Source organism: Campylobacter sp. CFSAN122748, from assembly GCF_045277125.1.
In the GTDB taxonomy this organism is placed as follows: Bacteria; Campylobacterota; Campylobacteria; order Campylobacterales; family Campylobacteraceae; genus Campylobacter_D; species Campylobacter_D jejuni.
The window spans coordinates 1,498,693-1,556,363 of record NZ_CP116953.1; the positions used below are offsets into that span (position 1 = coordinate 1,498,693).

Here is a 57,671-nt window from a genome sequence, read left to right on the forward strand (position 1 = left end):
TTTGCGATTACTTCTTTTTCATTTGCATTTTTAAACAATATTTTTTGATTTTTGCTTAGCGTTTCAAATTTATTATCGTGTTTTGAAACAATCAAACTAACAGTAGAGCTTGTAAAAGCATTATAATAAACAAATTCTGGCTCTTGCATATCTTTAGTTTGAATTAAAATCAAACTATCTTTGTATAAAGAAAAACAAAACTCATAATTTTCATCCATTAAAATCCAGTCTTTTATCTCACCTTTTTTACTTCGTGCTACAGCTTTATTTGGTAATACTTTTAAAGCAAAATCCATAGTATAAATTGGCACAGCATAAAATTTATTTGTCTTTTTGTGTTTAAAAATATCCACTCTAAACATATCGCCATTTTTAACTATTTTACCATTTACTTTGCGGATTTTACCAAGCTCTAGGGCTTTTAAAACTCCTTCTTTTCCGCCGTATGATTGATAGAATTCTTCTTCTTTTCTAAATGTTTCTTCATGTAAAGCTCCACTTGGCTTTTTTCTCTCAGGTTTTGAGACAAAAATTTCATCAATTTTATCTAAAACCTTTTGCCTAAAACCACTAAAAGGCTCAAAAAACTTCCTTTTGTTTTTATAATCTAATTCACTAATTTTTTTTGCATAAAGTTCTGCACTGTTGCTTTCTTGCTCTTTTTTAAAATCTGAAAAAGCCTTTACGATAGAGTTGTTTGCATAAGCAATAATTACTGCATCGATGGCGTGATGAAGATGGTTATTTCTATCCTTAGCGCTAAAGCCCCAAGTGTGTCTTAAAGCCGATGTAAGCATACCGCTTTTTGCTTCTACATGCACTTTTGAGCCTTTTTGTGTGTCGTTTAACTTTGTATTTTCATCATCGCTTAAAGGTAAAAAATCTAAATAATCTTTAGTGTAGTTTAAAACAAGCCTTGCGATGTAGCGAGTATCGTTTAGATTTCTATCTTTAAAGTCTTTTTGCTCTTTGTCTTTGTAATTTTTATCTAAAATTCTTTTTTGCTTTTTAGTAGGTAAATTTTTTGCTAAAACTTCAATTTTCTGCCATTTTGCACTATCATTGCCAAAGGCTTCAAAGGGGGTTTGATTAAGTTTTTCTTGATTTTGCTTGGTAAAAACTAAAACTTTATTCATATAAGAATCATCAAAACTTCTAGAATAAGGGTAAATGTGATCAATTTCAAGCATTTTTTCATCTTGCAAATCACTAATTTTAATCTTTTCTCCACTATAAGCACAAAATTCTTTTTGTTCTTTAAATAATCTTAATTTTAAAATATTTTTGCTATTTATTTTTAAGCCTAGTTTTTCACATTCAAGTTCGGCGTCTTTTTTGGCCTTGTAGTTTTCATTTTGCTCTTTTTCTATTTTAGCTCTTTGGCTGTAATTTTTACCTACTTCTCTTGCTAATTCAATGTTTATTTTATGCACTTTGCCGTATTTTTTAAGTAAAGCATTTAAGACCTTTCTGTATTCTTTAATCGCTCTTAAAACCACAGGATTAGTTACCTCATCTTTATAATAAGTTTCATTAAATGCGGGTAAAAAATCTTTTTTATCTTCATTGATTGCTACTTTTAAATTAAGCTCATTACAAGCTTCATCGTATTTTTTACCTTCAAGCATTAAAGGAGTGATAAGTTTTAAGGCTTTAAAACTTATATTTAAATGGTCTTTAAATTCCAATTTGCTTAAACTATCAATTTGATTTTGATTTAAATCATATTTTGCTAAAGCCTTTTTAAGCTTAATCTCATCTTTTATAAGGGTAATATCTTTTGCTATTTCATTTAAATCATCTTGGCTTAAACTATGATCACCTAGGGCTTTTATAAATTCTTTATATTTTTTAAACTCAATAAAATAAGTTCCTTTTTCCCCTTTAAATTCATAATCATCGCTTAAGCCCAAAAGCTTTTTTGTTTGTTTATAAGTTAGAGTGCCGTTTTTTAAAACTTCATTCAAAAGCGTGTTTAAATCATCTTTTGTATATAAAATTCCTTCAGTATTTTTAAGATTGTTTAAAAGATTGATAATTCTTGTAAGTGCTACAAACATAAAAGCTAAGGGAGAATTTTTTGGCGCTCTTTTTTCATCGGTAAAAAAACTACAATTTCCCACCAAATGAGAAAAATCTTTTAAAGCCCTTTTATAAAATGCTACACTAAGCACCTCTTCTTCAAATTTTTTTGAAAAAGAAAAGCCAAATTCTCTTTGTTTTTTAAAAATAAGCTTTAATTCATCTTTTAAAAAACTTTGCGCTATGCAGCGTTCATAACTTTCTTTTTTATTTCTAACATTTGTAAATTCTTTGGAATTTTCTTTGAATTTTTGAAAATACTCTTTATAAAGATACTCGCCCACACTTTGATAATTTGCTAGTTTTTCTTCATTTTGCTTGATAGCTTTTAAAATCGCACCTTTTTCTTTATCATCACTATTTTTAATATCATCATAGCCACGCCTTTTTGCAATATGTAAAATCACTCTTGCAAAATCTTGCTTACTTAAAAGCTCGTTTAAAGCTCTAAATCTTAACTCATAAGGGCTAATTAAAGATCCTTTATAAGCCTTGGCTAAACTTTCATCAAAGCTTTGATAATCTTCGTAATTTAACTTAAATTCATTTGCGATTAAATGTTTTAAGTGATTTAGCCTTGCTTTGCGTCTAGCAAGGCGTTTTCTAGCACTTCTTGCAAGGCGTCTTGGCAAGGCTAAGGATTCTCCTGTTTTGGGATTTTCAGCCTTTGTAAAAATCCTAACTCCACAATCTTTTAACTCATCATTTTCACTAAATGCCCAGCCAATAGAGCTTATTCCTATATCAAATGCCAAAATTCTTGCCACACTAGATCCTTTTTAATATTTATGATTTGTGTATAATTATAATACAAAAATCATTTTTTTAAACAAACATAAACTTTTCAGTAACCAAACTATATATGTTAATTTTATAATACAAAAAACAAGTAATTTTTAAATAAAAAATATTTTTTATTTAAAAATTTAGATAAAATCCAATTTATTGTAAATTCAAGAGACCCTATGCTAATTTTTATGATATACTCAAAAAATACAATCCCATTTTTGTATTTTTTCTTTCAGGTATTATCTTGCTTATTTTTGCTTTTTATATCACAGGAACACCTATACCAAAAGCTCCAAGTAGAGAACATACAAGCTTTTAAATGTTTTACTTGATAGTTATCTTTTATCACAGCAACTTTTAAAAGTCAGCTTTCTGGAGCAGGGCTTATTATCATGAGTGTGGCAGGCTTTACTGCTTACATGAAACATATCAATGCTTCGGCAAAACTTGCTTTTTTAGCAAATAAACCCTCAGGAAAAATCAAAAAAAATACTTAATTTTAAGTGGAACTTTTGTTGTTGGAATGGCTTTAAAAATCGTCATTTCTAGCTATGCTGAATTGCTTTTGCTTTTGTTAGCATGTATTTATCCTGTTTTAATCTCACTTAAAATCCGTCCTATTACAACTGTATATGCGCTTTCTTTAATTGCACTTGATTATGATCCAAAAGATGGAAATTCAATCAATATGGCAGATATGGTAGGACAAAGTGATAATGTCGTAGGGCTTTTTTTAAATTACCAAATTTATAGTGTGATTACCTATGTTGTAATTATTGCTATCTTGATTCCTTTTTATTTTGCTTGGATTGATAAAAGAGATAAAGAAAAAGGTATTTTAAATGATGAAGTTGAAATTCCGCAAATCATTGATCCTAAATACCCTACTTTTTACATACTCTTTCCTTGGTTACCTGTTATATTTTTATTTATAGCGTATTTTTTTACTATCAAGCTCGATGTTGTGATAGCAAATTTTGTAAGAATTTCTTTAGTTTTTCTTGTTGAATTTGCAAGACACAGAAATGCTAGAAAATTAGGCGAAGATATGATGGTGATTTTAAAAGGCTATGGCTGAAATTTTTATCTCAGTCGTAAGCATAATCATCGCCGCTGGAGTATTTGCTGAAGGCATTAAAGCACTTGGTGGAGTTAATATCCTTGCTAACGCGGTTTCAAATCTTGGAACAGGAAATTTTGCATGGTTTGGAATTCTTTTGAGTATAGCTATTTTAAGCTTTTTAGTTTATTTTGCCAATGCTATATTGAATAGGATTTGCATCAAAATTTAAAAGTATAAATATTGAAGAAAGTTTTTTGCAAGTTCTATCCAAATCTTTTGTGAAAAAATCAAACCCTCTATATTTACTATTAATTTGAAAAAGTATTAATATTTATAATTTTTTCATATTTAATATCAATTTAACTAAAAATTCATCACTTAATTTTGTATCACGAGGCAAAAAGTCTTTAATTTAAGTAAAATCAATCTATTTAAATTTCTTATCAAAATATTTAGTATCAACTGCTCTAACTAACTTTAAAGCAATTTCACTCATATGTTTTCTAGCTCTAAAAAATGAAAAAAGAGATGATCAAATTTTTAGAAGTTAAACTATAAAATGTGGATAAACTATATATTTTTTAATTTTTAAATATTATAATTACTTAACACCCCATAAAGAGCTTTAAGACATACGAATATATCCTAATAAACATCTACGTAAAATAGTATTTTTTCATCATTCTAACATATTTTTACATTTTTTTGTCCTTTAAGCATAAGCCAAACAATTAAAAATGAAACGAAATAAACAACTTGAAAAAGTAATTTATAATTATCTATGAGCATCTTTATAGGACTTTTTGTAAATATATAATAGTTATCAACCATCATAAAAATAAAGAAAATTAATATTATCAAAATTTCTATGCAAACATAAAATGCAAAAATAAGATAAAAAAGTTTTTCCTTTGTAATTTGAATCAAAATTTTAAAAAATAAAAAAGCAAAAATAATATAGCATAGACTTAATATTATGTTTAAACTTCCATATACAATTTGTTGATCTACCATAAAATCAGGAATAAAAAGAAGATGACTACCAAAAACACTTAAACCTTGCCATATGAAAAAATAAATAAAAAGTTTGTAATTTTTTATCTTTTTACAAAACAAAAACACACTAAGCAAAGCTAGGATTATGGCTGTGTAAAATAAAGTTTTTTTGTGTAGTAAAACCTAAAATCTTCAAAGCTAATAACTTCTAATATAAACGAAAATGTTAAAACGAGCAAGTTTAAAATTATAAATGAAGCGATTGTGATTTTAATCCATTTTAAATCAAAATCAAAAACCTTTTTTTGTGCTTTTGCCAATCTTTCTTCTAAATTTGAAAGTTCTTGCTCATCAAATTCTTTAAATTTGACCCACGCTAAAATCCAAAAAACCAAACTTGCTAGCAAAAACACCAAGCCTATGCCGATAATCAAAGTAAGAAGCCCTAAATAAAAGGTATTAAAAGCATAAGTGAAATACTTTTGCTTTGTTGTTCTAGCAATTTCATAGTAAAAAGCTTTCAAAAAAGGAAAAATTAAAGCCAAAATAGCAAAATGTAATACTAAAAATATAGCAATAGCCATAAAAATATTATCTTGATTAAAATAAAGCCCACCAAAAATGCCAGTTCTAGGCTTTAGCATTGCAAATAAAATACTTGTATTAACAAGAATACCAAAAAATCCAATCCCTATACTAATAAGGAAATTCTTAAACAAATTTTTAGCACCACCATAGATTTTTAAATCATAAAGCACAATAAAAAATAAAATCCAACTCGCAAGAACAAATAAAACTCCAAGATAAGGAATGATACCTAAAAACCCACAAATAATACTCGCTATTGCTTTTAAGCGAATTTCTTTTATCTTTTTTTGAAACAAAGCTTCATTTAAATTGTGCATTTTACCCTTTATTTAATACATTCGAACAAAAATATTTCGTTTTATCATCTTTGGCAATTTTTATCAAAACCGCCCACTTCCACACATTAACTCTAAAAATTTTATCTTTCTTATTTAAATAAGAAAGATAAAATTTTAGTTTGTCTTTATGGGCTTTTATGGGCAAAATTACATACATTTTAGCACATAAATAATCATAATAATTTGTTTTCACTCTAAAACAATACCTTCATTAATGCAAATTTCGCCGATAATAAAGGCATCTGAATTTTCTAAAACCTTACTTACATTAGAAGGATCTACAACCATTACTAAACCCACTCCCATGTTAAAGCTTCTATACATTTCGCTTTCTTCTACAGCCTGTCCTATAGTATAAAAAATTTCAGGAGTTTTAAGATGATGTTTGCGTATAGTTGCACCCATACCACGAGGCAAAACGCGTGGTAAATTTTCTACTAAACCACCCCCTGTAATATGAGCTAGAGCACTAATATAAGGCTTTAATGTAAGAAAATCACGCACATAAATCCTTGTAGGCTCTAATAAAATATCAATTAAATTTTTATCCCCTATCTTGTCATCAAATTTTAATTTTAAACTTTCAAAAAGTACTTTTCTAGCTAAAGAATAACCATTTGAATGAAGTCCTGAACTAGGAAGTGCCAATAAAATATCACCATTTTTAACAAATTTACTTCTATCGATCTCATCTTCTTCAGCCATACCCACTGCAAAACCCGCAAGATCAAAATCATCTTTTGCATACATTCCAGGCATTTCAGCAGTTTCTCCGCCGATTAATGCACAATTTGCCATCTTACATCCCTTGGCAATGCCTGATACAACAGCCTTTGCTACTTCTACTTCGAGCTTCGCTGTAGCATAATAATCTAGGAAAAACAAAGGCGTAGCAAAATTACAAATCAAATCATTCACACACATTGCTACTAAATCTTGCCCTATAGTATCATATTTTTTAGCATCAATTGCCAAGCGAAGCTTGGTACCAACACCATCTGTTGCACCTAAAATCACAGGCTTTTTAAAACCACTTGGCATTCTAAAAGCACCAGCAAAAGAACCAATTCCGCCTACAACATTATCATTAAAAGTTTCTTTAACCAAAGGTTTTATAGCCTCTACAAAGGCATTTCCATTATCTATACTTACGCCTGCATCTTCATATGAAATTTTCATTTATTTTCCTTTAAGAACTAAAAAGGTATTTTAACGAAAAAAGTTTTAATAAGGCATAAGATGAAAAATGCTTTTTTTGTAACCGCTTCAATTGCTTGTGGTAAAAGCACTTTTATAGAAATAGCGAATTCTTTAGGCTTTAAAAGCATTAGTGCAGATAAAATTGCTCATAAAATTTTAGATGAAAATGCTTTAGAACTTGAAAAGATTTTTTCTCCCTTTAACTTAAAAAATTTACTCACAAAAGAAAAGAAAATCGATAGAAAAATCCTTGGAGAAATTGTTTTTAACAACAAAGAAGCTAAAAAAACCTTAGAAAATTTCACTCATCCTAAAATTCGAGCTAAAATTTTAGAACAAATGCAAATTCTAGATAAAGAAAATAAAGCTTTTTTTGTAGAAATTCCTCTTTTTTTTGAAAGCGGTGCTTATGAAAATTTAGGCAAAGTCATTGTAATTTACACACCTAAAGAATTAAGCCTTAAAAGAATCATGCAAAGAGATAAGCTCAGCTTAGAAGCTGCAAAAGTGAGACTTGATTCTCAAATAGATATTGAAGAAAAACTTAAAAAAGCAGATTTTATCATTAAAAATACTAATTCTTATGTCGATTTTAGGCAAGAATGTGTTAAAGTAATACAAGAAATTTCTAAAGGAAAAATGTGAAATTTTATAAATATTGTGCAAGTGGGAATGATTTTGTCATAACAAATGCTGATAGAAAAGAAGATAGAAGTGCTTTAGCTAAAGAACTTTGCAATCGTTATGAGGGCATAGGTGGGGATGGCTTTATCGTGATATTGCCTCATGAAAAATACGACTTTGAATGGGAATTTTATAATAACGATGGCTCAAGGGCTGCTATGTGTGGCAATGGCTCAAGGGCTGCGGCACATTTTGCACATCATATTAACAAAATAAATCCTAACATGAGTTTTTTAACCGGTGCAGGAATAATAAAAGCAAAGGTAAATCAAGATAAAGTTGAAGTATCTTTAGGCAAAATAAAAAGCGTGCAAAATACTTTTGAAGAATTAGGAAAAACTTGGCAACTTTGCGACACTGGAGTTCCACATCTAGTGCATTTTTGTCAAAATTTAGATGAATTTGATACAATACTTTGTCAAAAAATGAGACAAAAATATAATGCCAATGTTAATTTTGTAAAAATTTTAGATGAAAATCATTTAAAAGTTCGTACCTATGAACGCGGAGTTGAAGATGAAACCTTAGCTTGTGGCACAGGAATGGGGGCTTGTTTTTATCTGGCATTTTTAAATAAAAAAGTACAAAATAAAGTTAAAATAACTCCTAAAAGTGGTGAAGAGGTTGGGTTTACATATAAAAATGAAGAATTGTTTTTTGAAGGAAAGGTAAAGTATTGTTTTGAAGCCAATTATAATTTTTCTTAGTCTTTTTCTAATCCCACTTTTTGCTGATGATCTAAAAAATGGCTTTGGAGAGGAATATTACAAACTTGATATAGATCAAAAAAGACAAATTTTTTTTATAAAAATGAATGAAATGTTTGATCAAAGCTTTAAAAAAATTGAACAAGAAAGAGCTTTTATCGAAGCCTTTTTTAAAGATGCTTACAAAACAGGCTTTAGGACTTCAAATCAAACAAATCTTGAAAAACTTATCACGATAAAAAACAAATATCGCATTGAAAATCTTTATGATTTTGCAGAATATAAAAAACGTATTCAAAAAATTCCAAAATCCATGGGTATAGCCCAAGCTTTAGTTGAAAGTGCTACAGGTACAAGTCGCTTCGCAAGAGAAGCAAATAATCTTTTTGGAGAATGGACTTGGGGTGAGAAAGGTTTAATTCCTGATTTAAGACATCCAGATAAAAAACATAAAATTAAGATTTTTGATAGTCTGCAAGATAGTGTTTACTCTTATGTTTTAAATTTAAATCGTCATTTTGCTTATGAAAAGTTTCGCGATGCAAGAGCTAAATTTGCAAGCGAAGGCAAAGAGATAACAGGACTAGAGGCTATTAAAACTTTAGATTCTTATTCTGAACGCAAGGGATATTATATCAATCTTATTACAAAAATCATCAAACGATACAACCTTGAAAAATACGATACAAACTCAAACAACACCTAAAATCCAAGTGAAAATTTATCAAAAGATATGACTTCAAATTTAACCCCTTGCTCAAAAAAACTATCCTCGCTTGAAAGAGTGATAAAAATCACATGAAAAATTCCAAGTTCTAAAGCCTTTGGTAAAATTTTCTTAGCACGTAATTTAATCAAATCAATATCTAAAGTTGGACTTGAAATATAAGCAATTTTAGATATTTGGCTATAAAAGTTAAAGTATTTGTTATAAAAAAAATCTTCTTTAAATTTAAACAACTCGCTTAAAACTAAATTTTCAAATAAATGCGAAAAATCCTTTGAAATACAAAGATTATTTCTTAGGCCAAAATCTTTAAAATAAATCTTTTGAAGTTTTTTTTCATCATGTTTTAAAGTATAGATCACATAAGTATTTTCTAATTTTTTTATAGCTTGATAAACACTATCTTTTGAAGTTTTTAATCTTTTTTTAAGTTCTATAAATATCTTAGAAATACTGATTTGCTGACCCAAATTTAAAGCTAAATACTTTAAAATTTCTAATTCTAAAAGAGTAAAGCTTTGTCTTAGAAGTATGTTTTTTTCTCCAAATTTACTGCGTCCACTTTGTAAAAAAAGACCTACTAAATTATTTATAGGTAAATTTTTCTTACTTACACTAATAAATTCTTCAAAATCAAAATAATCAAGTTCAAGCTCTTCAAACCCATTTATATTTAAATCTTTTATATTTGTACTTAAGATGATGGGAATTTTAATTTTTTCTAAATTAGGGATAAAATCCAAATTATAAAGGCAAAGAATTTTAATTTGTAAATTTTCATTCAGAAAATCAGCAAGTCTTTCTAAACTTTGTTTTTCAAAGCGTGTATCATATAAATCTAAAAACAAAATTTCACTTGCTTTAAATTGAGATAAAAAATTAAAAATAAGTGTTTTTTTACCACAAAATCGTGGGCCTTTTATGATAATATTTAGTTTTGAAATTTGATTTTTTCTTTCATAACTTACTTCAAATTTAGGGTGATTTTCATAAAAAAAATTAAGTACTTTCAATTTTATCCTTTAAAAAAGGATATTATAACCTAGTTTGTATAATTGGGGCATAAAGCCCCTTAAATTACATTTTGCAAGCACCCTGTAAAGTAGCACCTATCATCCAAAGACTTTTTTCATATTTTGCAATATTTTCTTGCGCAAAAGCAGCTGTTGTGGTATCACTTTCTTTTTCTGCTGCTTCATTGAGTTTTTTAAATTCTGCTAAAAGATATTCATAATCTTGTTTGATCAGTTCTATGACTTCAAGCGGAGTAAAGCAATCTTTTGCAACTTTTGGACTTTTTGCATTTTCCATTAAAACTTTTTGGCAAGTGATAGCTTTTTCGCCAAGTTGTAAAACTCTTTCAGCACAACTATCAAAAAGTTCTGCCATTTCTTCATAAGCTTTTTCTGTGTACTCGTGTATAGAAAAAAATTGCAAACCTTTTACATTCCAGTGATAATTATGAAATTTAACCCATAGATGATGAGCATCTGCTTGCATTTGTAATAATTGTTTTGTAACTGACATGATTGACTCCTTTTTTTAATTTTTAAAATTATAACATAAAATTCTTAAATAATAATTATTATTAATTAAAAATTTTTATTATAATTTTAACTTAAAATTATTATACTCTTTTTTAATGAATTTTGATTAAGAATTTAATATATTTTTTAAGATCAACTTTCCAACTTCCACACCAGGTTGATCATAGGTGTTAATCCCTAGCATAACACCGCAAGTTGAAGTAAAAAGTTCATAATAATACATCAAATATCCCGCATGCCAAGCATCAAGTTTTTCAAGTTCTATCACATCAACACTCAAATTTTCAGCGATTAAAGCGTGCATAGTTGCATTACATTGAGCGTTTAAAAGTTCGTGAAGATTGACTTTATTACTTAAAGAATCTAAAAATTTAAAATGAATATCAGGGATAATAGGTGCTTTTTGAGCGTCTTTGATTTTTAAAAAAGTTACAGTTTTATTTTTAGGTCCATCCATAATGAGTTGTAAAAAACTATGCTGATCTCTTGCTCCAATGAGTGCAATAGGAGTTAAACCTATACGTTTATAGCCTTGCTTTTTACCTAAACTTTCAGCAATAAGCTGGATATACCATTCATTAAAGCCTTTAAAAGCATCACTATATGAAAAAAGTACATTGATATTGGCATTTTTGTGTGTGCAATAATGATAGGCTTTTTGTAAAATTTCATCTTTTTTATGAGTAAAAAAATCTTCAAAACAAGCTTTAGCTCCTTCTAAAAGAGCTTTGGCATTATAGCCACAAAAACAAAGCGGAACTATACCTACGGCTGAAAGTATGCTAAAACGACCTCCTACATTTGCAGGGATAAAAAAGCATTTAATACCTAAATTTTCACCTTCTTGATGAAGTTTTGAATCCTTATCGGTAATAAAAACAAAGTATTTTTTTAATTCTTGCATATCAAGTTTAAAATGTTCAATAAGAAGTTTAAAAAGCGATACAACTTCTATAGTACTACCTGTTTTGCTGATGATTAAAAACAAACTTTCCTCAAGCTTGATTTTTTCTAAAGTCTTATTAAAAGAATGTGAACTTGTGTTATCGAGTATAAAAAGTTCTCTTTGGTTGCTTTTTTCATTAAAAAGCATATCACGCAAGGCTTTTACACCACAACTTGAACCACCCATTCCCACTAAAACGATATTTTTTATGTGTTCTTTGTCTTTGATAAAAGCCAAACTCTCATCGATTAAATTCAAACTTGTATCAATAAGATGATAATACCCTATATCTCCACTTTTTACCTCATCATTAATACGATTTGCATAAGAACTTATAGTGTGAATTTCACTTTGCTTAAAAAAAAGTGTATTGTTTAACATTTACTTTTCTCGTAAAAATAATTTGTCGCTTCTACAAAGCCTTCTACACTTCCACAATCAAAGCGTTTTCCTTGAAATTTATAAGCTAAAACCATACCATTGGTTGCTTGAGTTAAAAGCGCGTCGGTAAGTTGGACTTCACCATTTTTTCCCGCTTTAGTATTTTCTAAAATTCCAAAAATATCAGGAGTTAAAATATATCTTCCTATGATAGCAAGATTACTTGGAGCTTCATCAGGACTTGGTTTTTCTATCATAGAATTAACCATGATAAGATTTTCTTCTACAAAATTTCCAGAAATTACTCCATAGTTTGAAACTTGCTCTTTTGGTACTTCCATCACAGCTATGATGGTGCAGCGATATTTTTCATAAATTTTTACCATTTGAGCCATAACATTTAAGCCTTCTTCATTAACACACAAATCATCAGCCAAAATTATGCCAAAAGCTTCATCGCCAACCAAAGGTCTACCTTTTAAAACCGCATCACCTAAGCCTTTCATTTGATTTTGTCTTGTAAAAGTAAAGGTACAACGATTGATCAAAGAGCGAATTTCATCAAGTAAGTATTCTTTTTTTGTACCTGAAATTTGATGTTCAAGTTCATAAGAAATATCAAAATAATCCTCCAAAGCTCTTTTTCCACGCCCTGTGACAAATCCCATATTTTCCATTCCTGCTTCTAAAGCTTCATCAACTCCATAATGGATCAAAGGCTTGGTTAAGATAGGTAACATCTCTTTAGGTAAAGTTTTTGTTGCAGGTAAAAATCTCGTCCCATAACCTGCCGCAGGGAAAATACAAGTTTGAAGCATAAAAATTTCCTTTTATTTTTTTATCATTATAGCTTATTTTTATGAATTTTCATGCAACAAGGCAAAGTTCTTTTTGCCTTGTTATTCAAACTCTGCCTTAGCTAATTTAACAATGGTTTCTACTACTTTAGAATCTTCAAGTGTTGAAATATCCTGTTTGATTTCTTCACCTCTTGCTATAGTTCTTAAAATTCTTCTCATTATTTTACCACTTCTAGTTTTTGGCAAACCTGGAGTATAAAGAATTTTTTCTATTTTAGCTATAGGTCCTATTTCTACTCTTAAAATGTCATTAAGTTCTTTTAAAGTTTCTATAGCTCCGCCAAGATCACAACTGGATGCAGGACTTAAAACCACAAAAGCAAACAATGACTCACCCTTAATCACATCCAAAATACTCACTACAGCTGATTCTGCTACACTTGGATGTTTAGCAATAGCGCTTTCAATTTCAGCCGTTCCTATACGATGTCCTGCAACATTAACCACATCATCTGTTCTTCCTGTGATGGTAATATAACCATTTTTATCATAAAAAGCACCATCGCCACTAAAATATACAGCTTTTCCATCTTTTCTAGCTTGAGAAAAATAACTTTCTATATAGCGTTCATCATTACCCCAAATTCCACGAATCATCGAAGGCCAAGGTTTGGTTATACAAAGCAATCCATCTTCACCTTCATCTTTTTTATTGCCTTCTTCATCAATAACTTCTGCAAAAATTCCTGGCAAAGGCAAGGTAGCACAACCTGGTTTTAAAGGAGTAGCGCCTGGTAAAGGCGTGATCATATGCCCACCTGTTTCTGTTTGCCACCAAGTATCGACTATAGGACTTTTAGTTCCCCCTATTTCATCATAAAACCACTTCCAAGCACTAGGATTGATAGGCTCTCCAACCGTTCCAAGCACTTCAAGCGTACTTAAATCATATTTTCTTGGCTCATCAGGTGCATCAGCATGAAGCATTCTTATAGCAGTTGGCGAAGTGTAGAATTTGCTTATTTGATACTCTTCTATCATTCTCCACCAACGCCCAGAATTTGGATAAGTAGGAGTTCCTTCATGCATTATAGTCGTTGCTCCACATGCTAAAGGCCCATAAACTACATAAGTATGTCCTGTAATCCAACCCACATCAGCACTACACCAATAATTATCATAATCTTTAATATCAAAAACCCATTCCATAGTCATTTGTGCCCAAAGTATATATCCTGCACTTGCATGCATAACTCCTTTTGGCTTGCCCGTTGATCCTGAAGTGTAAAGCAAAAACAACAAATCCTCACTATCCATAATTTCGGGTTCACACTTATAAGACTCATTTTTCACAAGTTCGTTATAAACATAGTCCCTTCCTTTAATATATTCTATAGGTTCATTATTGCGTATAACTATAAGTACTTTTTCTACACTTTCACACCCTTCACTTAAAGCCTTATCTACTGCAGGTTTTAACATATAAGGTTTGCCACGACGAAAAGCACCATCAGCCGTTACTACAAGTTTAGCTCCTGCATCTATAATTCTATCTCTTAAGGCTTCAGGAGAAAACCCTCCAAATACTACACTATGAATAGCCCCAATCCTTGCACAAGCTAACATTACTATAGCTGTTTCTGGAATCATAGGCATATAAATTACAACCCTATCGCCTTTTTTTACTCCGAATTTTTTAAGCAAATTGGCCGCCTTGCAAGTTTCATGCAATAATCTTCTATAAGTATAAACTTCATAATCCCCCATTTCACCTTCAAAAATCAAAGCAGCTTTATTGCGTCTTGTTTTCATATGACGATCAAGACATTGATAACTTACATTTAAAGTTCCACCTTCAAACCATTTATAAAATGGAGCTTTATCCTCATTTAGCACTCTTGAAAAAGGCGAAAACCACTCAATCTTCTCAAATGCTTGTCTTTTCCAAAAACCTTCAAAATCTTCCTTGGCTTCATCGCATAAATCATAGTATTCACATAAATTTTTTATACGAGCATTACGAGAAAATTCTTTACTTGGCTTAAAAAGCTCTTGATTATTTTGATTAAGCATAAAAACTCCTTATATAGTTATTTTTAAACATTATATAAGAGTTTATTTGTATTAAATACAAATTTAAAAAATAATTAAGATAAATTTTATAAAAAATGGGAATATTTGTAATATTTTATTTAAATTTTATAATGTATGTTAATTTAAGAAACATATTGCATCTTCATAAAAATAAAGACTGAGTTCTTCGTATAATTTTAAATCGAATCTTAAAAATTCTTGTTTTTCCAAGGCAAATTCTAAAATTTTATCCATACAACTTACCCTTATAAAAACATCACTTTTCCTACTTCTAAGTGCTATAATATAACATTTTTCTAAAATAAAATCATAATTATTTTTTGGAATATTTTTAGAATTAAAAAAAGAAATTTTATAAGGATCAATAGCAATTTTACTTGGAGGTTTTTTAAAATCTTTATATTTTTTACAATTACTAAAATCTATAAAATTACAAAATTTCACACCTTGATTTTCTAGTTCAAAAACATTAGTATTTTCAAATTCTAAAATTTCTCCACTGTGCAAATAAAGTTTTTTTTGCGCCAAAGAATCTAAAAAATGTTTATCATGACTTGCGATTAAAAAACCTGTATTGAAATTTTCATGCATTTTAAGAATAGCTTTTTTAAATAAAAGTGTAGTATTTTTATCCAAAAAAGCACTTGGTTCATCAAGTAAATAATACTTCGCTCTTACGCTTAAAGCTATAGCAAAAGCTATTTTTTGACTTTGTCCTGATGAAAGTTCATTAGGATGTTTACTTAAAAGACTTTCATCTAAATTTAAAAACATCAAACTTTCTTTTATGCGTTCTTCAATATCTTCTTTAATCCCATAAGTTTTTAAGGTAAATAAAAAATTTGCCCTTACACTACGATTTAACAAAATAGGCTCTGGAAAAAGCAAATAAATTTCACGCTTTTGTTTATTATTAAGTTTAAAATTTCCAAAATAAGAAATATTTTTTGAAAAATCTCCTTCTAAAAATTTTAATATTCTTAAAAATGTAGATTTTCCACTTCCATTCGCTCCCATTAAGATGCTAATTTTACTCGTATCAAGTTTTAAATTTTTGATTTTTAAAACTTCTTTGTTTTGATAGTTGAAAAAAAGATTAGAAATTTCTATCATTTTATGTTCTTTTGAGTTTGTGTGTGATGAAATTTAAACAAAAGGCAATGAGAATTAAAACCAAAGCCAAAGCTATACCGCTAGCAAATTCGCCTTTGTTAGTTTCAAGTGAAATAGCTGTGGTTATGGTTCTAGTGTCGTATTTGATATTTCCACCTACTATCATCGCTACCCCTACTTCTGCTACAATGCGTCCATAAGCTAGTGCAACGACGCTAATCAAAGCAAAGCGTAATTCATAAATCATCGTTAAAACAAGTTTTAAAGGACTTAGGTGAAAAGATTTTATAAGTAAAAAATGTTTTTTATTCATATTTTCTATCAAATTTGAAAAAAGTGCGATCACTATAGGAAGTGCTAAGATAAACTGCCCTAAAATTAAAGCCTTTATAGTAAAAAGTAGTCCAAATTCTCCCAAAGGTCCTCGACTTGAAATCAGTGCATAAAGTATAAGTCCTACTGCAACTGTTGGAAAAGAAAGGCTAGTATCTATGATAAGTTTTATAAAGCATTTGAATTTAAAATCAAAAAAACCTAAGATAAATCCCAAAGGAAAACCTATAAGCAAAGCTAAAACTATAGAAATACTTGAGCTTAAAAGTGTAGTTTTTATAGCTGAAATTACGCTTTCATCAGCATTGAAAAGTAAAAATAAAGCCTGTTTAAAACCATCAAAAATATAATCCAAAAATATCCTTTTTAAAATAAGTAATTTTAGCATAATTATGCTAAAATATTTTTTATGTAAATTTATAAGGAAAAAAAATGAAAAAAATCATTTCTTTAGCCCTTGCTTTAGCTTTAAGTGCAAGTGCAGCAGAACTTAAAATGGCAACTACAACAAGCACTGACAATACAGGACTTTTAGATGCTCTAAAACCTCTTTATGAAAAAGAAAGTGGCAATACCTTAAAATGGGTTGCCGTAGGAACAGGTGCGGCTTTAAAAATGGGTGAAGATTGCAATGCTGATGTGCTTTTTGTGCATTCTCCAAAGGCTGAAAAAGAATTTATGAAAAAAGGCTTTGGTGTAGATAGAACTCCTGTGATGTATAATGATTTTATCATCATCGCAGATAAATCTTTAGCTTCTAAATTTAAAGGTAAAAATTTAAAAGAAAGCTTAGAACTTATCAAAAATGAAAAGCTTACTTTCATCTCAAGAGGCGATAAATCAGGCACTGACAATAAAGAAAAAAGCCTTTGGAAAAATCTTGGCGGTGTTCCTGAAAAGCAAAGCTGGTATCAACAAAGCGGACAAGGTATGTTAGCAAGCATTAAAATTGCTGAAGAAAAAAAAGGTGTGATTTTAACCGATCGTGGTACTTATATCAAATATGAAGCCAATGAAAAAGGCAAACCAAACTTAGTCATTGTAAATGAAGGCGATGATAGTCTTAAAAATTTTTATTCTGTTATAGCGACAAATCCTAAGCATTGTAAAAATGTAAATTATACAGAAGCTAGTAAATTTATCAAATGGGTAACAAGTGATAAGACTTTAAATTTCATTGCTGATTTTAAACTTCTTAATAAACCTTTATTTGTAATTGATGCAAAAACAAGAAAAGACTAAAAATTAAGCAGGTTTTAACCTGCTTAAAATATCATTTTTTACTTATTGTAACTTTTTTATTTATTTTTCAAAACTTTTAGCTTATTTAAAATTCTTCTTTAGATATAATAAAATCAATAATTAAATATACAAGGTCAAATAATGTTCAAAGTGGATTTAAATAGTGATTTAGGGGAAAGTTTTGGCGCCTATAAAATGGGAATGGATGAAGAAATTTTAAAATTTGTAAGTTCAGTAAATGTCGCTTGTGGCTTTCATGCGGGTGATCCTTGTGTGATGGATGAAACCTTAAATTTAGCCAAGCAAAATGGTGTTTGCATAGGAGCACATCCATCTTATCCTGATCTTTTGGGTTTTGGAAGACGCAATATGCAAATAAGCTTTGAAGAGGCTAAAAACTATGCCTTGTATCAACTAGGAGCTTTATTTGGCTTTGCTAAGGCAAAAGGTATGAAAATACAGCATTTTAAAGCCCATGGGGCGCTTTATAATATGGCAGCTATTGATGAAAATTTAGCCTTAGCACTTTGTGAGGCAGTGGCGAGTTTTGATGAAAATATTATTTTTCTAGGGCTTAGTAATTCTGCTATGAATGAAGCAGCTAAGAAAAAGGGTTTAAGATATGCTAATGAAGTTTTTGCAGATCGTGCCTATAATGATGATGGCACTTTAGTTTCAAGAAAATTAGAAGGGGCGTTAATACACGATGAAAATTTAGCTATCAAACGCGTGATAAAAATGATAAAAGAAAGCAAAGTTACAAGCATAAATGGCAAAGAAATTGATTTAAAAGCCGATAGTATTTGTGTTCATGGGGATAATGCAAAAGCTTTAGAATTTGTTAAAAAAATCAAAGAAAATTTAAAAAAAGAGCAAATTCAAATTTGTGCTTTGGAAAATTTTATATAAGTTTTAGCAATGTTTAGTGTGCATTTTAGTGGAAGTAAAGCTTTGCTTTTGCGTTTTGAGCAAGAAATTTCACCTCAAATCAATGCCTATGTTTTAAGCACAGAACAAAGGATACAAAAAGCCCTAAAAAAAGGTGAAATTTATGGTATTGATGAGTTGGTAAGTACTTATGCAAGTTTGTTGATATACTTTAATCCTTGCGTGCTTTCTTTAAATTCTTTGCTTGATTTTTTGGAAAAAATTAAAAAGGATATCAAACTTACGGAGCAAAACTCAAGTCTTTGTATAGAAGTTCCACTTTGTTATGATGAAGAATTTGGGCTGGATTTAGAATTTGTGTGCAAACACAATCAAATTTCAAAAGAAGAGCTTATATCTCTTCACACTAAACCTTATTATCTTGTTTTTATGCTAGGTTTTATGGCAGGTTTTCCTTATCTTGGAGGTTTAGATGAAAGACTTTTTACCCCACGCCTTTCAAGCCCTAGAGCAAAAATAGAAGCTGGAAGTGTAGGTATAGCCGATAAACAAACAGGAGTTTATCCCATATCAAGTCCAGGGGGTTGGCAAATCATTGCTAGAACACCTTTGGAATTTTTTGATAAAGAAGATGAAAAAAATCCCACTCTTTTAAAAGCGGGTATGTTTTTAAAATTTAAAGCCATTTCAAAAGATGAATTTTTCGATATCCAAGAGCAAGTTGCTAAAAAAGTCTATCAAAAGGAAATTTATGAGTATAAAAATCATTGAAGCATCTATAAATTCAAGTTTGCAAGACTTTGGTAGAAAAAAATTTGCTAAATTTGGCATAGCAAGAAGTGGAGCTATGGATGAAGATGCTTTAAGAATGGCAAATATCTTGCTTGGAAACAAACAAGATGAAGCAGGAATTGAGCTTTGTTTAAAGGGTGGAAAATACGAATTTTTAGATGAGAATTATTTTGTTTTAAGTGGAGCTGAATTTGAGGCAAAGCTTGATAATCAAAAAATCAAAACTTGCAAAGTATATCAAGCAAATAAAGGCGATATTTTAGAACTTGATTTAGCAAAAATAGGTTTTCGTGGGTATTTATGCGTAGCGGGTGGCTTTGAAGTAAAAAGTTTTTTAAACTCTAAATCCAGTGATGCTAAAATGGGAGCTGGAGTTTTTGAAGGAAGAGCTTTGCAAAAAGATGATATTTTAAATACTCATAATACTTTTATACCTTTTAATTTAGAAGCTAGAGAATGTGAAAATCCTCTTTTTAAAAGCCCTAAAGAGCCTATTATACGCGTTATTTTAGGAACAAATGAAGATGCTTTTACCCAAAAAGGTATAGAAACCTTTTTAAATACTACTTATAAAGTAGGTTTAAAAAGCGATAGAATGGCAATTTATGCAGAATCTAGTGAAAGTATAGAGCATAAAAACTCAGCAGATATCATCTCAGATCCTGCGGTTTTTGGAAGTATACAAGTGCCAAAAAGTGGTATTCCTATCATTTTAATGGCAGGAAGACAAAGCACAGGAGGCTATACAAAAATAGCCACGGTTATAGAAAATGATCTAAGCTTACTCGCACAAGCTAAGTTAGGTTCTAGCTTTAAATTTCAAAGCATTAGCATGCAAGAAGCCTTAGAACTTTATAAACAAAGAGAAATGAAATTTAAAGCTATGGATCAAAAAATCAATCTTGATTTTGAAAATTTAATCTAAGCTTTTTTACCATAAATATTGATAAAATATATAGCACCTATAGCCAAGGCACAACCTAACAAGGTAAGTGCATTTGGCACCTCGTCTAGTATAAAATAACTGCAAATTAAAGCACTAGCAGGAGTGATTAAAACAAAAGAATTTGCCTTAACGCTTCCTAAAATGTGAATCCCGTAATAATAAATACTAGTTCCTATAATAGTTGATAAAAAAGCCACGACAAACATACTGATCCAAAATTTAAATTCAAAATGAAAAATTTCATAACTTTTTACATCAAACAATACCCAAGAAAACATTAAAACAGAAATGAGATTAATATAAAAGTTAATCGCCAAAGGGTGAGCTCCTTTGGCTTTATGATTAAACACTGCCATCAAAGCCCAAATAAAAGAACAAGTTAAAAATAAAATATTAAATTTACCAAATAAATCTTCTAAACTCCCTAAATTTAGCAAACAAAATCCAGATAATAAACCTAAAAATAAGCCTAGAATTTCACTCTTTGTGATCTTGTGAGTTGATTTTTTGTTTTTTTGAAAAAATATCGCTATCATAAATATCAAATAAGAAAAAATAGGAATCATAGTGGTTACTAAAACTCCTCCTTTGCCTGCCAAGCCGTGCTTTATAGCGATAAAAAATACAAAGGCATAAAGCCCATTTAAAACTCCTGCTATCAATACCCATTTTAAGGCAGTTTTTTCGATTTTAAGAGGAATTTTTAAGAAGTTTAAAACAAAAAATGAACCCAATACAACAAAGAAAAAACGCCAAAAAGTAATCACAGAAGTATCAGCATAAGCTGATAAAATCTTAGAAGTAGGCCAAGATGAGCCCCATAAAAACATAGCTAAAACAAGCAAGATATACAAATACTTTGTTCGAGTCAATGTTACACCTTGAAATTTTTAAGTCAAATTTTTTAAAAAATTTTTTTCAAGTGTAGTTCATACTCGTTTAGATATTTTTCCACTTGAGGATTTTTTACCACATCATTACACATAAAAGTTGGTAAAGCTTTCATACCTATAAATTCATGAGCCTTATGCAAATGCCAATACACCATATCTACACCCTTTCCTTCAAAAAATTCATTTTTATCATTAAAGGCTTCAAGAGGTGCATTCCAAGTGAGAGAAAACATGTATTTTTTACCATGATCTAAACCACCTTTTCCGTAGTTTTTACTAGGATTTTCATGAGTTCTTCCATCATTTTTAAAAAGCACTCCAGCACCCAAACCAAACACTTCATCGATATATTTTTTAACTATCCAAGGCTCGCCCATCCACCAAGCTGGCATTTGATAGATCACAGCATCAGCTTTTATAAATTTTTGTATCTCTTCTTTAGGATCATATCCTTGATCTATGTGAGTTTGATCTACTTCGTATCCTAATATTTTTAAAATTTCTAAAGCATGATTATGCAATGTTAAATTAAGCTGTCCTTTTGAATTTCCAAATTCTTTAGCGCCATTAAGCAAGAGTATATTTTTCATTTTTATCCTTTTTTAAATTTTATGATACAATTATAACTTAGCATAATATCATTTTCAATACAGAAAATAAAGTAAGATACTATACTAAAGGAATGTTAAATGACTAAAGAGAATTCTCAGTGCAATTTCGAAGAATGTGGATTTAACTATACTCTAGCATTAATTAATGGAAAATATAAAATGAGTATTTTATACTGCTTATTTCGCTATGAAATCGTGCGTTATAATGAACTCAAACGCTTTTTAAGCTCCATATCTTTTAAAACTTTAACCAATACCTTAAGAGAACTAGAAAATGATGGTTTAATTATCAGAAAAGAATACGCTCAAATTCCGCCCAAGGTAGAATATAGCTTATCCAAACGCGGACAAAGTTTAATTCCCATTTTACAAGCTATGTGCAAATGGGGCGAGAAAGACAAAAAGGAAAAAAATGCTTGAATTAATTGGCGAACTTTCTTTACAAAATTATATGGGAGAATGGCTTGAAATGGCTAGAAAACCAGCCTTTTTTCAAAAATCTTGCCTAAATTCAAAGGCAAAATACGAGCTTAAATATAAAAATGGCGTTCCTTATGTAGAAATTGAGAATTTTTGCAGTAAAGAAAATGAAATTTCAAGTATAAAAGGTAAGGCAAAAATCGTTTCAAATAGGCAATTAGCAGTGAGATTTAACATCTTTATGAACCTTTTTAATAGAGTAAATTATGAAATCATTTTTGTTGATAGCGAGTATAAAGTTGCCATTGTGGGTAGTCCTGATAAAAAATACCTTTGGATTTTAGCAAGAAATATAATAGACGAAAAAAGTATAAAAGAGCTTTTAAACATCGCTAAGCAAAGGGGATTTAGCGTTAGCGATGTAGTTTTTGATAAGTATTAAATTATTCTTTTGTCATATCAATAACATAGCGAAATTTAGCCTTACCTGAGGTTAGATTTTCATAAGCTTTATCGATTTCTTGTGGTGTGATAAGCTCGGTTTCTGGATAAATTTCGTGTTTTAAAGAAAAATCAAGCATTTCTTGAGTTTCAGCAATACCGCCAATTAGCGAGCCATAAACCTTTTTACCTGCCTTATGTACAAGCTCGTTTATGCCTATATTTACCTTATCTTCCACAGGTGGTAAGCCAACTATAGCCATTTCGCCACCAAATTTAAGTAAATCCAAATAAATTGCAGGATTATAAGGCGTTGGAATGGTTGAGATGATTAAATCAAAGCGTTCTTTTACGGCGTTTTTATCAGTGCTTGTGTAAAATGAGCTTACACCCATAGCCAAAGCATCGGCTTTTTTGTTTTCATTTCTAGCAAAAACGCTAACCTTTGCACCCATTTTAACAGCGTATTTTACAGCCATCATACCAAGTCCGCCAAATCCTGCTATAGCAATGCTTGAACCTTCTTTTATCTTAGAAAATTTTAAAGGCGAGTAAGTGGTAATGCCCGCACAAAGCAAAGGCGCAACCTTATGCATTGGTGCATTTTTTGGCACACAAATGGCAAATTTTTCACTTACAACTATGTTGTTTGAGTAGCCCCCATAAGTGTTTTCATTGCCGTGAAATACATCGCAACTATTGTAAGTAAAGATGGTTTTGCCATTTTCGCAAAACTGCTCTTGTGAGCGTTTGCAAGCATCGCACTCACCGCATGAATTTACCATACAACCAACCCCTGCGTAATCTCCTACTTTAAATTTACTTACATTCTTACCCACAGCAATCACTTCTCCTGCTATCTCATGCCCAGGCACACAAGGATAAGTAGCTTCTCCCCACTCGCTTCTTGCGGTGTGAATATCGCTATGACAAATACCTGCATATAGGATTTTAATCAAAATATCATTATCGCCAATAGCGTGGCGGCTAAATTCAAAGGCTGTGAATTTCACATCCTTGCTAAGCATTGCATAGCCTTTACTTGCGATGCGATTATTTTCTAAAATTTTGTATTGCATTTTCGCTCCTTTTTTGGTTTTTTATAATTATAAAACATTAGAGTAGCTATAAGTCAAGAGAGAAAATAATTTTTTAAAAATTAGAATAAATGCTTGATGTGTTAAAATACATGAAATAAACTAGATAATTTCTTTGCTAATATTTATTTTTATTATTTAGATAATACAATAACTTATTTGTATAAATTATGTTTTTTATTGCTTTATTTTTTATAATTTCTTGGAAATGCAACTTTACCTAACTGCCATAAATATTTATCAATTTCTTTTATATTAAAATTATTTAATTCATAATAAGCAATGAATTTATTTATAACATCACAAAATATTTCATAATTTTTCAAATTAAATTCAAAATTATAAAAATTATATTCTTTTTGAAAATGTGTCAATACTTTATCTACATAATAATCATATATAGGAAAAAATAAAGGCTGATGATGTGAGCAGTATTTGCTAGCAAAAGAATAAAAATTTTTATCTACTCCATTTATTTTAATATTTGCTATTTTGCTAACTAAGCTTAAGTCTTTATTTTTTAATTTCTCATCAATTTTTAAATTTTTTATATGTTTAGCAACTGGAAAAATTGAAAAAATATTAGTGCTATAAAAATCATTTAATGATGATGCTTTTATTAAAATATCATCTATATCATCATTTTTTGGATAGGTTTTTGTAAATAATTTTCTTAATGCACTTTCTTGTAGAGCATAATGTTCGTCTAATTTAAGATAATTTTGCACTTCTTGCAAACTTGGCTTATTTATTTTAAGCTGTGGAGTCATTTTTATCCTTTTTAGTTTGAGATATTTTAGCAAAAAATGATAAAGCGTTTACATGTTAAAAGATTTAAAATCCAAATTTGATTTGTATTAAATATTAAAATATATAAAAGCAATTCAATTAAATGAAATTTATTTTAAATATTTATATAAAATATATAATTATAAAAATATATTTTATATAATAATAATTTTTTTAAAGGATTTATATGGATATTTTAGAAGTTAGATATAATAAAGAAGGCAAAATATATTCCCATATTAGAAAAAAATACCTAGTTGCAACTCCAGAAGAAAAAGTTAGACAAGAATTTGTATGTAGATTAGTAAACGAATATGGATATAAATTAGAGCAATTAGATGAAGAGCGACAGACAAAAGAAGGTAAGGGAAGTGTAAGGGCTGATATAGTTATATGGAAAAGTATAGAAGATAAGCAAAATAACAATACCCCTCTAATTGTCGTTGAATGCAAGGCAGATTATATCCATATAAACGAAAAAGACTACGCTCAAGGCGAGAGTTATGCAAGAATATTAGATGCTAAATTTTTTATTACCCACAATAGTTATGAAACTAGATTTTGGCGAATTTTAAAAGATAAGGTGCCAGGATATAGGCAAGAAATATCAAACATACCATCAAATGGGGCTGATGAAAAAACAATAGAACAACTTTATAAGGATTTATTGGTTTTCAAAGAAGATGAATTTGCAAATATGCTCCATAAATGCCATAACATCATAAGAAACATAGAAAAGCTAGATCCAGCAGCTGCATTTGATGAAATAGCTAAGATTTTATTTATGAAAGTTTATGTTGAAAGAATGCTTTTAAAAGGACAAAATAAAAAATTTAATCAAGAATACATTCAAGAAGCTAGAAAATATAACGCAAATCCAATTGAAAGTTATTTTGATGGCGCTAAAAAAGAATTTGCAAAAGATAAAATTTTTAAAAAAGATGAAAAGATTAATTTAAAAGAACACACTATATTAAAAATCATAAAAGAGTTGGAAAGTTATAATCTATCTTTAACCTCAGCAGATGTTAAGGGTATAGCATTTGAAAGATTTTTAGGCAGAACTTTTCGTGGAGAAATAGGTCAGTTTTTTACACCTAGAAGTGTAGTTGAGTTTATGGTGGATATGATAGACCCTAAAGAAGGCGAAATTTCTTGCGACCCTGCTAGTGGTAGCGGCGGGTTTTTAATTAGAATATTTAGTAAGGTTAGAGAAATCATACAAAAAGATATAAAAAATCAATACGAAACTTGGAAAAAAGACAATATTAAAGACCTGGAAAACCCAACAAGTGAAGAAGCAAAGAAACTTACAGAAAAATTAGAAGAGTTACAAAGAGAATTAAGTTTAGGCAATAAAAATTCTCGCATATATGAGCTTTCAAATTTTTGTATATATGGAGTAGATGCAAATGATAGAATGGCTAGAACATCTAAAATGAACATGATAATGCACGGCGATGGTCACGGTGGTATACACCATCACAATGGACTTTTAAATGTAAATGGGGTATTTGAAAATCAATTTGACATCATCCTTACAAACCCACCTTTTGGCTCACAAGTAGAAGAAAGTGATGTAATCCAAGAAAGCGATACTTGGCTTACCAGAACAAACCAAGGAGAATTGATAGAAAAAGAAGGTTATGAAGAATACATAAAACAATACTATGATTTATATGGGGAAGAAAGATATAAAACCACCCAGCTTAAAATTATAGATAACATTGGAGAGCCGATAGCTTCATTGTTTGAACTTAAGCCAAATCTAAAAAGTGATAAGACGGAGCATTTATTTATAAATAGATGTATAGACCTACTTAAACCAAATGGAAGATTAGGGATTGTTTTACCCGAAGGGGTGTTTAATACGCCAAATGCTGAATATGTAAGAAAATTTGTAGAAAGTAGAGCTTTTTTAAGAGCTGTTATATCGCTACCCGTAGAAACTTTTTTAAGTTCTAAAGCTAGCGTTAAATGTTCAATTTTATTTATTCAAAAATTTGATGAGGCTTCGCAGCAAAAATGGAACGACTTAATTGCTAAACACACAAAAGATTTAAAAGCAAAACATAAAGCAACCATAGATAATCTTAATGAAATTATAAAATATCGCAAAAGTAAAGATGAAAAAACACCTTTATATACAAGTGATGACAAAAAACAAGCTAGAAAAGATTTAAAAGAATTAGAAATACAAATAGAAGAAGAAGCATATCAAAATACAAAAAATGATTTTGATTATCCTATCTTCATGGCAGAAGCCAAAGCGGTTGGAATTACTAGTACGGGTGAGACCGGAGAGGGTGTCAAAAATGAGCTAATGGATATTATAGAAAAAGATAAAGACACGGGAGAAGAAAAAATAATAGAAAAAGGTATAAATACATACTTTAAAGAATTTTTAAAAGAAAACAGCATAGCTTGGGGTAAAAAATGAATAAAACAAAAATTGTTAATTTTAAGGATTTGAATATTTGGAGTGTAAAAAATTTTCTAAATTCATTAAAATCTAATTTTCCATTAGTAGAGTTAAAAAACTATATTATTGAAAATAAAAATAAAATTAAACCATTTTTATATCCAAACGAAACATTTGACATTCTAGGAGTTAATAATAAAGAAGGCGTGTATTTTAACGAAACGCTATTAGGGTCTAAAATAAAACAACCTTATTATCAAGTAAATAGTGGCGATATTTTTTATAATCCATATAGAGTAAATGTTGGCTCAATAGGTATTGTGCCAAAAGAATTTGATTTAAAATATACAAGTCCAGCATATATTGTATTTAGAACTGTTGAAACAAAATTAATATCAGAATATTTAGTGTTTGTTTTAAAATCAGAATGGTTTAATAGTTATTTAAGGGCAAATACAAAAGGGTCTGTAAGACAAATTTTATCATTTAGCGAACTCAAAACGCTAACAATTCCATTACCACCATTAAAAATTCAAAAAGAAATAGTCACAAAACTTCAAACTATTAAAAGTAAAATTAAAGAATTACAACTTAAAGAAGAAAGTATCAAAAAAGATATTGAGACATATATATATACAACACTTGGACTTAAAAAACCAAAAGAAATAGCAAAGGATAAAATCTCTACCGTATCTTTTAAAAATTTAAGCAGATGGGACATCGCGCACAACCAAGGTAGTGATAAAATTGATCTAAGCAAGAGCAATTATCCGTTAGTTGAGTTAAAAAACATACTAGATTACGAACAACCTAAAAAATACATAGTATCAAACACAAATTATAGCAATAATTTTGCCACCCCTGTTCTTACAGCTGGTAAAACTTTTATATTAGGATATACGGATGAGGATTTTGGCATATTTAACAATCCACCTGTGATTATATTTGATGATTTTACAACAGCAATTCAATTTGTAGATTTTAATTTTAAAGTAAAGTCTGATGCTTTAAAAATACTAAAGATTAAAGATAATACTAAAACAAATATAAAATTTTTATATGAAGTCTTAAAAATTATCAAAATAGATTTAAGCAAAGCCCATAGACGCTATTATTTAAGCTCTTATCAATATTTAAAAATACCACTTCCACCAATTAAAATCCAAAACAAAATAGTTGAAGAATTAGAGCAAAAATATGAAAAAATAGAAGAGAATAAACAAAAAGCTAAAAAGCTTGAACAAGACTTATATCTAGAGGTAGAAAATACTATAATAAAATAAAAAGGAATTAACATGATTGAATTGTACGGGATTAGAGAAACCCTTGGAGTTTGTGAAGAAGTAACAGAAGTTCCTGAAGATTTAAAAAAATTTGCAGATAATAAAAATTTTACCCATAATAAGATAGACAAGTATAAAAAAATAAAATCTCTTGTAGCTAAAAATGGTATAGAGGTTTTTAGAGGTTTTACTGATGTAAAAACAATTGCTCAAATATCAGAGACTAATAAAGAATTTCAAAGAGATATTGATACAGATCATAAAAATAAAATTATAGATTATGTAAATCATTCTTCTAAAAGTGATATATATTTTCCTGAAGTAACTTTATTGTATTCATATGATGTAGATAAAAATTTAGATGAGCTGGAATGTTTAAAATATGCTATAGAAGATTTGAAACAAATAAATTCAATGGAAACGGCTGCAACTATGAGAACTTTTGGTTTTGCAGTTTTTAAATTTGATATCAAAAAAGATAAAAGATTATATAGATTAGATGGAAATCATAGAATAGAAGCATTGTTATCAGTAGCCGAAAACGGTGAAAATCGAATGATTTCTTTTTGTATTTTATTTGTTCCTAAAAATGAAAAATACTCTCAAGAGCATCTATATTTTTATTTATTAAACTCAAAAGCATTGCCAGTTACATCTAATAAAATTTTTGACTTAGTTACAAAAGCAGATACTGACGAATTAAAAGAATTTGTAGAATCTGATCAATTATTAAATACTTTAAAAAACACACAAGAAGCATGGAAAGATTTAAATGAAGAAGAAAAACAGGTTTTAATTTCTGTAATCAACGAGATATTAAATCAAAAATTTAATCAAAATATTGCAAAGATCATAATAGATGGAATATATGCATATAATAAACATAAACAAAAATATAATGTAAAATATGGTTTATTAGGTATTGCATGTTATCTTAAATATAAACACTATAGTTTAGAAAACTTTAATGAACAGTTTAAATTGTTCAACCAATGGATACAAAAATTTAACTACAACTTAGATAATTTTAAAAAATTTGCCGATTTATATGAAAGTTTTAACTTATATATGGCAATGTTAAAAAGAAAAAAACATATTTTTGTTGCCATGGAATACAATAAAACATATATTAAACAATATAAAGATTCTATAGAAAAATCAATTCATAGAATTCAAGGCACAAATAAACTTCATAACTTTAAGTTAATGGAGATCATGAATGAAAAACAAGATGATAATATAATAGAAAAAATATTTAAAAATATAGAGAAAGCAGATATTGTTATAGTTGATTGTAGCACTAACAATAATAATGTGTTATATGAATATGGCTTTGCAAAAGGATTAAAAAATAAGCATATCATATTGACATATAATGAAAAATGGAGACAAAAAACTATAGATGAATTAAAAAACATCGAACATAATAATGAATATATAAATAAAATAACTAATAATTTAGAGCAAGGATGTTTTGATATCAAAGTAAATAAAACAAACAAATGGGCTAATCCAACGGAGCTAGAAGATATATTAGAAGAAGAATTGAAAACATATATAAAAAACAATAACTATGATATTTTAGATGATGATTAGTACAATATAATTTTTTATATAATCACCAAATTAAATTGCCTTATTGCCAAACAAATCTAACATTTAAGGCTGGGTGATTTCTTAAATATCTTTATTCTTTTATATTACTTAAAAACTTTGTTTAAGTTTTGCTATTTTTTGTGTAGCATAAGTTTAGTATTTTTAAAAAGTTTTACTAAGTTGCTTATTAAAAAATTTATAAACTAATGTGCTTTTTTCTCAAAAGGCTTAAATAGTATTTTAAAAGCAAATGATGATAAGGTGTATTACTACGAGCTTATACCACCTTACAAGCTTACTAAAAACAAGCCTTTAGAATACGCACATTTTAAAGAATTTCTAAAATGCTACAAAGAAAGAAAAATCACTGCTAATTCTTGGCTTGTTAGCAAAAAAGAGCTTGAAGAAAGAAACTATGATCTAAGTGCTAAAAATCCAAATGTAAAAGAAGAAAAAATCCTAAGAACTAGCGAAGAGATTTTAAATTCTTTAGAAGAAAATCTAAAAACACAACAAGAATATCTAAATGAGCTTAAAAGCATACTAAAATGATTGCAAGTTTTTTGATAAAAACTAATTTACAAATAACTTCTAAGCTCAATTTACAATAAATATTTATTGCTTGCATTCTACTTTTTAATATCATCAAGCAAATTTAGGGCATTTAAAGCTTTTGGATAACCGATATATGGAATAAGAGCTGCAATGATATTTAGCAAATCTTTTCTACTTTGCCCCATGTTAAGATTGCCTTGTATGTGAGCTTTTACTTGATTGTCTAGCCCACCAAGTGAGATAAGATATACAAGGGTTAAAAGCTCTCTAGTTTTTAGATCAAGTCCCATGCGTGTATAGTAGTCTCCAAAACAATTCGCACTCAAAAAATCATTTATAAAAGCTTTATCTTCTGGTGTAGTTTCTATCATTTTAGTGATATTGGCTTCACTAAAAATAGCATTTTGTATTTCCCTGCCTTTTATTTTGCGATTTTCTTGCGTAGTAGTGCCTTGTGGAGTTAAAACTAAGGCGATATTTAGTTTTTCAAATACTTTATTACAAAGACTTAAAAAATCACATACTCTAGCAAAACCCACATAAGGCGTAGCTTGATAAATCACTTCTTTAATGACAATAGGACTTATATCGTTCTTGATTGCACCTTGAAGTAAAGCTTTAAACTCTATTTTTCCACCTACTGCTAAAGTAGAAGCAAGGGCGATTAAAAAATATTTTTGTGTATCCAAATTTGCTTTTATAAAACTCTCGCCAAAAGTAAAATTTATGTGATTGATAAAATACTCCTTATCACTTGCAAAAAGTTGATCCTTTTTTGCTCCTCCTAAGAGTTTTTCAAAAATTTCTCTTGCTTTTTGTCTTAATTGCATGGTTTTATCCTTTGTGGTTTTTAAAATTTGTGAAAAAAGAGCATTTAAAATACTCCAAAAACATAAAAGTTTTTATAAAATTTTTGTGTTTTATTTACAAATTTCTTTATCCTCTTGCTTCTTTTAAGGCATTTTCATATTCTTCATCGCTTGCAAGCTCAAGCCATTCTACATTTTTACCTTCTTTTTCGCCTGTAAGTGCTATGTGTGCTCCACTACTTGTATTAGTTGCACCATGAAAATGCTTTACTCCTATAGGACAGCTTATCACATCGCCTTTTTTAGCTATAAAAGCTTTTTGCCCTGGAACTTTTGTGATGATTTCACCCTCTGTTACGATTAAGGTTTGTCCTTGAGGATGAGTATGCCACGCACTTCTAGCACTGGCTTCAAATTCAACCAAAGCCCCGCTAAAATTTCTCCACTCATTTGATTTAAACATCATAGAAACTTTTACATTTTTGCTAAAAAATTTACTATCACCTTTAAAACTTCCATGAATTCCTGCTTTTTCTAATTCTTGTATTTTACCTCCTTTTTTAGTATTATAAAACATGAGAACTACTCTAAGTCAAGTAAAAATTTAAAATCTTAATTTCATTTTTTCTATCCTACTTCTTACAAAAATCATGATAATTCCTAAAATCAACAAAACAATAGTATTTACGATAATATAACGCGTATCACTCAAAGAAATCACAAGTCCACAAATAGCAGTTCCGGTGCTTAATCCTATATTGGCCACGCTTATAAAAAGTCCATTGCTAAAATTAGCAGCCTTTGGAAAGGGATAACTTATCATAAAATGCGTGCCGTTATTCATCACACCTGCTAAAATTCCTAATATAAAGGCAAATATTATAAGTATAATTTCACTATAAAAACTAAAAAGTAAAATATAAAATCCTATCATAATTAAAGGTGTTAAAATCAAAGTAAAATTTGCGTTTTTAACAAGGGTCTTTCCGGCTATATAATTGCCTATAATATTTGAAAAACCATAAATAGCCAATACAATACTAAATTAAAGTAAAATTCATCTTTCCTACACTATGTAAGAAATCAGAAAAATAAGAGTAAAAACCCCAAATTCCAGCGTTTATACAAATAACACAAAGTATGCTAATCCATAAAAGCGGGTATCTTAAAATAAGCAATTGTTTGCTTATTTTTACAGAATTTACTTTTTTAAAATCAGGAACAAAAAATAAAGTTGCTATAAAAGATAAGGTATTTAAAAATACAAAAAATAACATTGCCATTTTAAAACTAAAATTTCCACCAAAATAACTTAGTCATAGGTACACCTAACTGCTGCAAAAATCTTAGCTGTAGCTTTTGGAATTTCTTTCTTATCTTCGACCAAATTTGTAACCATACTTAGAGCAAGAGCTATATAAATAGGATGAAAAAAAAGCAGGAATAGCTCTTAAAATAAGCAATTGCCAAAATTCACCCACAAAAGCGGAAGTTAACGAGCTTAAGATAAACACAGCTAAACAAATAAGCATAAGTTTTTTAGGATTGAAATTTGCACAAAGTAGCGGGACAATAGGGGCGCAAAAAGTTATCACGAGTGCAAAAATACTCACACACCAACCCGCATCTGAAATACTTACACTGAAATTTTGAGAAACAATAGGAATTATACCCATCATCCCTAGTTCTGTGCTCAAAATCCCAAATACCCCTAAACAAAATACTAGAATAATTTGAGCATTTGAAGCTTTATTTAAATTTTTCATTTTATCCTTTCAATTAATATTTTTAAAAGTATAAAAGATGAGAGTAGGTCTAAGTCAATAACCTAAAATAAAAATATTTATCTATATTAAATAAAATCTTTAGAAAAATTTGAAACTTCAAAATAAGCATTTAAAAGAAATAAAAGATGCCTTAAAAGCATAAGGCATCTTTTATTTATAGGCTTATTACCCCAATGAGTGTGTTTTCATAGCAAGAATTAAGCACTATGTCTATCATAGCACTAGCATAATCACTGTAGCTGATTTTACTCAAACAAATGTTTAAAATAAAATTTTTATTTTTATTTGTTATGATTATTTTAGGCGTGGCTATATCTTTTGGAATTTTTATTAATTTAATTTAAGGAAATAAAATGCAAAAATTTTTAGCCATTATTTCAGCAATCAATGATGAAAGTAGGGTTTTGATTTTACATCATCTTTTAAGATACAAAGAACTTTGTGTTTGTGATCTACAAGAGCTCTTAAACATGGGTCAATCAAGACTTTCAAGACATTTAAAAATTTTAAAAGATGCGGGTTTTTGTATGTAAGGCGTCAAGGAACTTAGGCGTATTATGGGATTAATAATGAGCTTTTAAAGCTGCATTTAGATCTTTTTGAAAATATCAAAAATTTAGAGCTTAAAAATGCTATTAAAAAAAATGAAAATATTATTACCCAAATTTGCCCTTAATATAAAATCAACCCTTAAACTTATGCAATTTATCACAAGGTTGATAGTCCTTGCTTTCTGGATTAAACCCATCGACTTCATTTGCAAGCATTTCTTCATAAATTTTTATCTTTTTGAACAAAAGGAAACAAACCTTTTTTAGCCCAAAATCTTAAAGTATGAGCACTAATTTTTGTTTCTTTTTCTACTTTTTTTATAGTATAAGCCATATTTTCTCCTTTATTTAAGATAAAAATAAAAATTTATTTTATTTTTTTGTGATAAAATAATAGCCAAATTATTAGTTTTATGCTAAAAATAACAAAGATTAAAAGGAAAATAATGAATAGTATTAAAATCAAACTTTCCCTCATTGCAAATTCAATTGCAATTTTTGCCTTAATTGTTCTAGGTATTGTAAGTTTTTATTTTACAAAAACCTCACTATATGAAAGCACTCTTAAAAATCAAACTGACCTACTTAAAGTCACACAATCTACCGTTGAAGATTTCCGTTCCACAAATCAATCTTTTACTAGAGCTTTAGAAAAAGATATCGCGAACTTACCTTATCAATCTTTAATCACTGAAGAAAATATTATTAACAATGTTGGTCCAATATTGAAATATTATCGTCATAGTATAAATGCACTAAATGTTTATTTAGGTTTAAACAATGGAAAAGTTTTACTTAGTCAAAAATCTAATGATGCAAAAATGCCTGAATTACGTGATGATTTAGATATAAAGACAAAAGATTGGTATCAAGAAGCTTTAAAAACAAATGATATTTTTGTTACACCAGCATATTTAGATACAGTTTTAAAACAATATGTAATAACGTATTCTAAAGCTATTTATAAAGATGGTAAAATCATAGGGGTACTGGGTGTCGATATACCATCAGAAGATTTGCAAAATTTAGTTGCAAAAACCCCTGGAAATACTTTTTTATTTGATCAAAAAAATAAAATATTTGCAGCAACCAACGAAGCTTTATTAGATCCTTCGGTAGACCATTCTCCTGTTCTAAATGCATATAAACTCAATGGTGATAACAACTTCTTCTCTTATAAGTTAAATAATGAAGAAAGACTTGGAGCTTGTACTAAAGTCTTTGCTTATACAGCTTGTATTACCGAAAGCGCTGATATTATAAATAAACCTATTTATAAAGCTGCATTTATTCAAGCCATTGTTGTCATTATTGTAGTAGTATTTAGCGTCATCCTCCTTTATTTCATCGTATCAAAATACCTCTCCCCACTTGCAGCTATCCAAACAGGTTTAACTTCATTCTTTGATTTTATCAACTATAAAACAAAAAATGTTTCTACTATAGAAGTAAAAAGCAATGATGAATTTGGACAAATCTCAAATGCTATCAATGAAAACATTCTTGCTACTAAAAGAGGCTTAGAACAAGACAATCAAGCCGTTAAAGAATCAGTTCAAACCGTATCAGTTGTAGAAGGTGGTAATTTAACAGCAAGAATTACTGCTAATCCAAGAAACCCACAACTTATTGAACTTAAAAATGTTCTAAATAAACTTCTTGATGTTTTACAAGCTAGAGTAGGTTCTGATATGAATGCTATTCATAAAATTTTTGAAGAATACAAAAGCTTAGACTTTAGAAATAAATTAGAAAATGCTAGCGGTAGTGTAGAATTAACTACTAATGCTTTAGGTGATGAAATAGTTAAAATGCTAAAACAAAGTTCAGACTTTGCTAATGCTTTAGCTAATGAAAGTGGAAAATTACAAACTGCTGTTCAAAGCTTAACCACTTCTTCAAATTCTCAAGCTCAATCTTTAGAAGAAACTGCAGCAGCTTTAGAAGAGATCACTTCTTCTATGCAAAATGTTTCAGTTAAAACTAGTGATGTTATCACTCAATCTGAAGAGATTAAAAATGTTACAGGTATTATAGGTGATATTGCAGATCAAATCAATCTTTTAGCTTTAAATGCAGCTATTGAAGCAGCTCGTGCTGGAGAACATGGTAGAGGCTTTGCAGTGGTAGCTGATGAAGTTAGAAAGTTAGCTGAAAGAACTCAAAAGTCTTTATCAGAAATTGAAGCTAATACTAATTTACTTGTTCAATCTATCAATGATATGGCAGAAAGTATTAAAGAACAAACTGCAGGTATCACTCAAATCAATGATAGCGTAGCTCAAATTGATCAAACTACTAAAGATAATGTTGAAATTGCTAATGAATCAGCTATTATTTCTAGTACAGTAAGTGATATAGCTAATAATATCTTAGAAGATGTTAAGAAGAAAAGGTTTTAACCTTAGATAACTAGCCAAAAAGCTAGTTATCTCTAAATTTACTTATTGATTTAAAATTTGATTTTTACTCTTACATAAATTCTGCCAATTTGAAGCACTTTTGATTTCAAGACATTGTTTTAAACTTTCTTTTTCAGCTTGTATATTTTGCATTCTTTCATAAGTTAAGGCTTGGATATATAAAGCTCTTGCTCTATCTTCATCTGAAAGTTTTAATTTAAGCAAATCTGTTAAAACAGCTAAACTTTCTTCATTTTTATTGATTTTAGCCAAAGTATCAAGATACATAAATTCCAAATTAGGACTAAAAAGATTTATACCTTTAAAATTTTGATAGTCAATGGCCTTAGGTGCGTAAGTTAAAATCGTTGTTTGCATATTATGATCATTAGCATAAGAAAGTAAAGCATCGTAGGCTTCTACCATACTAAAATTCATTGGAAAACTTTCTAAAATTTGCAAAATTTTAATGGCTTGATTGTAGTCATTTAAGCGCAATAAAGACAAAAATTGCAAATAATAAGCCTTAAAATTCTCATCATCGCTTTTTAAAATTCTAGAATTAGCTATATCTTTAGAAATTTTGATCACCTGAGGATATTGTTTATTATCAAAAAGAATAGATGCTTTTTGAAGACCATAAAATATAGAATCTTCATTATAATTTTTATCTATATAATCAAGTGCTTGTTCAACATTAGAAGTTCTGATAAGACAAGCTAACATTTGTTTTTTATTCTCAATTTTCTGACCTATATCATAAGCACTAAAACGCATAAAAATATTTGCAGCATTGATACAATTATCAGCTTTTATGGCATTTTTTAAATCATTAATGGCTGCTTTCTCTAAAAATTGAGTAGCATTTGGAATTTTTTTACTTTCTATAAGATCTTTATAAGCTAAAATAGCACTAAAATTTCCCTCTTTATAATAAAGTGCAACATCTTCATCTAAAGCTTTATTTGCAATATTCTCATCTTTATTTGCATATTGCTTCATTAAATCTGTATAACGCTGATGCAAAAAGCTTGCATTATTATCACCTAAAGCAAAGAATACCTCATCACTTGCTTTTTTAATTTCATCTAAATACTTACCATCTAAATAATCATCCATATACAAATCAAGGTATTTTTTAGCATCACTAGATCTGTTAGTATGTGATAAAACTAAGGCTAAATCTTTTAAAGTTTCTTCATAACTTGGATCAAGTTTGGACATTTTAGCAAAGGTATCTTCATAAATACTTGCACTTATATCAAATTGTCCCTTTTGATTAAATAATTTAGCAAGTTCTAAAGATCTTGGAATATCTTTTCCAAAATATTCAGGATTGGCTTTTAAAATGGTATTAATATATTCTATAGCTTTATTTACTTGCTCATTTGAAAGCAAATTCTTTGCCAAACTCATAGCTGCTCTTGCAGCTAAATCTAAATTTTTTGTATTAAAATAAGTATTTTCATAGATATTTACAGCTTTTTCTTTTTCATTTAAATTATAAATATAATCTGCATAATCAAGTTTTGATAACTGAGTAAAATAATTATTAGGTTGTTCATTATCCAAAATCGACATTGTATACTCTACATCAGCACGCTGAGCTAAAGCGATATAAGTTTTTAACATTATATGTAAAACTTCTGAAAAATTTTTATCACTTGTAAAAGTACGCATCCAATTTTTAGCATCATCAATCATCTTTTCTAAAATTTGTTGATCACGCATGCTTGGATCTTGAGTGTAAAGTTTATTTTGAGCTCTTAATTTATAAAGTATAAATTCACTAGTAAAAATACTGCCACGATATCTATTGATAGCATTTTGTGCATCAATCACCACTTGATTGTAATTAGCCTTATCGTATTCTTTTTTGATGCGTAAATAAGTATTGATATCTGCACTTTGAGGAATAACAACAGGATCAGAATTTAAATCCAAAGCTCCAACATAAGGCAAACTCTCATGTGGAAAATTGATATTAAAATCGAGTCCATCATAGTCTTTAATAGGTGCTAGTTCTGGTGTAAAAATAAAAGTAAAAGCCTTACTTTTATGCGAACTTGATGAACTGAGTTCTTTATCTATATAAATATTTTGAGAAGTGTCAAACATTCTTGCTTGTATTTTTGGCAAAATGATCATTTTAATTTTTTGAGCTTCTTGTATAAATTTTAAATCAAAAGCAGAAAAACTCTGATCTTTTAATTTATTATCAACCATACCTGCAATATCACATTCAAAATGAACTTTTGCTTCGGTAATAAATTTTTGACATGTAAATTCTAAATCATTACTCGCATGTAAAACTGCAAAAGCTTGATTATTTTCGCGACCCGTGTTTAAAACAAGCTCAAAAGCAAAAGCATTTAAAAAACTTAATAAAATTAAAAATAATATTCTCATAAAATAATTATAGCAAAACTCTTATAACATTAACAATATAGCAAAAATGCTTACACAAACACAAAAAGCTAAAATAAAATTTTGTATAAAACTAAACTTAATATTATAAACCCTATCATTTTTCATAAATAAAACATGAATTAAAATCTTTAAATACGCATAAAGCATAATAACAGAAGATAAAGCCACAAAAAGCGCCAAATACCAATATCCATTTAAAATTACTGTATTTAAAATCATAAATTTACCCCAAAATACTCCAAAAGGCGGAATACCTGCTAAAGAAAGCACACTAATGCTTAAACAAAAAGCAATTAAAGGTTTTTTAACCAAAAGCCCATTTAAACTCTCATAAGAATTATTCTCATAATTACTTAAAATCATAAATACAGCATAATTTGCAAAAGCAAATAAAGTCCAATATCCAAAAATAGCAAGCAAAATTCCATCAAAATTTTGTTCTTTTAATAAAGGAATGCAAGCTATCAAAACCAAAGAAGAATGCACTACAGAACTATAAGCAAACATTTTTTTGATATTGTTTTGACTTAAAGCCGCAAAAGCGCCTATAAGCATAGAAAAAATCGCTAGAACTATTATGATATATTCAAAACCTGTATTATTTAAAAAATCAAACAAACGAATAACCACAACCAACATGGCAACTTTTGGCACAACTGAAATAAAAGCAACCAAATTTGTATGTGCTGCATAATACACATCTTTAAGCCAAAAATGAAAAGGTGCCAAAGAAAGCTTGATTGCACAAAGAACAAAAATCATCACTCCAGCACCCAAAAGCATGGGATCTTTTTGAAACTCATTTTTTAACGCTAAATTAGCAGATAAATCTAAAGTTCCTGTTTTTAAATAAATAAAAGCTACAGCCATAACAAAAAATCCAGCTCCTACAGCCGCTATACTAAAGTATTTTATCGCACTTGAAATAGCATTATCACTTCCACGCATTGCTATTAAAGTATAAAGCGCTAAAGAAGAACTTTCAAGTCCTATAAAAATAAGTACTAAATTTGAGCTTGAAACCATCAAAAGCAAAGATGCAATCATAAATAAAAATAAAGCATAAAATTCACCTTGATTTTCTTCTTTTTGCATTAAAAGATATAAAAATGAAAAACACAAAATCACCAAAGAAGCATAAAATGAAACAATATCATTATTTAAAGTAGCCAAAAAAGCTTTTGCTTCTAAACCTTGAGCATTTGCATTATTTAAAATCAAAAAAGCACTTACAATCAAAGACAAAGAACTTATGCCGATATAAAACGATCGATGAAATTTCCAAAAACCAGAGCAAAGCAAAAGAACTATTGCAGTTGTAATTAAAAATAAAAATGGATAAGATAAGCTTATATTTAAAAGTTCTAAATTTAAAAAATTATTTAACATTTGCCTCTCCTATTTTAGATAAAAAATCTAAAGTATTTTGCTCAACAGCTCTAATATTCATTGTTTTTATAAGATTATCCACATCTTTTTGTATCGGCTTTAAAAGTATATTTGGCATAAGCCCTAGTCCAAAAATCATTACTACAATGCACACAAGCGCTACTATTTCTCTAAAACGTAAAGAAAAACCCTCTATAAAGCTTTGTTTTTGCATGAAAAATATTTTTCTAAATACTGCGAACATATAAATCGCTCCTAAAATAATCACCAAACCTGCCAACAAAGCGTAAAATAAATTAATCTTTGCTATACCTAAAAGAATTAAAAACTCTCCCACAAAAGAAACAGTTAAAGGCAAAGAAACACTCGCAAGTAAAATGAGCATAAAGAAAATTGAAAATAAAGGTGCTTTTTTGGCTAAAGAATGGTAAAAAGAAATATCATAAGTATGATATCTTTGGTATAAAAGTTCAACCATTAAAAATAAAGCTCCCGTTACAATACCATGTGCAAACATATAAAAAACCGCACCACTAATACCCAAAGCATTTAAAGAAAAAATTCCCAAAATCATCACACCAAGATGTGAAATAGAACTATAAGCAATCAATTCTTTAATATTTTCTGCTCTATAAGCAATTAAAGCATTATAAACGATACTTACTATACATAAAGCTACAATTAAAGGCATAAAATACACACTCGCATCTGGAAAAAGTGGTAAACAAAAAAGTAAAAATCCAAAAGGAGCCATTTTAAAAACTACAAGCATTACAGAAACAAGTATAGGCGAATTTGCATAAACCTTAGGTGCCCAAGTATGAAGTGGAAATAAAGGAGCTTTGATAGCAAAAGCGATAAAAAATGCTCCAAAAAGTAAAAGTTGCTCTGTAAAATTTACTGCTGAGGCATTATTTTTCCAAATTTCCAAGTCAAAAGTGAAGATATTTAAAAGCTGATAATTTAAATAAGCTTGATAAATCAATGCTACAAGCATTAAAATTGAACCCGCAAAAGCATAGATAAAAAATTTCACCCCTGCTCTAAAATCTTTACCATAAACTCCCATAATATAAAGTAAAGGCAAAAGAGAAAATTCCCAAAAAACATAAAACAACAAACCATCTTTTGCACTAAAAAGTCCCATAATAGCAAATTCTAAAAAGAATATACAAGATACAAGTGCTTTTTGTTCCAGCTTTAAAAATAAAAAGCTTAAAAATATCATCAAAGAACTTAAAAGCATCAATACAAGTGCAATACTGTCTACTCCTACATGAAAGCTAAAAAATTTCAAAATTTTAAAAGAGAGATTATAATCAAAGCTTACCCCTTGTAAAAAATCTGCAAAAATATCCAAATTTAAAGCCAAAATCATAAAACTTACAACAACGCTAAAAACCTTAACGCCTCCACGATTTAAAAGCAAAACCACAAAAGCAGAAATTAAAGGAAAAAATATCAAATAATTTAGCATTTTACACCATCCATACCAAAATCAACAAAATCACAAAAGCTGCCACCAAAAATCTAAGCATTAAGTTTAAGCTGTTTGGCATAATCATTTTTTGTGAAATAATTTGAGAATACAAAGCAATTTTTTCAACTATTCTATCAAAAATATAAAGATCACAATGCTTTAAAATCGCACATAAACTTTCATATTTTGAAACGATAAATTGATGATAAAATCTAGGAATAAAATAATCATTACTTAAAAGTTTGTGAATTTTATTTTCTTCAATACTTTCCTTAAACCAAGAATTTTTATAAGCAAAAATAGCCAAAATTACACCCAAAATAGCTGCTACACTCGCACAAATCATTACAATTTGATTTTGTGCATCAATAAAAACTAATTTTGTGCTTAAATATTCAAAAAAACTATGTTCAAAAAATCCTGCAATAATAGCTAAAACCATCAAAGGACTCATAGCCAAGAGTGCTATTTTACTTGCTTCATTCGGATGTTCATCATGTCTTGCAGGGGTAAAAAATACCAACATTAAAAGTCTAAAGCTATAAAATGCTGTTAAAAAAGCTGCGATTAAAAGCACTAAAAAAATACCATGGTGAAAAGAAATGAAAGAATATCCCAAAATCAAATCTTTAGAGAAAAATCCTGCAAAAGGATAAATTCCTGCTAAAGCTAAAGATCCTATACACATTAAAATAGCTGTAATTTTTAAAGGTTTAAAAAGTCCACCCATTTTTTTAATGTCTAATTTATCATTCATAGCATGCATTACATTTCCAGCGCCTAAGAAAAGTAAAGATTTAAAAAAAGCATGCGTAGCTAAGTGAAATAAAGCTATACCATAAGCCCCAAGTCCTGCAGCCACAAACATATATCCAAGTTGCGATAAGGTAGAGTAAGCAATAATACGTTTTAAATCCCTAACCACCAAAGCCATAGAGGCTGCAAAAATCGCTACAAAAGCTCCGAGTAAGGCAATAATATAAGAAACTTCAGGAACTAAATCATAAAGCGTACTCGCACGAATTACCAAATAAACCCCCGCTGTTACCATGGTTGCTGCATGGATTAATGCAGAAACAGGAGTTGGCCCTGCCATAGCATCAGCAAGCCAAGTGTGAAAAGGAAATTGTGCAGATTTTCCCATAGCCCCTATAAATAAACAAGTTGCGATTAAGATCAAAGCATTGTGATCTAGGCTTTGTGCCATGGAAAAAACTTCATCATATTTTAAAGTTCCTGCTTGCAAATAAAGCCAAAAAATTCCTAAAAGCATACCCAAATCCGCAATACGATTCATAATAAAAGCTTCATTAGCCGCAAAAGAATAAGTATCGTTTTTATACCAAAAACCTATGAGCAACCAAGAGCAAAGCCCAACGCCTTCCCAACCTACGAAAAGTCCTAAAAAATTATCACTCATGACTAAAAAAAGCATAGAAAAGACAAAAAGCCCCAAATAAGCAAAAAATTTATTAAAACCTTCATCATGAGCCATATAAAAAATACTATAAAAATGCACACAAGTGGCTACAATACCTACAATACTCATCATAGTAAGCGAAATAGCATCTATATCAAAACCAAAATTTACTCCAGCAAACCATTCAAACAAACTCACATTAAAAGCTTCATTGCAAAAAAGCAAATACAAAGAACAAAAAGTACTCAAAGCTACTAGAAGTGAACAAAATATCCCTACGAATTGTTTTTTCTCACTCAAAGCAAAACAACTTGCAAACAAAAAAGCTACAAAAGGACTAAAAAGAGAAATCAAAGCCAAATTTTGCATACTAAGCCTCCACTTCTTTTAAGCTTTTTAATTCCAAAGTGCCTTTTCTTCTATACCAAAGCACGCACAAAGCTACACCAACAGCTACTTCACAAGCCGCTACACCCATGATAAAAAGTGCAAAAACCTGTCCATTTAAATCATTGTGCATTTTAGAAGCCGCTACTAAGGCTAAATTAGCACTATTTAATAAAATTTCACTCGAAATAAAAAGCATGATGAGATTTTGTCTTTTTAAAATACCTACAAGCCCTATGACAAACATTAAAATAGCTATAAAAAAATACTTTTCTATCATTGTTTTTCCTTTGTTAGCTCTTTATGAGTAAGCACTATAGCACACACTAAAGCAATCAAAAGTAAAATAGCTATAAACTCAAAAGCCAAAAGATATTTTGAAAAAATCGCTAAAGCCAGTTGTTTATTAAAATCAAACAAAGCAGGATCATTTAAAGGCAAATCCGTACTGATATTTTGGTATTTAAAACCTATAAGCATAGTCAAAAGTAAAATCGCACTTAAAACCACCAAAGTAAAAAAACTTTTTTTAGCTTTAAGTTGTTCTTTAAATTCTTTAGAAGCATCAAAAAACATCATCGCAAAACTATAAAGTCCAAGTACAGCTCCACTATAAACAATAATTTGTATCACGCCTAAAAACTCTGCATCAAGTAAAAAATAAAATCCCGATAAAAACACCATTCCACCTGCTAAAGCCGAAAGAGAATAAAGCATATTTTTACTTAAAACCGCAATGCCAAAAAAACCTAAAACCACTACACTAAAAAATACAAAAGCCAAATTTTCTATCATTTGTTTTCTCCTTGCTCTTGTGTGTTTTGATTTTCTAAGGCACTTTCAAGCATCGCATCGTAATAATTTGGCGTTTTTTTAACCCACAAATTTGCATCCTTTCTAAGACTTCCTGCTCCTTCAAATTCAACTTGATTTTTAAGCTTATCAATAGGAGTTAAAAAATCTTGCTTATAACCAAAATAAGATCTTTGCTCGGCCGCATTTTCATACTCTGTGCCATGCACTATAGCAAGTTCAGGGCAAACCTCAGCACAAAAACCACAATAAATACAACGCCCTAAATTAATACTATAATTTCCTACTTTTTTACGCCCATTTTCATCTAAAGAAGTTTCCATTCTAATACAATTGCTAATGCAAATTTTTTCGCAAAGCCCACAACCTATACATCTTTCGTTTTCACTTTCTATAAAACGCATCAGACGATGAACAGCACGGTAACGATTGTCAAGTTTTACCTTTTCAAAAGGATATTTAATCGTAGCGCTATTATTTCTCTTAAGTAATTCTCTCATCATCACAAAAAGCCCTACAAAAAGCTCTAGTTTAACGCTTCTACGCAAAGCTTGTGAAATTTTCTCCCAAGTGCTAACAGGAGTTTTTCTTTTCTCATCCACTAAATAATAATTTTTCATATCAAACTCCTATAAAAGAACTGCTAAAGCAGTGATTAAAAGGTTTAAAACCGCTAAAGGGATTAAGATCAAATAGCACATTTTCATCACTTGATCTGGACGCAATTGCGGAAAAGCTGCTCTTGCCCAAAAATACCAAAAGAAAATAAAACTTGATTTTACTATCATCATAATCCAACCAGGAATAATCCAAAAGCTATTAAAACCCCCTAAAAACAAAAGAGTTACTAAAATAGCTCCAGCTATCATAGAAGCATATTCACCTATAAAAAACATACCCCATCTTAAACCCGAATACTCCGTTCCATAACCCGCTACAATTTCAGCATCATTTTCCGTCAAACAAAGCGGAGTTCTATTAGTCTCTATAAATAAAGCAATTATAAAAAGCACAAAAGCCAAAGGCTGTTTAAAAATAAGCCAAGAAAAAAATCCATCGCTTTGATAATTGTTAATATCCACCAAAGAAAAAGAACCTACAAGCATTACAATAGCAATCAAAGCTAAAGCTCCTACGCTTTCATAGGAAATAATCGCTACAAGCCCTCTTGCAGCCCCTAAAATCGACCATTTATTATTACTTGCAAGTCCACCCAAAAACACCGCATAAAAGCAAAGTCCTGAAGTACCGATGACAAAAAGCAAAGCTACATTGATATCTGCCACTATAGGCTGAATTACCTTTCCAAATAAAGTAAATTCAGGTAGCATAGGAATAGCTGCTAAAGAAACAAAAGCACAAATAGCAGAAATCAAAGGTGCTATAGCAAAAATAAATTTTTGCGAATTTGAAGGGATTATATCTTCTTTAGTAAAAAGTTTTATCATATCAGCTACAAGTTGAATAAGCCCAAAAGGCCCTACCATATCAGGCCCTATGCGTCTTTGAAAATAAGCTAAAACCTTTCTTTCAGCATAAGTTGCAAGACCTGCTAAACTCGCAAATATTGCAATGATAATAATACATTTAATTAAAGCCTCTAAAGCAAAAAAAGCAAAATCACTCATGGCTTGCTCCTAATTTTTCTAAATTTGCCGCAACAAATCTTTCATCAAAAAAGCTTAGCGTATCAAGTTTTTCATCAAAATACGGCAAGAAAGCTCCATTTTTTATATCCTTATCCACACGCACGCTAAGGCTTAATTCTTTATCTTTTATTTTAAGTTTTACAAGATCTTTATCTTTTAAATTTTTTTCTTTAGCTAAATTTTCACTTACAGCTAAAAAAATCACCTCATTAATTGCACTAGCACGATTTGAAAATCTACCAAATTGATAGCTAGGATTAGCACTATAAAGCAAAATTTCATCTTCTTTTAGGTTTAAATTTTCAAAATTTGGAGAGATGAATTCTTTTTTAGCAACTTGTTTAAAACATTCTAAATTAAGCTCATATCCCCTTTTACAATCGCCTGCATTGGTATAAAAATTGTCTAAATGATCAAAATCAATCGGAGAAAAACCTTTATTTATAGGGAGTCTCTTGGTATAATTTATAGTATATTCCTCATCAAAACCTAAAGCGTTAGCCAAATCATTTAAAAAATATCCCTTAAATTCTAAAGCAGCGTTAGTTGGTACCACTCTTTTATCATAATTTAAAAAAGTTCCTTCTTGCTGATTTAAACTCGCACTAGCTAAATTTGCATGCTCTTCATAAGAAAAACTAAAATCACCTTTTTCATTGTAGCCTAAAGTCTTGCCTTCTTGTGTATTGTTATCCAAATCACAAATCATAGCCACACCTAAGGTATTAGTATGCGTAGGATTTAAAAAGACTTTAAAAGGAGTGGTATTTTGGATCAAAGCAAGTAATTTAGCAAGTTTTTTCGCATTTTTATGAAAATAAAAATCACTCCCTATAACAAGAGTAAAATTTGCTTTTTTAAGCAATAAATCTTCTAATTTATCTTCATCTATGCCTAAATTTTTAGCAAAAACAGAGCGTTGTACTTCTATGTTGTTTTTCACTTTCTTAGGCACGACTTTTTTTACTTCTTTTTGAATTTCATTGCCTTCTTCATCTTTTTCTATGACTTGTTCTACAACTTCTTCGTTGATACTTTCTTCTATTTCTTTATTTTCACTAACAAAAAACTCTGCTAAATGAGTTTTGATACCTTCATCTTGGCTAAATTTTTGAAGTAAAAAATATAAAATTTGCTCTTCATCGCCACTTTTATGAATGTGCGAGATAAAATTTTTAGAATATTTTGCTATACCCATATCTTCCATAGGATGAAAATAAAGCCCTGAGCCTTTATTCATCACTAAAGCATTATTGATTTTATAGCTAAGCGTTGGAGCATCATATCTTAAAAGCATTCCAGCTACAACCAAAAAATCACTTTTTGTTATATCTTGAGTATTAGCGCTATAAAACTCACCAGAATTAGCGATAAATTCTTGTAAAAATTCTTTAAATTTCAAAGCTTCTTCATTGATCAAAGAAAGATTAAATTTCTTTTTTAAATTTTGTAAAATCAAAGCTTCTTCATTGGTAATAAAACTATTAAATTTAATGTTTTTAATTTCATTTTTCTCAAAAAGTTCCACAAGTTCTTTAAAGGCTTTTTCATCTTTATCCGCCTCATTTTGCGTATCAAAAGCAAATCTTGCAGCCTTATTTAAACTTGCAAAGGCAAAATCATTACTCACACGATAAATTTTTTCTTTTTGATTGCTAATGCCGCTTTGCTTAATATCATAATACATCAACTCACAATCGCTTGAATGCGGATTTGAAGCAGGGATTCTTTTAAGTTCCCAAATATTTGAAGTGTATTGAAATTTCGAACCTATTAAAGCTCCTGTTGGGCATACGCTTGTACATTCTCCACAAAATGAACAATCAAGCGTGTCGCCATTTGTAGGGCCTATCAAACTTTTTTGAAATTTAGTCCAAATCGCATAAGCATCTTTTCCCATGCTCTCTTTAAAGCTATTGTCCACACTATCTCCGCCACGAGGAACAGTCTTTAAAGCACTTTCTCCGATTTTATCCTTACAAACTGTAATACAACGCTCACACACTATGCAAAGTGCGGGATCGTAATTAATCATTCCCCAATGTTTATGCGGTTTATGCGTGTCTTTAATCCAATATTTTTGAACATTTACACGACTTTTATGAGTGAAATTTTGCAATTCACACTCGCCTGATTTATCACAAACTCCACATTCTAAAGGATGATTGATACAATAAGCTTGCATGATCTCATTTCTTTCATCCCAAAGATTTTGTAAATCACTTTCTACAACCATGCCCTCTTTTGCTTTAGTATTGCAAGAATATACCTTTTTACCATCAGCTTCAACCATACACATACGACAAGCCAAAGTAGGACTACAGCCCGAAAGATAGCAAATCGCTGGGATAAAAATATCATTTCTTCTTGCTATATTTAAAATATATTCGCCTTCTTCAAAGGCGCAATCTATACCATTAATCTTAACTGTCATTTTGCTTCCTTTATGCGAATTGGAGTAAAATCAAAACCATTGTTTTCATAATTTAAAAAAGCTATAGTGCCTTGTAAATTTTCATCTAAACAAAGCTTGGTTTTAAGACTAAAATCTTTAGCCAAAATTTCAACTTCACTTTGATCTTTGCATTTTGCAATTTGTAAAAATTGCTTTGAACAATGTAAATTTTTATCTTGCAAATTTGCTCTAAAAAGCACTAACCCGTCATAATTATCGAGTTCTTTTAGGGTGTTTAATTTTGCCTTTTTAAAATCGCATTCTTCTTCATCGCTATCTAAAATCTTTAATCCATATTTTACACTTAGGAAATTTAAAAAATATTTGATATTTTCACTATCTTTATAAGAATGGATATTTTTATCTATAATTAAATACTTAGTCTCTTTTAAAAAAGCAAGCACTTCGCCTGCTTCTTCCTCTCCAAAACAAGATTCAGCACTTAAATATCCCTCATCTAAATCGCAAAATTGTCCTTCATCGCTTAATTTACAAAGCAAGGCCAAAACAAAACTCAAACTTGCAATTTCGCATTTGTAAAATTTAGCTTTTAAGTTTTTATCTTCCAAACAAGAAATATTAATACTATTTACACCTATTTTTTCACATAAATTTTTGTTTTTAAGGCTTGGCATATCTAAAAAACAAAGAGCATTATCATAAATCATACTCTCTCCTTTTTTATAACAATAGTCCAATCCACTTGATTAAATTTCAAAGAATTTAAAAGCTCACAGCCTTGTTCTTTTACAAAAGAAAAACTTTTTTCAACAGGAGAAAAATCGCCGATTTCAAAAAGCACCACTAAAACCTCACCTTGTTTTGCTTCTTTTATGATTTGTGCTAAATCTTCAAAAAGCTCTTTGCTTTTTCTTAAATCTACCCTTCTCATCGATCTATCTCACCTAAAACTATATTTACATTACCCATAATGGCTACAACATCAGCTAAATAAGTACCTACAAGCATTTCTTCAAAAAACGCACAATGCCAATAACTAGGCGTTCTAGCCTTTAAACGATAAGGTCTTCCTGTACCATCACTATGGATAAAAAAGCCAAGCTCACCTTTTGGACTTTCAGTAGGCACATAAACTTCGCCTTTAGGGGGTTTTAAACCTTGAGTGATTAAAACAAAATGCTGCATTAAAGAATAATTCTGCGTTAAAATTTGTTCCTTTGAAGCACTTACATACTCAGGATGCGTAGCTAAAATTTCAGGTGGAGTATCTTTATAAAGCATGGCACATTGTCTAAGGATTTTCAAACTTTCACGAAATTCTTGCATATAAACTTTATATCTTGCATAAGAATCCCCTTGCGTAGCATAAGGCACGCCAAATTTGACTTCATTATAAAGCAAATAAGGCTCTTCTTTGCGTATATCGTATTTTATGCCACTTCCTCTTAGCATCACACCCGTACAACCCCAGTTTAAAGCTTGTTCTTTAGTAACTACACCTACATTTTCAGTTCTTAAACGCCAAATTCTATTATCATCTAAAAGATCTTCATAATCTTTTAAATCATTTGGAAATTTATCGCAAAATGCAAGCATTTCTTCTAAATAATTCTCAGGTAAATCAAGCATAACCCCACCTATTCTCATAGAAGAATGCGTAAGCCTTGCACCACAATACTTTTCTATCAAATCCAAAACATACTCACGTTCTCTAAAACAGTATAAAAACACACTCATCGCACCAATATCAAGCGCATGAGTGGCAAGCCAAAGCAAATGTGATGTGATACGGTTTAATTCTAAAAGTATCATGCGTATCACTGCGGCACGGCGTGGAATCTCTAAACCACAAAGCTTTTCAACCGCTGCACAATAAGCATAATTATTCGCTGAAGCAGCGATATAATCCATTCTATCAGTAGTAGGAATAAACTCTTGATAAATCATATTTTCAGCCATTTTTTCCATACCACGATGCATATAACCTATACAAGGACGCGCTTTTACAACTTGCTCTCCATCAAGTTCTAAAATAAGGCGTAAATTTCCATGTGCTGAAGGATGTTGAGGGCCTAAATTGATAATCATCTTTGAGTCTTCTTGCTCAAAAGCTATATTTTCATAATAAGGTTTTAACTTGCTAGGAATTTGCATTTTAACGCCTTTTCTCTAAAATTTTTGCTTCATCACGTTTTACTTTTTTTACAAAAGCCACGCCTTCATCTTCTTGATATTCTTGTTTAAAGGAAATTTCCTTCTTTTGACTACCTTTTGGCACTTCATGATAAAGTCTTGCAAAATTTAGCGTATCTTTATCATCAGCAAAACCAGAATCTCTTTGCTCTTCGCCCACTACTTCACGATATTCTTTGCCAAAAATTTTATCAATCTCATACCATCTTGCAAACTCATCGCCCTTTAAAGGATAAGTTTTTAAAAGCGGATGTCCAAACCAATCATCAGGCATTAAAATGCGTTTTAAATTGGGATGATTTATGATGAAAATTCCAAACATATCATAAATTTCTCTCTCACTCCAATTTGCTCCTTTAAAAATATGAGCCACGCTTTGCAAACGCTCTTTTACGCCTACAAAAGTTTTTATTCTCACTCTTAATCTTTTTTCTAAATTTAAAAGCTGATAAAACACTTCAAAACCATTTTTATCTGCTACAAAATCAATAGCACTTGCCTCTGTAAAACTTAAATACCCTAAAGTTTTAAGCATTTGCAAGGTTTTAACATTGTCTTCTTTTTTAATTTCTATTACCCAAAAATCAAGCTCTACAAAGGAATTTAAAATTTCTACTTGAGTTTTTAAAACTTCAAAATCCTCTTTAAAAACACTTTCATTAACATCAGATTTTACAGTGTGTGGCGCGTGATAAAATCTATCTTTGTAATAATTTTGAGTTTGAGCATTTTTTTTATCGCTATACTTTCTCATTATACCAACCTTTTAGGTGCGATTTTACGACTTGCTTTTTCTTTGCGGATCTTTTTTTGCAAAATCATCAAAGCAAACTGAAAACTTTCGGGGCGTGGAGCACAGCCTGGCACATAAATATCTACAGGTATAATTCTATCCACTCCTTGAACCGTAGAATAAGTATTAAACATACCGCCTGTATTGGCACAACTTCCCATAGAAATCACCCATTTAGGATCAGGCATTTGATCGTAAAGTCTTCTTGTAAATTCAGCATGCTTTTTACATAAAGTTCCTGCGATAATCATCACTTCACTATGGCGTGGTGAAGCTCTAAAAATCGTTCCAAATCTATCAAAATCATATCTTGAACCCCCAGCCGCCATCATCTCAATCGCACAACAGGCAAGTCCATAAGATAAAGCCCATAAAGAATTACTCCTGCCCCATTGAACTAGTTTATCAACACTAGTTAAAACTACGGGCAAACCACTTGCATAATTTATTTGATGCTCTGCCATGCAAACGCTCCTTTTTTATAAGCATATAAAAATCCAACTCCTAAAAGTACGATAAAAATAAAAACTTCTAAAAGCCCAAACCAACCTAAATCTTTAAAAATCAAAGCCCAAGGAAATAAAAACACAACTTCTATATCCAAAAGTATGAAGATTAAGGCGATGATGAAAAATTGAGAGTTAATCTTGTTAGCTTGTTTAACAGGAATAGGACCACATTCATAAATTCCAAGTCCTAATTTTTTGCGATTTTTTGCGGCAAAATTATTACCGATTTTTGAAGCTAAAAAAACCAGTCCGAAAAAAATAACACTAGCAAGTACTAGCATTAAAAAAATACCAAAATAAGGATGCGAAGCATCTATATGAGACATTTATTCTCCTTTTTTAAAGCACTTTAATCACTCCACAACAAAAATTAAATTTACACTTTTCTTTATTTTACTCTAAACTTTCTATATTGAAACTTATATTAAAAAATATTTTTTAAAGTTTTAATTTTTTATGATTAAATTTATAAAAAAGATCACTTTGATGGCTTATAAATATATAAGAAATATTATTTTTTTGCTGATAGTCATATAAAAAAGTTAAAATTTCTTTAGAAGTTTTAATATCAAGTGCTGAAGTAATTTCATCTAAAATCAACAATTTAGGATTTAAAACCAAAGCACGGATAAGACCTACACGCGTGGCTTCTCCTCCACTTAACTCATAGGGTTTTTGTTTTAAAATTTGCTTTTTTAGACTAAAAAAATCAAAAAATTCTAAAATCAAGTCATCATTCTTTTGTAAATTAAAATTTTCCAAACCATCTTGTATAAGATTTTTGATTTTTTTATAAGGGTTTAAAGCCATTTTTTGATCTTGAAAGCAATACTGAATTTGCTTTCTTAAAAGTCTTTGTTTGTTTTTATCAAGCTTGTGTAAGTTAAGATTTTCATACCATACCTCACCCTCACTTGGATCTTCTAAAAAACAAAGAATTCTAGCTAATGTGCTTTTACCCGCACCACTTTTACCTAAAATTATTAAATTGTCATTTTCATTTAAAGAAAAATTGATATTATCAAAAATAATATGTCTTTCTTTTTTTAAATACCAATGCTTTTTAAGCTCATAAAACTTACTTAAATTACAAACTTTAAGCATTATAATACCTTAAAAACTCATTTAAGCTATATAAATTTGAACTATTTTTTTCTAGCATAAGAATTTCATCTGCTAAAGAATTTACCAAATTTAAATCATGAGTGATGCAAACTAAGGCTGTAGTATTTTTTAATTCTTTTAAAATCGATATAATCTTAGAAGCGTTTTCTTTATCCAAAGAAGCTGTGATTTCATCACAAATTAAAATTTGGGGTTGATTTAATAATGCCAAAGCTAGGCTCACCCTTCTTGCCATACCCAAACTTAATTCATTAGCATAAGAATGCCACAAACGATCAAGATTTTCAAATCCTAATTTTTGAAAATAAGAAAAAGCGTAATCTTTTCTTTCTTTTTGTTTTAATTTTGTATGAGTTTTTAAAACAAGATGACATAAATTTCCAATATCCAAATAAGGATAAAGACTAAGCTCTGCATCTTGCAAAACAAGTGCCACCTTAGAACGAAAATTTCTAAGCTCTTCTTTGTTAAAATTAAAAATACAAGAATTATGAAAACTTAATTCATCAAAACTTATTGTGAAATTAGAATCTAAAAGTCTTACCAAAGCTTTTCCCAACAAACTTTTACCCACTCCACTTTGTCCTAGTATCATTAAAGTTTTGCCTGTTTTTATATCTAAATTAATATCCTTAAGCAATAAATTATTCTTCAAACTGATATTTAAATTTCTTACCTTCAAGATCTTATACCCCAAATTTTTTGTAAAAAATTACCCAACCATAAAAGAGGTAAAAACAACAAAAGCAAGCTTAAAAGTGGAAAAAGTATCATCCACCAAGCGCCTATAAAAACTGCGTTTGAAGACTCACTCAAAAGAGTACCTAAAGTTGGAATTTCAAATCCTAAACCCAGTCCAAAAAAACTCAAAGTAGCTTCTGTGGCTATAGCATGAACGATATTAAATATAAAAAGTGTAAAAATCAGTGTTTTTAAAGCAGGTATTAAATCTTTAAAAAAAGCTCTAAATTTAGTTCTTCCAAGCACTATATTTGCTTTGTAAAAATCTAAATTTTCAAGTCTTTTTAATTCACTTTCTATAATTCTTGCTATGAAACACCAATGAATTAAAGCGATTAAAAAAATCATCAAAAACACATCAGAAGTTATCATACTTTGAAAAAACATCATAAGTAAAAAAGCAGGCAAGGCTAAAAAAAACTCTAAAATACGCATCCAAAAAACATAAAAAAAACATCGCGCTAAAAACAAATAACACAAAGCAAAGATAATAGACAATAAAGATCCACCAACACCTATAATCAAAGAATTTCTCAAAGCAAAAAGCAAACGAGAAAACAAATCCCTGCCTAAAAAATCAGTCCCTAAAATATAAGTAAAATTAGGAGCTTGATGCAAATTTTCTAAATGAGTACTTAAAATATCAAAAGGAGTCAAACAAGGTGCAAACAAGGCACATAAAAATAAAAAAATTAAAGGCGCAAGAATGATAAGAAATTTAAACAAAATCAAGCCTTCTTAATCTAGGATTTAAAATCCTAGCTACAATATCACTTAAAAATGTAAAAAATGCTGCAAGCAAAACGCTAAAAAATATAAGTGCAAGTACAACAGGATAATCTTTAAAAATAATACTTTTAAAAAGTAAAGACCCAAGTCCCTCGTAAGCAAAGACACTTTCTACCACATAAGTTCCCATCATAAAACTTAAAGCACTTCCCCCAAAATAAGCCACAATAGGGCTTAAAGAATATTTCAGAACTAAAAAATAAATATCTTTCTCCCTTAAAGCTCTAGCGTATAAATTTTGAATAAAAATTTGAGAAAAACTTTCATTGATAAAATTTCTAGCAATCCTTAAAAATAACGCCAAATGTGATAAAACGAGCACCAAAACAGGCAAAATCAAATGCTCTAAACGATTTAAAAAATCATCTTCAAAGCCTATATCACTACTTCCCATAACAGGCAAAATTTTCCAAAAAATTCCAAAAATCAAAACAAACAATAAAGCCAAAACAAAAGGAGGTAAAGCAAAAAAATTAAAAGCTAAAAAAGTGATGATTTTATCTATAAAACTTTCTTTATAAGAATATCCCAAAAGTGCCAAAAAAACACTGAGTAAAAATAAAAGCATTAAGGCACTAAAACCCAAAATAAAAGTATTAAAAATTCTTTCTTTTATAAGCTTTAAAACACTTTCTCCACTTAAAAAAGAAACTCCTAAATCTCCTTTTAAAGCCTTAAAAAGCCAAATTTTATACTGCTCTAGCAAAGGCTTATCAAGCCCTAAATTTTGTTCTATTCTTTGAACAAATTCTTTACTTTGTGAATTAACTCCATTAGCATAAGCTATACTGCCTTTACTAAAATGAAGTAAAACAAAACATAAAAAAGTGCTAAAAAATGCTACGACAATACTAAAAACTAAGCGTTTTAGCACTATTTACTCCACTCATAAACATTCCAAGTAAAACCCACTCCGTGATGACCTAAAGTCCTTGCTTTGATACCTTTTAAATCTTTATTATAAACTAAAGCAAAATCAAGATAGGCTAAAAAAATAAAAGGAGGATTTTCATACAAAGCATCTATAAAATCTTTATAATATTTTTTTCTCTCTTCCAAATTTGAAGTGTTTCTTGCTTTTTGCAAGGCTATATCCACTTTTTTATCATGATAATGTCCAAAATTCCAACCCTCATCATTTAAAGCACTATCTTGCGAACTTTCAAATACCCTAAAAGTGTGAAAATCAGGATCTAAAGGACTTCCCCAGCCTATTAAAAAACTATCTACTTTAGAATAATCAAAACTTCCAGCAGGTTTAGCCACCACCTTGCTTACAACTCCTATTTTTCTAAATTCGCTTTGCAAAATTCCAGCTAAACTTACCCTTAAAGGATCATTACTCATCGCCCAAATTTCAAATTCTAAAATTTTCCCATCTTTTTCAAAATTTCCATCTTTATTTTTCTTAAAACCTGCACTTACAAGCAAGTCCTCGGCTTTTTTAGGATCATATTTGTAAATTTTAAAATTCTTAGAATTTGCCCAAGAACGCTCTAAAGGGTGATTGGCTACAAAAGCATAATCATGTAAAAGATTTTTTATTATACTTTCTTTATCAACTGCGTAATTTAAGGCTTGTCTTACTTTTAAATCTTTTAAAAATTCATTATCAAAATTAAACATTAAAGCTCTATAATCAGCAGATCTTTCACGCAAAATTTTAAAATTTTCATCCTTTTTAAAAATATTCAATAAAGAAACATCAATCAAAGCCGCATCAATTTTGCCATTTTTAAGCTCTACGCTTGCAACCGAAGGATCAAAAATATGTTTGATGATAAGTCTTGGGGTTTTTACTTTTGTAAGATAAAAATTCTCATTAGCTTTAAACTCTACATATTCGCCCTTTTTCCATTTTACAAATTTATAAGGACCTGTGCCTATGGGATTTCGATTAAAAGAAGCAGTATTTAAGTCTTTATCACTAAGTAAATGTTTAGGAAGCATTCCTATACTTAAAGCATCTAAAAATGCAGGAAAAGGTTTAGAAAGCGTGATTTTAAGATGATAAGGATTTAAAATTTCTATACTTTTAATATCTTCAAAATTCACATAAATAGAAGAATTATTTTTAGGATTTTTAAAAGCTTCAAGACTGAATTTAACATCATCGGCACTAAATTTCACTCCATCGTGCCACAAAACATCTTCACGCAAAAAGATATCATAGCTAAGTCCATCCTTGCTAACATTCCACGACGCAGCTAAATCAGGCTTTAAGCTCATATGCTCATCAAAACGCGTAAGTCCTGAAAATACAAGATTAATCACCGCATCATGATCTTCGCTATATGCAGGATTTATCCTTGAAATTTCATTTTCCACAGCTACGATTAAAGTATCTTTTGGAATTTTAGCCTCAACATTGAAAAACAATAAAAATAGTAAAATAAACCATCTAAGCACTTGTAACTCCTCAAATTTAAAATTAAAAAAATTATAAAATAAAAAATAAGAAGCCACAAGCCCTATAGGGGGATAATTTGCTTTAAATTATGGAGTTTTATTTATCAATTAAATTGCTTCACTGCATTCATCCAATAAATACGCTATATGCTGCCAAGATATACCCGTAGCATCGCTTAATCCTATCTCGCAAGTGCTTGATGTACTAAACCCGCGCTTAATATTTGTTTTGGCATAAAATTTTTTAAAGCCCTTTGTAGCATTAATATTTAATTGAGGCTTGAAAAAGCCCTTGTATCCAGCAAACCCGCAACAATAGGTATCATTATCTATTAATACTTTTCCATTCGTGCATAGCTTTGCAAGCTTGATTATATTTTCATTTAAACCAAGCTTTCTAGCAGCACACATGATATATAATCCTACATTCTCATTGATTTTATCAATGCGTAACTTAGGAGCAATAAATTTTAATAAATACTCGCTTAAATCATAAATTTCATACTTTAAATGATCGCTAATTAACTTAGCACTACAAGCACTATGATCTAACACTATGGGCGAGTCTATATTGCTTAAAAAATCATTGATTTTTTGTATATTTTTATCTTGGATATCTTGAAAATTCTCATAAGCCTTACCACAACATAAATCATTGGTTGTATAAATAATGCCTATATTTGCTTTTTTACACAAGCTCTCAAATACTTCTTGCAAACTTCTTTTATCATGCATTTTTTCATTTGGTTTAAAGCTTTTATTAAGACAGCTTGTAAAATAAACCACATTGCAAGCTCTTTTACGACTTTTTAACTCATAATCATTCACCTTAGGCAAATACGCCCTAGTTCTTGGTATAATGCTAAGAAAATTGCTTGCTTTTTCGAGCTTATTATCAAGACTTAAATTATCAAATTTATTTGCGATACTTAATGAAAATTTAGCAATTTTTAGAGTTTTTTCATGATTTTTATATGCTAGATTTCCTAAAATTTTAGATATAAATCCTATATTATTTTTTCTATATTTTAATGAAAAATCAGCAAAATTAATCCCCAAAGGACATGAAAAAGAGCACACCCCACAAGCAGCACAAGAGCTGTCTACTAAATGATTGTAATATTTTTTAATATCCTTTAATTTTGCTTTTGACTCATCATCATTTAAGCTTTCAAGGCGTTTGATCTCTCGTAAGATCGCAATTCTTTGTCTTGGA

Annotated in this window: 48 protein-coding genes and 9 pseudogenes (2 of these 57 only partly in view); 17 read left to right on the forward strand and 40 right to left on the reverse strand. The window is 29.5% G+C overall.

Annotation, left to right across the window (positions count from 1 at the left end; translation table 11 throughout):
* Positions 1–2,849 carry the 5' portion of a type II CRISPR RNA-guided endonuclease Cas9 gene (gene cas9 / locus OT390_RS07740; protein ID WP_044258918.1) on the reverse strand. The gene continues 106 nt to the left of window position 1, outside the view, so 2,849 of the gene's 2,955 nt are visible here — the first part of the coding sequence; it begins with the start codon at positions 2,847–2,849; its stop codon lies beyond the left edge, outside the window.
* Between the two features lie 173 nt (positions 2,850–3,022).
* On the opposite strand from cas9, the pseudogene dcuC reads away from it, so the two are divergent.
* Positions 3,023–4,139: pseudogene (gene dcuC, locus OT390_RS07745) on the forward strand (C4-dicarboxylate transporter DcuC); the annotation flags it as partial.
* Positions 4,140–4,618: 479 nt separating this feature from the next.
* Here dcuC and OT390_RS07750 read toward each other — a convergent pair.
* Positions 4,619–5,835, reverse strand: a pseudogene (locus tag OT390_RS07750) (hypothetical protein).
* Between the two features lie 210 nt (positions 5,836–6,045).
* Positions 6,046–7,035: a phosphoribosylformylglycinamidine cyclo-ligase gene (purM, locus tag OT390_RS07755; RefSeq protein WP_002860687.1), complete on the reverse strand. Its 990-nt coding sequence runs from the start codon at positions 7,033–7,035 to the stop codon at positions 6,046–6,048.
* 60 nt (positions 7,036–7,095) lie between these two features.
* Here purM and coaE point away from each other — a divergent pair, with 60 nt between their 5' ends.
* The 3 genes from coaE to OT390_RS07770 are packed head-to-tail and all read left to right on the forward strand — an operon-like array spanning position 7,096 to position 9,153.
* Positions 7,096–7,701, forward strand: coding sequence for a dephospho-CoA kinase (coaE, locus tag OT390_RS07760; protein ID WP_002860686.1), 606 nt, complete (start codon positions 7,096–7,098; stop codon positions 7,699–7,701).
* Entirely contained in the window at positions 7,698–8,447 is a 750-nt protein-coding gene (dapF, locus tag OT390_RS07765; protein ID WP_002867218.1) for a diaminopimelate epimerase, read from the forward strand. Before coaE ends, dapF begins: the two co-directional genes overlap by 4 nt.
* Positions 8,422–9,153, forward strand: coding sequence for a glucosaminidase domain-containing protein (locus OT390_RS07770; RefSeq protein WP_002855377.1), 732 nt, complete (start codon positions 8,422–8,424; stop codon positions 9,151–9,153). The genes dapF and OT390_RS07770 overlap by 26 nt, the downstream gene beginning before the upstream one ends.
* Here the strand turns inward: OT390_RS07770 and OT390_RS07775 are convergent.
* The 7 genes from OT390_RS07775 to tupB form a co-directional block, all read right to left on the reverse strand.
* A complete protein-coding gene (locus tag OT390_RS07775; protein WP_406611479.1) occupies positions 9,150–10,187 on the reverse strand; it encodes a DUF4143 domain-containing protein in 1,038 nt (345 codons plus the stop codon). The genes OT390_RS07770 and OT390_RS07775 overlap by 4 nt on opposite strands.
* 64 nt (positions 10,188–10,251) lie before the next feature.
* Positions 10,252–10,701: a DNA starvation/stationary phase protection protein gene (locus tag OT390_RS07780; protein WP_002851546.1), complete on the reverse strand. Its 450-nt coding sequence runs from the start codon at positions 10,699–10,701 to the stop codon at positions 10,252–10,254.
* Between the two features lie 126 nt (positions 10,702–10,827).
* Positions 10,828–12,048 (reverse strand): glucose-6-phosphate isomerase, encoded by a 1,221-nt coding sequence (locus OT390_RS07785; protein ID WP_002860682.1) that lies wholly within the window; start codon positions 12,046–12,048, stop codon positions 10,828–10,830.
* The gene (gene galU, locus OT390_RS07790) at positions 12,042–12,866 is read right to left on the reverse strand and encodes a UTP--glucose-1-phosphate uridylyltransferase GalU (RefSeq protein ID WP_406611480.1); all 825 of its coding nucleotides are present in this window, start codon (positions 12,864–12,866) and stop codon (positions 12,042–12,044) included. The genes OT390_RS07785 and galU overlap by 7 nt, the downstream gene beginning before the upstream one ends.
* Positions 12,867–12,947: 81 nt before the next feature.
* A complete protein-coding gene (acs, locus tag OT390_RS07795) occupies positions 12,948–14,921 on the reverse strand; it encodes an acetate--CoA ligase (RefSeq protein ID WP_002860680.1) in 1,974 nt (657 codons plus the stop codon).
* 138 nt (positions 14,922–15,059) lie between these two features.
* Positions 15,060–16,055, reverse strand: a complete 996-nt coding sequence (tupC, locus tag OT390_RS07800; protein ID WP_032587609.1) for a tungstate ABC transporter ATP-binding protein TupC — start codon at positions 16,053–16,055, stop codon at positions 15,060–15,062.
* A 1-nt stretch (position 16,056) separates the two neighbouring features.
* Entirely contained in the window at positions 16,057–16,743 is a 687-nt protein-coding gene (gene tupB, locus OT390_RS07805; RefSeq protein WP_002855945.1) for a tungstate ABC transporter permease TupB, read from the reverse strand.
* Positions 16,744–16,820: 77 nt separating this feature from the next.
* Here tupB and tupA point away from each other — a divergent pair, with 77 nt between their 5' ends.
* The 4 genes from tupA to OT390_RS07825 all read left to right on the forward strand — a co-directional run bounded on the left by tupA (position 16,821) and on the right by OT390_RS07825 (position 20,235).
* Entirely contained in the window at positions 16,821–17,630 is an 810-nt protein-coding gene (tupA, locus tag OT390_RS07810; protein ID WP_002851335.1) for a tungstate ABC transporter substrate-binding protein TupA, read from the forward strand.
* Between the two features lie 141 nt (positions 17,631–17,771).
* Entirely contained in the window at positions 17,772–18,539 is a 768-nt protein-coding gene (locus OT390_RS07815) for a LamB/YcsF family protein (protein ID WP_002851457.1), read from the forward strand.
* Between the two features lie 9 nt (positions 18,540–18,548).
* A complete protein-coding gene (gene pxpB, locus OT390_RS07820; RefSeq protein WP_032587613.1) occupies positions 18,549–19,289 on the forward strand; it encodes a 5-oxoprolinase subunit PxpB in 741 nt (246 codons plus the stop codon).
* On the forward strand, positions 19,270–20,235 hold the full coding sequence (locus OT390_RS07825) for a biotin-dependent carboxyltransferase family protein (RefSeq protein WP_002858255.1): 966 nt from the start codon (positions 19,270–19,272) through the stop codon (positions 20,233–20,235). The genes pxpB and OT390_RS07825 overlap by 20 nt, the downstream gene beginning before the upstream one ends.
* Here the strand turns inward: OT390_RS07825 and OT390_RS07830 are convergent.
* Together OT390_RS07830 and OT390_RS07835 are read right to left on the reverse strand one after the other, a co-directional pair.
* Complete coding sequence (locus OT390_RS07830) at positions 20,232–21,128, reverse strand: DMT family transporter (RefSeq protein WP_052800716.1); 897 nt, start codon at positions 21,126–21,128, stop codon at positions 20,232–20,234. The genes OT390_RS07825 and OT390_RS07830 overlap by 4 nt on opposite strands.
* Positions 21,129–21,160: 32 nt before the next feature.
* Positions 21,161–21,739 carry an NAD(P)H-dependent oxidoreductase gene (locus OT390_RS07835; protein WP_002898630.1) on the reverse strand — a complete coding sequence of 193 codons (579 nt, stop codon included), beginning with the start codon at positions 21,737–21,739 and terminating at the stop codon, positions 21,161–21,163.
* A 99-nt stretch (positions 21,740–21,838) separates the two neighbouring features.
* Here OT390_RS07835 and rrpA point away from each other — a divergent pair.
* Positions 21,839–22,185: pseudogene (gene rrpA, locus OT390_RS07840) on the forward strand (MarR family transcription factor RrpA).
* Entirely contained in the window at positions 22,173–22,622 is a 450-nt protein-coding gene (locus tag OT390_RS07845) for a lipocalin family protein (protein ID WP_002898632.1), read from the forward strand. Before rrpA ends, OT390_RS07845 begins: the two are co-directional and overlap by 13 nt.
* Position 22,623: 1 nt before the next feature.
* Here OT390_RS07845 and OT390_RS07850 read toward each other — a convergent pair whose 3' ends face one another.
* Together OT390_RS07850 and OT390_RS07855 are read right to left on the reverse strand one after the other, a co-directional pair.
* Entirely contained in the window at positions 22,624–23,700 is a 1,077-nt protein-coding gene (locus OT390_RS07850) for an NAD(P)-dependent alcohol dehydrogenase (protein WP_002898634.1), read from the reverse strand.
* Between the two features lie 203 nt (positions 23,701–23,903).
* Positions 23,904–24,488: a hypothetical protein gene (locus OT390_RS07855; protein WP_002898636.1), complete on the reverse strand. Its 585-nt coding sequence runs from the start codon at positions 24,486–24,488 to the stop codon at positions 23,904–23,906.
* 206 nt (positions 24,489–24,694) lie between these two features.
* Here OT390_RS07855 and OT390_RS07860 point away from each other — a divergent pair, with 206 nt between their 5' ends.
* From OT390_RS07860 to OT390_RS07875, 4 genes and pseudogenes are all read left to right on the forward strand, one after another.
* A complete protein-coding gene (locus tag OT390_RS07860; protein ID WP_002898638.1) occupies positions 24,695–26,947 on the forward strand; it encodes an N-6 DNA methylase in 2,253 nt (750 codons plus the stop codon).
* The gene (locus OT390_RS07865) at positions 26,944–28,212 is read left to right on the forward strand and encodes a restriction endonuclease subunit S (RefSeq protein WP_002898640.1); all 1,269 of its coding nucleotides are present in this window, start codon (positions 26,944–26,946) and stop codon (positions 28,210–28,212) included. The genes OT390_RS07860 and OT390_RS07865 overlap by 4 nt, the downstream gene beginning before the upstream one ends.
* 12 nt (positions 28,213–28,224) lie before the next feature.
* Complete coding sequence (locus OT390_RS07870) at positions 28,225–29,808, forward strand: hypothetical protein (RefSeq protein ID WP_038813582.1); 1,584 nt, start codon at positions 28,225–28,227, stop codon at positions 29,806–29,808.
* A gap of 213 nt (positions 29,809–30,021) precedes the next feature.
* Positions 30,022–30,360 (forward strand): annotated as a pseudogene (locus tag OT390_RS07875) (SAM-dependent DNA methyltransferase); the annotation flags it as partial.
* A gap of 77 nt (positions 30,361–30,437) precedes the next feature.
* Here OT390_RS07875 and OT390_RS07880 read toward each other — a convergent pair.
* The 4 genes and pseudogenes from OT390_RS07880 to OT390_RS07895 all read right to left on the reverse strand — a co-directional run.
* Positions 30,438–31,193: a carboxymuconolactone decarboxylase family protein gene (locus tag OT390_RS07880; RefSeq protein ID WP_406611481.1), complete on the reverse strand. Its 756-nt coding sequence runs from the start codon at positions 31,191–31,193 to the stop codon at positions 30,438–30,440.
* Positions 31,194–31,299: 106 nt separating this feature from the next.
* Positions 31,300–31,719 (reverse strand): cupin domain-containing protein, encoded by a 420-nt coding sequence (locus OT390_RS07885; RefSeq protein ID WP_032581705.1) that lies wholly within the window; start codon positions 31,717–31,719, stop codon positions 31,300–31,302.
* Positions 31,720–31,776: 57 nt separating this feature from the next.
* Positions 31,777–32,938: pseudogene (locus OT390_RS07890) on the reverse strand (MFS transporter).
* A 175-nt stretch (positions 32,939–33,113) separates the two neighbouring features.
* Positions 33,114–33,209 (reverse strand): annotated as a pseudogene (locus OT390_RS07895) (NAD(P)-dependent oxidoreductase); the annotation flags it as partial.
* On the opposite strand from OT390_RS07895, the pseudogene OT390_RS07900 reads away from it, so the two are divergent.
* Positions 33,199–33,303: pseudogene (locus tag OT390_RS07900) on the forward strand (permease); the annotation flags it as partial. The pseudogenes OT390_RS07895 and OT390_RS07900 sit on opposite strands and share 11 nt — an antisense overlap.
* 9 nt (positions 33,304–33,312) lie before the next feature.
* Positions 33,313–33,635: pseudogene (locus OT390_RS07905) on the forward strand (ArsR/SmtB family transcription factor).
* Between the two features lie 7 nt (positions 33,636–33,642).
* On the opposite strand, the pseudogene OT390_RS07910 reads toward OT390_RS07905, so the two are convergent.
* Positions 33,643–33,844, reverse strand: a pseudogene (locus tag OT390_RS07910) (MerR family DNA-binding transcriptional regulator).
* A 79-nt stretch (positions 33,845–33,923) separates the two neighbouring features.
* Between OT390_RS07910 and OT390_RS07915 the strand changes: the two are divergent.
* Positions 33,924–35,912 (forward strand): methyl-accepting chemotaxis protein, encoded by a 1,989-nt coding sequence (locus tag OT390_RS07915; protein ID WP_406611482.1) that lies wholly within the window; start codon positions 33,924–33,926, stop codon positions 35,910–35,912.
* Between the two features lie 42 nt (positions 35,913–35,954).
* On the opposite strand, the gene OT390_RS07920 is transcribed toward OT390_RS07915, so the two are convergent.
* The 21 genes from OT390_RS07920 to OT390_RS08020 form a co-directional block, all read right to left on the reverse strand.
* Complete coding sequence (locus OT390_RS07920) at positions 35,955–38,321, reverse strand: flagellar protein (RefSeq protein WP_406611483.1); 2,367 nt, start codon at positions 38,319–38,321, stop codon at positions 35,955–35,957.
* A gap of 21 nt (positions 38,322–38,342) precedes the next feature.
* The gene (locus OT390_RS07925; RefSeq protein WP_002867596.1) at positions 38,343–39,731 is read right to left on the reverse strand and encodes an NADH-quinone oxidoreductase subunit N; all 1,389 of its coding nucleotides are present in this window, start codon (positions 39,729–39,731) and stop codon (positions 38,343–38,345) included.
* On the reverse strand, positions 39,721–41,208 hold the full coding sequence (locus OT390_RS07930; protein WP_032586366.1) for an NADH-quinone oxidoreductase subunit M: 1,488 nt from the start codon (positions 41,206–41,208) through the stop codon (positions 39,721–39,723). The genes OT390_RS07925 and OT390_RS07930 overlap by 11 nt, the downstream gene beginning before the upstream one ends.
* Position 41,209: 1 nt before the next feature.
* Positions 41,210–43,000, reverse strand: a complete 1,791-nt coding sequence (gene nuoL, locus OT390_RS07935) for an NADH-quinone oxidoreductase subunit L (protein ID WP_032586367.1) — start codon at positions 42,998–43,000, stop codon at positions 41,210–41,212.
* 1 nt (position 43,001) lies between these two features.
* On the reverse strand, positions 43,002–43,298 hold the full coding sequence (nuoK, locus tag OT390_RS07940) for an NADH-quinone oxidoreductase subunit NuoK (protein WP_002858466.1): 297 nt from the start codon (positions 43,296–43,298) through the stop codon (positions 43,002–43,004).
* Positions 43,295–43,813: an NADH-quinone oxidoreductase subunit J gene (locus tag OT390_RS07945; RefSeq protein WP_002867593.1), complete on the reverse strand. Its 519-nt coding sequence runs from the start codon at positions 43,811–43,813 to the stop codon at positions 43,295–43,297. Before OT390_RS07945 ends, nuoK begins: the two co-directional genes overlap by 4 nt.
* Positions 43,810–44,451 (reverse strand): NADH-quinone oxidoreductase subunit NuoI, encoded by a 642-nt coding sequence (gene nuoI, locus OT390_RS07950; RefSeq protein WP_002867592.1) that lies wholly within the window; start codon positions 44,449–44,451, stop codon positions 43,810–43,812. The genes OT390_RS07945 and nuoI overlap by 4 nt, the downstream gene beginning before the upstream one ends.
* A gap of 9 nt (positions 44,452–44,460) precedes the next feature.
* Entirely contained in the window at positions 44,461–45,459 is a 999-nt protein-coding gene (gene nuoH / locus OT390_RS07955; protein ID WP_002867591.1) for an NADH-quinone oxidoreductase subunit NuoH, read from the reverse strand.
* The gene (locus OT390_RS07960) at positions 45,452–47,914 is read right to left on the reverse strand and encodes an NADH-quinone oxidoreductase subunit G (protein ID WP_394535955.1); all 2,463 of its coding nucleotides are present in this window, start codon (positions 47,912–47,914) and stop codon (positions 45,452–45,454) included. Before OT390_RS07960 ends, nuoH begins: the two co-directional genes overlap by 8 nt.
* Positions 47,911–48,603, reverse strand: a complete 693-nt coding sequence (locus OT390_RS07965; RefSeq protein ID WP_002870002.1) for a hypothetical protein — start codon at positions 48,601–48,603, stop codon at positions 47,911–47,913. The genes OT390_RS07960 and OT390_RS07965 overlap by 4 nt, the downstream gene beginning before the upstream one ends.
* Positions 48,600–48,827 (reverse strand): NADH-ubiquinone oxidoreductase subunit E family protein, encoded by a 228-nt coding sequence (locus OT390_RS07970; protein ID WP_002824979.1) that lies wholly within the window; start codon positions 48,825–48,827, stop codon positions 48,600–48,602. Before OT390_RS07970 ends, OT390_RS07965 begins: the two co-directional genes overlap by 4 nt.
* Complete coding sequence (nuoD, locus tag OT390_RS07975) at positions 48,824–50,050, reverse strand: NADH dehydrogenase (quinone) subunit D (protein ID WP_002885616.1); 1,227 nt, start codon at positions 50,048–50,050, stop codon at positions 48,824–48,826. Before nuoD ends, OT390_RS07970 begins: the two co-directional genes overlap by 4 nt.
* A 1-nt stretch (position 50,051) precedes the next feature.
* Positions 50,052–50,846, reverse strand: a complete 795-nt coding sequence (locus OT390_RS07980) for an NADH-quinone oxidoreductase subunit C (protein WP_079263624.1) — start codon at positions 50,844–50,846, stop codon at positions 50,052–50,054.
* Positions 50,843–51,346, reverse strand: coding sequence for an NADH-quinone oxidoreductase subunit B family protein (locus OT390_RS07985; RefSeq protein ID WP_002824974.1), 504 nt, complete (start codon positions 51,344–51,346; stop codon positions 50,843–50,845). The genes OT390_RS07980 and OT390_RS07985 overlap by 4 nt, the downstream gene beginning before the upstream one ends.
* Entirely contained in the window at positions 51,328–51,717 is a 390-nt protein-coding gene (locus OT390_RS07990; protein ID WP_002870000.1) for an NAD(P)H-quinone oxidoreductase subunit 3, read from the reverse strand. The genes OT390_RS07985 and OT390_RS07990 overlap by 19 nt, the downstream gene beginning before the upstream one ends.
* Before the next feature lie 112 nt (positions 51,718–51,829).
* Positions 51,830–52,495, reverse strand: a complete 666-nt coding sequence (locus OT390_RS07995; protein WP_002858929.1) for an ATP-binding cassette domain-containing protein — start codon at positions 52,493–52,495, stop codon at positions 51,830–51,832.
* A complete protein-coding gene (locus OT390_RS08000) occupies positions 52,488–53,198 on the reverse strand; it encodes an ATP-binding cassette domain-containing protein (RefSeq protein WP_016818313.1) in 711 nt (236 codons plus the stop codon). Before OT390_RS08000 ends, OT390_RS07995 begins: the two co-directional genes overlap by 8 nt.
* The gene (locus tag OT390_RS08005; protein ID WP_079263817.1) at positions 53,195–53,989 is read right to left on the reverse strand and encodes an ABC transporter permease; all 795 of its coding nucleotides are present in this window, start codon (positions 53,987–53,989) and stop codon (positions 53,195–53,197) included. The genes OT390_RS08000 and OT390_RS08005 overlap by 4 nt, the downstream gene beginning before the upstream one ends.
* Positions 53,976–54,920, reverse strand: coding sequence for an ABC transporter permease (locus OT390_RS08010; protein WP_002858932.1), 945 nt, complete (start codon positions 54,918–54,920; stop codon positions 53,976–53,978). Before OT390_RS08010 ends, OT390_RS08005 begins: the two co-directional genes overlap by 14 nt.
* Positions 54,920–56,455: an ABC transporter substrate-binding protein gene (locus tag OT390_RS08015; protein WP_406611484.1), complete on the reverse strand. Its 1,536-nt coding sequence runs from the start codon at positions 56,453–56,455 to the stop codon at positions 54,920–54,922. Before OT390_RS08015 ends, OT390_RS08010 begins: the two co-directional genes overlap by 1 nt.
* Positions 56,456–56,563: 108 nt before the next feature.
* Positions 56,564–57,671 carry the end of an FAD-binding and (Fe-S)-binding domain-containing protein gene (locus OT390_RS08020; protein WP_394535953.1) on the reverse strand. 1,664 nt of this gene lie beyond the right edge of the window, so only the last 1,108 of its 2,772 coding nucleotides appear in the window; its start codon lies off the right edge, out of view; the stop codon is at positions 56,564–56,566.

What these genes read in the sequence shown, in the direction of transcription:
- OT390_RS07960 (WP_394535955.1), bottom strand. Translation starts at nt 47,914, where the DNA reads ATGACAGTTAAGATTAATGGTATAGATTGCGCCTTTGAAGAAGGCGAA.
- OT390_RS07970 (WP_002824979.1), bottom strand. Translation starts at nt 48,827, where the DNA reads ATGAGAAGGGTAGATTTAAGAAAAAGCAAAGAGCTTTTTGAAGATTTA.
- OT390_RS07985 (WP_002824974.1), bottom strand. Translation starts at nt 51,346, where the DNA reads ATGGCAGAGCATCAAATAAATTATGCAAGTGGTTTGCCCGTAGTTTTA.
- OT390_RS07915 (WP_406611482.1), top strand. Translation starts at nt 33,924, where the DNA reads ATGCTAAAAATAACAAAGATTAAAAGGAAAATAATGAATAGTATTAAA.
- OT390_RS07990 (WP_002870000.1), bottom strand. Translation starts at nt 51,717, where the DNA reads ATGTCTCATATAGATGCTTCGCATCCTTATTTTGGTATTTTTTTAATG.
- nuoH (WP_002867591.1), bottom strand. Translation starts at nt 45,459, where the DNA reads ATGAGTGATTTTGCTTTTTTTGCTTTAGAGGCTTTAATTAAATGTATT.
- OT390_RS07815 (WP_002851457.1), top strand. Translation starts at nt 17,772, where the DNA reads ATGTTCAAAGTGGATTTAAATAGTGATTTAGGGGAAAGTTTTGGCGCC.
- OT390_RS07855 (WP_002898636.1), bottom strand. Translation starts at nt 24,488, where the DNA reads ATGACTCCACAGCTTAAAATAAATAAGCCAAGTTTGCAAGAAGTGCAA.
- OT390_RS07865 (WP_002898640.1), top strand. Translation starts at nt 26,944, where the DNA reads ATGAATAAAACAAAAATTGTTAATTTTAAGGATTTGAATATTTGGAGT.
- OT390_RS07850 (WP_002898634.1), bottom strand. Translation starts at nt 23,700, where the DNA reads ATGCAATACAAAATTTTAGAAAATAATCGCATCGCAAGTAAAGGCTAT.
- OT390_RS07920 (WP_406611483.1), bottom strand. Translation starts at nt 38,321, where the DNA reads ATGAGAATATTATTTTTAATTTTATTAAGTTTTTTAAATGCTTTTGCT.
- OT390_RS07870 (WP_038813582.1), top strand. Translation starts at nt 28,225, where the DNA reads ATGATTGAATTGTACGGGATTAGAGAAACCCTTGGAGTTTGTGAAGAA.
- OT390_RS07925 (WP_002867596.1), bottom strand. Translation starts at nt 39,731, where the DNA reads ATGTTAAATAATTTTTTAAATTTAGAACTTTTAAATATAAGCTTATCT.
- OT390_RS07930 (WP_032586366.1), bottom strand. Translation starts at nt 41,208, where the DNA reads ATGCTAAATTATTTGATATTTTTTCCTTTAATTTCTGCTTTTGTGGTT.
- OT390_RS07825 (WP_002858255.1), top strand. Translation starts at nt 19,270, where the DNA reads ATGAGTATAAAAATCATTGAAGCATCTATAAATTCAAGTTTGCAAGAC.
- galU (WP_406611480.1), bottom strand. Translation starts at nt 12,866, where the DNA reads ATGCTTCAAACTTGTATTTTCCCTGCGGCAGGTTATGGGACGAGATTT.
- OT390_RS07965 (WP_002870002.1), bottom strand. Translation starts at nt 48,603, where the DNA reads ATGATTTATGATAATGCTCTTTGTTTTTTAGATATGCCAAGCCTTAAA.
- nuoD (WP_002885616.1), bottom strand. Translation starts at nt 50,050, where the DNA reads ATGCAAATTCCTAGCAAGTTAAAACCTTATTATGAAAATATAGCTTTT.
- OT390_RS07780 (WP_002851546.1), bottom strand. Translation starts at nt 10,701, where the DNA reads ATGTCAGTTACAAAACAATTATTACAAATGCAAGCAGATGCTCATCAT.
- nuoK (WP_002858466.1), bottom strand. Translation starts at nt 43,298, where the DNA reads ATGATAGAAAAGTATTTTTTTATAGCTATTTTAATGTTTGTCATAGGG.
- purM (WP_002860687.1), bottom strand. Translation starts at nt 7,035, where the DNA reads ATGAAAATTTCATATGAAGATGCAGGCGTAAGTATAGATAATGGAAAT.
- acs (WP_002860680.1), bottom strand. Translation starts at nt 14,921, where the DNA reads ATGCTTAATCAAAATAATCAAGAGCTTTTTAAGCCAAGTAAAGAATTT.
- tupA (WP_002851335.1), top strand. Translation starts at nt 16,821, where the DNA reads ATGAAAAAAATCATTTCTTTAGCCCTTGCTTTAGCTTTAAGTGCAAGT.
- coaE (WP_002860686.1), top strand. Translation starts at nt 7,096, where the DNA reads ATGAAAAATGCTTTTTTTGTAACCGCTTCAATTGCTTGTGGTAAAAGC.
- OT390_RS07995 (WP_002858929.1), bottom strand. Translation starts at nt 52,495, where the DNA reads ATGCTTAAAGTTTGTAATTTAAGTAAGTTTTATGAGCTTAAAAAGCAT.
- OT390_RS07845 (WP_002898632.1), top strand. Translation starts at nt 22,173, where the DNA reads ATGCTTGAATTAATTGGCGAACTTTCTTTACAAAATTATATGGGAGAA.
- OT390_RS07785 (WP_002860682.1), bottom strand. Translation starts at nt 12,048, where the DNA reads ATGTTAAACAATACACTTTTTTTTAAGCAAAGTGAAATTCACACTATA.
- OT390_RS07835 (WP_002898630.1), bottom strand. Translation starts at nt 21,739, where the DNA reads ATGAAAAATATACTCTTGCTTAATGGCGCTAAAGAATTTGGAAATTCA.
- tupC (WP_032587609.1), bottom strand. Translation starts at nt 16,055, where the DNA reads ATGATAGAAATTTCTAATCTTTTTTTCAACTATCAAAACAAAGAAGTT.
- pxpB (WP_032587613.1), top strand. Translation starts at nt 18,549, where the DNA reads ATGTTTAGTGTGCATTTTAGTGGAAGTAAAGCTTTGCTTTTGCGTTTT.
- nuoL (WP_032586367.1), bottom strand. Translation starts at nt 43,000, where the DNA reads ATGCAAAATTTGGCTTTGATTTCTCTTTTTAGTCCTTTTGTAGCTTTT.
- OT390_RS07945 (WP_002867593.1), bottom strand. Translation starts at nt 43,813, where the DNA reads ATGATAGAAAATTTGGCTTTTGTATTTTTTAGTGTAGTGGTTTTAGGT.
- OT390_RS07880 (WP_406611481.1), bottom strand. Translation starts at nt 31,193, where the DNA reads ATGCAATTAAGACAAAAAGCAAGAGAAATTTTTGAAAAACTCTTAGGA.
- OT390_RS07860 (WP_002898638.1), top strand. Translation starts at nt 24,695, where the DNA reads ATGGATATTTTAGAAGTTAGATATAATAAAGAAGGCAAAATATATTCC.
- nuoI (WP_002867592.1), bottom strand. Translation starts at nt 44,451, where the DNA reads ATGAAAAATTATTATTTAGTGGATGAGAAAAGAAAAACTCCTGTTAGC.